At 58.9% G+C, this 57,671-nt stretch carries 44 protein-coding genes (1 of these 44 running past the window's edge); 19 read left to right on the top strand and 25 right to left on the bottom strand.

Annotated features, from left to right (window positions below; all coding sequences use genetic code 11):
* Positions 1 to 460 precede the first annotated feature (460 nt).
* From rimP to CKO36_RS04680, 8 genes are all read left to right on the top strand, one after another.
* Positions 461 to 919 (top strand): ribosome maturation factor RimP, encoded by a 459-nt coding sequence (gene rimP / locus CKO36_RS04645; RefSeq protein WP_200281187.1) that lies wholly within the window; start codon positions 461 to 463, stop codon positions 917 to 919.
* Positions 920 to 978: 59 nt separating this feature from the next.
* On the top strand, positions 979 to 2,610 hold the full coding sequence (gene nusA, locus CKO36_RS04650; RefSeq protein WP_200281190.1) for a transcription termination factor NusA: 1,632 nt from the start codon (positions 979 to 981) through the stop codon (positions 2,608 to 2,610).
* 15 nt (positions 2,611 to 2,625) lie between these two features.
* A complete protein-coding gene (gene infB / locus CKO36_RS04655; protein WP_200281194.1) occupies positions 2,626 to 5,529 on the top strand; it encodes a translation initiation factor IF-2 in 2,904 nt (967 codons plus the stop codon).
* 67 nt (positions 5,530 to 5,596) lie between these two features.
* Positions 5,597 to 6,019, top strand: coding sequence for a 30S ribosome-binding factor RbfA (gene rbfA, locus CKO36_RS04660; protein WP_200281196.1), 423 nt, complete (start codon positions 5,597 to 5,599; stop codon positions 6,017 to 6,019).
* Positions 6,020 to 6,024: 5 nt separating this feature from the next.
* Positions 6,025 to 7,011: a tRNA pseudouridine(55) synthase TruB gene (gene truB / locus CKO36_RS04665; RefSeq protein ID WP_200281199.1), complete on the top strand. Its 987-nt coding sequence runs from the start codon at positions 6,025 to 6,027 to the stop codon at positions 7,009 to 7,011.
* A gap of 119 nt (positions 7,012 to 7,130) precedes the next feature.
* A complete protein-coding gene (gene rpsO, locus CKO36_RS04670) occupies positions 7,131 to 7,400 on the top strand; it encodes a 30S ribosomal protein S15 (protein WP_200281202.1) in 270 nt (89 codons plus the stop codon).
* A gap of 160 nt (positions 7,401 to 7,560) precedes the next feature.
* Complete coding sequence (pnp, locus tag CKO36_RS04675; RefSeq protein WP_200281205.1) at positions 7,561 to 9,669, top strand: polyribonucleotide nucleotidyltransferase; 2,109 nt, start codon at positions 7,561 to 7,563, stop codon at positions 9,667 to 9,669.
* 119 nt (positions 9,670 to 9,788) lie between these two features.
* Positions 9,789 to 11,312: an alpha/beta hydrolase gene (locus CKO36_RS04680; RefSeq protein WP_200281208.1), complete on the top strand. Its 1,524-nt coding sequence runs from the start codon at positions 9,789 to 9,791 to the stop codon at positions 11,310 to 11,312.
* A 69-nt stretch (positions 11,313 to 11,381) separates the two neighbouring features.
* On the opposite strand, the gene CKO36_RS04685 is transcribed toward CKO36_RS04680, so the two are convergent.
* A complete protein-coding gene (locus tag CKO36_RS04685; protein WP_200281211.1) occupies positions 11,382 to 11,666 on the bottom strand; it encodes a PilZ domain-containing protein in 285 nt (94 codons plus the stop codon).
* A 247-nt stretch (positions 11,667 to 11,913) separates the two neighbouring features.
* Complete coding sequence (locus CKO36_RS04690) at positions 11,914 to 13,032, bottom strand: hypothetical protein (RefSeq protein WP_200281214.1); 1,119 nt, start codon at positions 13,030 to 13,032, stop codon at positions 11,914 to 11,916.
* A 390-nt stretch (positions 13,033 to 13,422) separates the two neighbouring features.
* On the opposite strand from CKO36_RS04690, the gene CKO36_RS04695 reads away from it, so the two are divergent.
* Both CKO36_RS04695 and CKO36_RS04700 read left to right on the top strand, forming a co-directional pair.
* Positions 13,423 to 15,315 carry an AAA family ATPase gene (locus CKO36_RS04695; protein WP_200281217.1) on the top strand — a complete coding sequence of 631 codons (1,893 nt, stop codon included), beginning with the start codon at positions 13,423 to 13,425 and terminating at the stop codon, positions 15,313 to 15,315.
* 348 nt (positions 15,316 to 15,663) lie between these two features.
* Positions 15,664 to 16,467 (top strand): putative metalloprotease CJM1_0395 family protein, encoded by an 804-nt coding sequence (locus CKO36_RS04700; protein WP_200281220.1) that lies wholly within the window; start codon positions 15,664 to 15,666, stop codon positions 16,465 to 16,467.
* A 7-nt stretch (positions 16,468 to 16,474) separates the two neighbouring features.
* On the opposite strand, the gene CKO36_RS04705 is transcribed toward CKO36_RS04700, so the two are convergent.
* Positions 16,475 to 16,672 (bottom strand): YjfB family protein, encoded by a 198-nt coding sequence (locus CKO36_RS04705; RefSeq protein WP_200281223.1) that lies wholly within the window; start codon positions 16,670 to 16,672, stop codon positions 16,475 to 16,477.
* 391 nt (positions 16,673 to 17,063) lie between these two features.
* On the opposite strand from CKO36_RS04705, the gene CKO36_RS04710 reads away from it, so the two are divergent.
* The 3 genes from CKO36_RS04710 (at position 17,064) to CKO36_RS04720 (ending at position 19,724) form a co-directional block, all read left to right on the top strand.
* Entirely contained in the window at positions 17,064 to 17,384 is a 321-nt protein-coding gene (locus tag CKO36_RS04710; protein ID WP_200281226.1) for a hypothetical protein, read from the top strand.
* 104 nt (positions 17,385 to 17,488) lie between these two features.
* A complete protein-coding gene (locus tag CKO36_RS04715) occupies positions 17,489 to 18,712 on the top strand; it encodes an HDOD domain-containing protein (RefSeq protein ID WP_200281229.1) in 1,224 nt (407 codons plus the stop codon).
* Between the two features lie 145 nt (positions 18,713 to 18,857).
* Positions 18,858 to 19,724 carry an HDOD domain-containing protein gene (locus CKO36_RS04720; RefSeq protein WP_200281232.1) on the top strand — a complete coding sequence of 289 codons (867 nt, stop codon included), beginning with the start codon at positions 18,858 to 18,860 and terminating at the stop codon, positions 19,722 to 19,724.
* Between the two features lie 11 nt (positions 19,725 to 19,735).
* On the opposite strand, the gene CKO36_RS04725 is transcribed toward CKO36_RS04720, so the two are convergent.
* Both CKO36_RS04725 and CKO36_RS04730 read right to left on the bottom strand, forming a co-directional pair.
* The gene (locus CKO36_RS04725) at positions 19,736 to 20,530 is read right to left on the bottom strand and encodes an OmpA/MotB family protein (protein ID WP_200281235.1); all 795 of its coding nucleotides are present in this window, start codon (positions 20,528 to 20,530) and stop codon (positions 19,736 to 19,738) included.
* 2 nt (positions 20,531 to 20,532) lie between these two features.
* Positions 20,533 to 21,645 carry a hypothetical protein gene (locus tag CKO36_RS04730; protein WP_200281238.1) on the bottom strand — a complete coding sequence of 371 codons (1,113 nt, stop codon included), beginning with the start codon at positions 21,643 to 21,645 and terminating at the stop codon, positions 20,533 to 20,535.
* A 466-nt stretch (positions 21,646 to 22,111) separates the two neighbouring features.
* Here CKO36_RS04730 and CKO36_RS04735 point away from each other — a divergent pair, with 466 nt between their 5' ends.
* Entirely contained in the window at positions 22,112 to 22,588 is a 477-nt protein-coding gene (locus CKO36_RS04735) for a hypothetical protein (RefSeq protein ID WP_200281241.1), read from the top strand.
* A gap of 73 nt (positions 22,589 to 22,661) precedes the next feature.
* Here the strand turns inward: CKO36_RS04735 and CKO36_RS04740 are convergent, their stop codons facing one another.
* The 15 genes from CKO36_RS04740 to speA all read right to left on the bottom strand — a co-directional run bounded on the left by CKO36_RS04740 (position 22,662) and on the right by speA (position 38,090).
* A complete protein-coding gene (locus tag CKO36_RS04740) occupies positions 22,662 to 23,939 on the bottom strand; it encodes a hypothetical protein (RefSeq protein ID WP_420826314.1) in 1,278 nt (425 codons plus the stop codon).
* Positions 23,940 to 24,206: 267 nt separating this feature from the next.
* Entirely contained in the window at positions 24,207 to 24,827 is a 621-nt protein-coding gene (locus tag CKO36_RS04745; RefSeq protein ID WP_200281245.1) for a V-type ATP synthase subunit D, read from the bottom strand.
* 10 nt (positions 24,828 to 24,837) lie between these two features.
* Positions 24,838 to 26,217, bottom strand: a complete 1,380-nt coding sequence (locus tag CKO36_RS04750) for a V-type ATP synthase subunit B (RefSeq protein ID WP_200281247.1) — start codon at positions 26,215 to 26,217, stop codon at positions 24,838 to 24,840.
* 68 nt (positions 26,218 to 26,285) lie between these two features.
* The gene (locus CKO36_RS04755; protein WP_200281249.1) at positions 26,286 to 28,100 is read right to left on the bottom strand and encodes a V-type ATP synthase subunit A; all 1,815 of its coding nucleotides are present in this window, start codon (positions 28,098 to 28,100) and stop codon (positions 26,286 to 26,288) included.
* Positions 28,101 to 28,105: 5 nt separating this feature from the next.
* Entirely contained in the window at positions 28,106 to 28,747 is a 642-nt protein-coding gene (locus CKO36_RS04760) for a V-type ATP synthase subunit E family protein (RefSeq protein WP_200281251.1), read from the bottom strand.
* 78 nt (positions 28,748 to 28,825) lie between these two features.
* Positions 28,826 to 29,206: an ATPase gene (locus CKO36_RS04765; RefSeq protein ID WP_420826313.1), complete on the bottom strand. Its 381-nt coding sequence runs from the start codon at positions 29,204 to 29,206 to the stop codon at positions 28,826 to 28,828.
* Positions 29,207 to 29,240: 34 nt separating this feature from the next.
* Complete coding sequence (locus CKO36_RS04770; RefSeq protein WP_200281253.1) at positions 29,241 to 29,687, bottom strand: ATP synthase subunit C; 447 nt, start codon at positions 29,685 to 29,687, stop codon at positions 29,241 to 29,243.
* A 46-nt stretch (positions 29,688 to 29,733) separates the two neighbouring features.
* Complete coding sequence (locus CKO36_RS04775; RefSeq protein ID WP_200281334.1) at positions 29,734 to 31,680, bottom strand: V-type ATP synthase subunit I; 1,947 nt, start codon at positions 31,678 to 31,680, stop codon at positions 29,734 to 29,736.
* A gap of 192 nt (positions 31,681 to 31,872) precedes the next feature.
* A complete protein-coding gene (locus CKO36_RS04780; protein ID WP_200281256.1) occupies positions 31,873 to 32,943 on the bottom strand; it encodes a V0D/AC39 family V-type ATPase subunit in 1,071 nt (356 codons plus the stop codon).
* 58 nt (positions 32,944 to 33,001) lie between these two features.
* On the bottom strand, positions 33,002 to 33,319 hold the full coding sequence (locus tag CKO36_RS04785; protein WP_200281259.1) for an ATPase: 318 nt from the start codon (positions 33,317 to 33,319) through the stop codon (positions 33,002 to 33,004).
* 35 nt (positions 33,320 to 33,354) lie between these two features.
* Complete coding sequence (locus CKO36_RS04790; protein ID WP_338053420.1) at positions 33,355 to 34,167, bottom strand: MlaA family lipoprotein; 813 nt, start codon at positions 34,165 to 34,167, stop codon at positions 33,355 to 33,357.
* Positions 34,168 to 34,256: 89 nt separating this feature from the next.
* The gene (locus CKO36_RS04795; RefSeq protein WP_242469394.1) at positions 34,257 to 34,802 is read right to left on the bottom strand and encodes a DUF302 domain-containing protein; all 546 of its coding nucleotides are present in this window, start codon (positions 34,800 to 34,802) and stop codon (positions 34,257 to 34,259) included.
* Positions 34,777 to 35,631, bottom strand: coding sequence for a hydrogenase nickel incorporation protein HypB (gene hypB, locus CKO36_RS04800; protein WP_200281262.1), 855 nt, complete (start codon positions 35,629 to 35,631; stop codon positions 34,777 to 34,779). Before hypB ends, CKO36_RS04795 begins: the two co-directional genes overlap by 26 nt.
* Positions 35,632 to 35,766: 135 nt before the next feature.
* On the bottom strand, positions 35,767 to 36,153 hold the full coding sequence (locus CKO36_RS04805; protein ID WP_200281265.1) for a hydrogenase maturation nickel metallochaperone HypA/HybF: 387 nt from the start codon (positions 36,151 to 36,153) through the stop codon (positions 35,767 to 35,769).
* A gap of 41 nt (positions 36,154 to 36,194) precedes the next feature.
* Positions 36,195 to 38,090, bottom strand: a complete 1,896-nt coding sequence (speA, locus tag CKO36_RS04810; protein WP_200281268.1) for a biosynthetic arginine decarboxylase — start codon at positions 38,088 to 38,090, stop codon at positions 36,195 to 36,197.
* Positions 38,091 to 38,346: 256 nt separating this feature from the next.
* Here speA and CKO36_RS04815 point away from each other — a divergent pair, with 256 nt between their 5' ends.
* Complete coding sequence (locus tag CKO36_RS04815) at positions 38,347 to 41,514, top strand: PAS domain-containing hybrid sensor histidine kinase/response regulator (RefSeq protein WP_200281271.1); 3,168 nt, start codon at positions 38,347 to 38,349, stop codon at positions 41,512 to 41,514.
* Between the two features lie 7 nt (positions 41,515 to 41,521).
* Complete coding sequence (locus tag CKO36_RS04820; RefSeq protein WP_200281274.1) at positions 41,522 to 45,388, top strand: response regulator; 3,867 nt, start codon at positions 41,522 to 41,524, stop codon at positions 45,386 to 45,388.
* Here CKO36_RS04820 and CKO36_RS04825 read toward each other — a convergent pair.
* Positions 45,385 to 46,173, bottom strand: coding sequence for a SapC family protein (locus CKO36_RS04825; protein ID WP_200281277.1), 789 nt, complete (start codon positions 46,171 to 46,173; stop codon positions 45,385 to 45,387). The genes CKO36_RS04820 and CKO36_RS04825 overlap by 4 nt on opposite strands.
* A gap of 220 nt (positions 46,174 to 46,393) precedes the next feature.
* Between CKO36_RS04825 and CKO36_RS04830 the strand changes: the two genes are divergently transcribed.
* Positions 46,394 to 46,576 carry a PLDc N-terminal domain-containing protein gene (locus tag CKO36_RS04830; RefSeq protein ID WP_200281280.1) on the top strand — a complete coding sequence of 61 codons (183 nt, stop codon included), beginning with the start codon at positions 46,394 to 46,396 and terminating at the stop codon, positions 46,574 to 46,576.
* Here CKO36_RS04830 and CKO36_RS04835 read toward each other — a convergent pair.
* Positions 46,542 to 47,381: a sirohydrochlorin chelatase gene (locus CKO36_RS04835; protein WP_200281284.1), complete on the bottom strand. Its 840-nt coding sequence runs from the start codon at positions 47,379 to 47,381 to the stop codon at positions 46,542 to 46,544. The genes CKO36_RS04830 and CKO36_RS04835 overlap by 35 nt on opposite strands.
* Positions 47,382 to 47,574: 193 nt before the next feature.
* Between CKO36_RS04835 and CKO36_RS04840 the strand changes: the two genes are divergently transcribed.
* Together CKO36_RS04840 and CKO36_RS04845 are read left to right on the top strand one after the other, a co-directional pair.
* A complete protein-coding gene (locus tag CKO36_RS04840) occupies positions 47,575 to 48,684 on the top strand; it encodes an efflux RND transporter periplasmic adaptor subunit (protein WP_200281287.1) in 1,110 nt (369 codons plus the stop codon).
* The gene (locus CKO36_RS04845; protein WP_200281290.1) at positions 48,681 to 51,797 is read left to right on the top strand and encodes an efflux RND transporter permease subunit; all 3,117 of its coding nucleotides are present in this window, start codon (positions 48,681 to 48,683) and stop codon (positions 51,795 to 51,797) included. Before CKO36_RS04840 ends, CKO36_RS04845 begins: the two co-directional genes overlap by 4 nt.
* A gap of 30 nt (positions 51,798 to 51,827) precedes the next feature.
* Here the strand turns inward: CKO36_RS04845 and CKO36_RS04850 are convergent, their stop codons facing one another.
* From CKO36_RS04850 to CKO36_RS04860, 3 genes are all read right to left on the bottom strand, one after another.
* Entirely contained in the window at positions 51,828 to 54,227 is a 2,400-nt protein-coding gene (locus tag CKO36_RS04850; protein WP_200281293.1) for a putative bifunctional diguanylate cyclase/phosphodiesterase, read from the bottom strand.
* A gap of 4 nt (positions 54,228 to 54,231) precedes the next feature.
* Positions 54,232 to 55,374, bottom strand: a complete 1,143-nt coding sequence (locus CKO36_RS04855) for an EAL and HDOD domain-containing protein (RefSeq protein ID WP_200281296.1) — start codon at positions 55,372 to 55,374, stop codon at positions 54,232 to 54,234.
* A 118-nt stretch (positions 55,375 to 55,492) separates the two neighbouring features.
* On the bottom strand, positions 55,493 to 57,671 hold the 3' portion of the coding sequence (locus CKO36_RS04860; protein ID WP_207161390.1) for a PAS domain-containing hybrid sensor histidine kinase/response regulator. The gene runs 983 nt beyond the window's last position; 2,179 of the gene's 3,162 nt are visible here — the last part of the coding sequence; its start codon lies off the right edge, out of view; the stop codon is at positions 55,493 to 55,495.

Genomic DNA, 57,671 nt, shown 5'->3' on the forward strand with positions numbered 1-57,671 from the left:
GAGGGTGAGAACAAGCCGGGCGTACCACAGCGCTTCTTTGTCGCGAGGTGTTCGCGTGCCGGTTGATTTTCAACGGCGGATCGGGGCCATCGCAACCGCTCGCCACAGAGGTCAGCGGGAATTGCTGCCCAGATCACACTTATCTTGCGCTCAGGAAGGCATGTCTGTATATTTTGACGGCTTAGGTTAGTGCGGTAGCCCGATATCGGGGCGCGCGCCTCATCGCTGGTCGATGAATCGCTGCGCACAGCCGCCGGGACATGCAAGATCGCCCGCCTGATGTACCCTGACCCACAGGGCGCTGCGGCGGTCAGGGAGCGATCCTAAAAACCCCGTCATCGGGGTTTTTTTATGATCTTAGAGCCGGTTGCTGCCTAAGCGGGCAGTAATCAAGTACTGGGCGTTGCGCCCATTTTTTGTTTTTGGACTGGAGAGTTTCGGGCAAACCCGGGTAACTGTTATGCGTCAGGCCAATCCACAGCTGAGCGCGCTGGTCGGCGCGGTGGTCGAACCACTCGGCTATGAGCTGGTGGGCGTTGAGTATCTGGGGGGCGGACAGCACGCCGTGCTGCGGGTGTATATCGATCACCCGGATGGCATTACCGTCGATGACTGCGCGCTGGTCAGTCATCAGCTCAGTGGTCAGTTCGATCTCGAAGACCCGATTCCTGGTCAGTATGAGCTTGAGGTGTCTTCGCCGGGGCTTGACCGACCTTTGTTTACGGTGGAGCAGTTGCAGCGGTTTCAGGGGCAGCGCGCGCGAGTGCGCCTGGCGGAGAAACGCGCCGGGCGGCGCAACTTTGAGGGCGTACTGGGGGCTGTGGTAGATGACGAGCTACATCTGGAGCTCGACGATGGCGAGGTTGAGTCCTGCCCGCTGGCGCTGATTGAGCGCGCGCGGCTGGTACCACAGTTTTGATTCAAGGCACCCGGCACCGTCGTTACAGGTTGTGGGTTGGTTGATCGCGGATATCACGCATGAGCAAAGAGATTCTGTTGGTGGTCGAGGCCGTCTCGAACGAGAAAGACGTGGCCAAGGAGATTATCTTCGAGGCGATGGAGGCGGCGCTGGCCTCGGCGACACGCAAAAAACATGGTGGCGACATGGATGCGCGGGTCAGTATTGACCGGCACTCGGGTGACTATCGAACCTTCCGCCGCTGGGAGGTGGTGGCCGATCCCGATGGCACCCCTCTGGAGGCGCCTGAGCGGCAAATTACCTTCTCCGCCGCCTCCGAGCTGGAACCTGGCATCGAACTCGGTGGCTTTATCGAGGAGGAAATCGAGTCCGAGCTGTTCGGGCGCATCGCCGCACAGACAGCTAAACAGGTCATCGTGCAGAAGGTGCGCGAGGCCGAGCGGGCCAAAATTGTCGAGGCCTTTCGTGATCGTGAGGGCGAGCTGGTCACCGGCATCGTCAAGAAAGCCGAGCGCAATACCATTGTGCTGGACTTGGGCGGTCATGCTGAGGCGCTGGTGCCGCGCGATCAAATGATTGCGCGTGAGACGGTACGCCCCGGGGATCGCCTGCGCGGACTGCTATATGAAGTGCGCGCCGAGATGAAAGGGCCGCAGTTATTCGTCAGCCGTACCGCTCCGGATTTGCTCATTGAGCTGTTTCGGCTGGAGGTGCCCGAGGTTGGCGAGCGCACCATTGAAATTTTGGGCGCCGCGCGCGACCCGGGGCTGCGGGCCAAAATTGCCGTACGCACCTTCGATCCGCGCCTCGATCCGGTTGGTGCCTGCGTCGGAATGCGCGGCTCGCGCGTGCAGGCGGTTTCCAATGAACTCAATGGTGAGCGAGTCGATATTATTCTTTGGGACGAGAATCCGGCGCAATTCGTGATCAATGCCATGTCGCCGGCGGATGTCGTCTCCATCGTGATTGATGAAGACGCTCACAGTATGGACGTGGCCGTCAAGGAGGAGAATCTTTCCCAGGCCATTGGACGGGGCGGGCAGAACGTGCGCCTGGCCAGTCAGTTGACCGGCTGGGAACTCAATGTGATGAGTGAAGCCGATGCCGCCGCCAAGAATGAGGAAGAAGGGCAGCGGCTGGTCGATCACTTCGTTGCTCAGCTTGAGGTGGATGAGAGCGTCGCCGCCGTGCTGGTCGATGAGGGCTTTACCACCATCGATGAAGTGGCCTATGTCCCGGTGGAAGAACTGCAAGCCATTGCCGAATTTGATAATGATATTGTTGAGCTGCTGCGCCAGCGTGCCAAGGAACGGGCGCTAAGCCAGGAAGCCACTGCCAGTGATGACAGTGGTGACGAAGCCAGCGAGGCTGAGGCTGATATCGGACTTGACGCCCTTGAGTCAGACGCAGCCTCGGAACCGCCGGAAACGACGCCTGAAGTTGCCGGGCCGGCAACGGCCAAACTCAGTGCGGAACTGCTCGCGCTGGATGGCATGGATGAGGCTCTGGCGGAGGAGCTGGCACGGCGCCAAGTGACCAGCATGGATGACCTGGCCGAACAGTCGGTCGATGAACTGATGGACATCGATGGCATGAATGAACAGCGTGCGGCAGCACTGATTATGAAAGCGCGCGAGCCCTGGTTTGCTGAGTCAAAGCAAGACTCGAAACCTCAGTCGAATCAGGATTAGCCCGCGGAGGTGCGAATGACGAGCGAAGTCACGGTCAGACAGCTGGCCAACACAGTTGGTATCCCAGTGGAGCGATTGCTCACGCAGTTGCGTGACGCGGATATCCAGGTGGCAGATGCCGAGGCGACCATTACCGAGCAGGAAAAAAAGCAACTGCTGGGATTTTTGCGGCGCAGTCATGGCAAGCCGGATGAGGAGGAAGCGGCGCCCAAACGTAAGGGTGGTGGCAGTGAGTCACGCCAAAGCGCGGCACCGCAGCGTTCAGGTGCTGGGTCACGACCGACGGTCAGCCCACGTGGAGGCAGCGGCCAGCGCGGCAGTGGCAAGACGGTCAGTGTCGAGGTCAAGCGTAAACGCAGCTATGCGCGCGGCGGCGAAGCCGAAAGCACGGCATCGGGCCGAGGCACCGCGCGCCAGACGCTGCCGCAATCGGCCGCTGGTCGCCGTCGCCCGGACAGTTCAGAGTCGAGGCGTGCCCCGACCCGAGCGCGCGACCCCGGGGCCGAGGCGCGCCGGCGGGCCGAGCTCGAAGCACGTCGGGCCGAGGAGGAAGCGCGACGGCTGGCGGAGCGCGAGGAACTTGAGCGCCAGGAACGTGCGGCTGAGGCACAGCGACGCAACGAAGAGGAAGCCCGTCGCAAAGCCAAGGAGGAGGCCCGCCGTCAGGCTGAGGAACAGGCTCAGCAGGCGCGTCTGATGGAAAAGTCCGCCACCCACGCAGCCGACGACGCTGTCACGTCCCCGGATGACGTTCCCAGCGATGTTCCCGATGCCGCCCTGGACACACCTCTGGATGACACCACAGGTGACGGGGCGGAGGCCGTGCTTGACACCCCGGTCGATGAGTTGGCCAGCGAGAAAACCCGCAGCCGCAAAGCACCCAAGAAAAGCGCTGAACGCGGCGACAAGGACAAGCTGAGCAGCAAAGACAAATCGGGCAAGGAAAAGGCCGTCGAAAAAGAGAAGCCCGCCAAGAAAGGCGCGCGCAAAGACCCCGGTCGCGGCAAGCGACTCGATACCGATGTGGTTCTCGAAGACGACAGCAGCAGCGATGATGATGCCGTGCTCAGCAGCCGCCCGGCTGTGCGGCGACGCAAAAAGCCAGCCAAGGCGCAACTGCAGGACAAGCATGGCTTCCAGCGCCCGACCGCGCCTGTGGTGCGCGAAGTCGAAATTCCCGAGGCCATCTCGGTGGGCGATCTGGCCGCGCGCATGTCGGTTAAGGCCTCGCAGGTGGTCAAGGAGTTGTTCAAGCAGGGGGTGATGGTCACCATCAACCAATTGCTTGACCGCGATACCGCGACCATCGTGGTTGAGGAAATGGGCCATACCGCCATTGAGGCCAAGGATCGCGATGCCGAGGACACTCTGCTCGCCTATCTTGAAGCCGAAACCGAGAAAGCCACTCGGAGTCCGCGTGCGCCTGTAGTCACCATCATGGGTCACGTCGATCATGGCAAGACCTCGCTGCTCGATTACATCCGGCGCACCAAGGTGGCTGCTGGTGAGGCAGGCGGCATTACCCAGCATATCGGTGCCTATCATGTCACCTCCGAACGTGGCACGGTATGTTTTCTCGACACCCCCGGCCATGCTGCGTTCTCGTCGATGCGGGCGCGCGGCGCCGAGGTCACTGACCTGGTGATCTTGGTGGTCGCTGCCGACGATGGCGTGATGCCACAGACCGTTGAGGCCATTCAGCACGCGCGCGCCTCCCAGGTGCCAGTGGTGGTGGCGATCAATAAAATCGACAAACCCGATGCCAACCCGGATCGGGTCATGCAGGAACTGTCGCAACATGAGGTCGTTCCCGAGGAATGGGGTGGCGATACCATGATGGTGCAGGTATCGGCTAAAAGCGGAGATGGCATTGATGATCTGCTGGATGCCATCCTGTTGCAGGCTGAGGTTCTGGAGCTGGAGGCGCCGGTCGATGGTTCGGTGCATGGCACCATTGTTGAGTCCAGTCTCGACAAAGGGCGCGGCCCAGTCGCCACTGTTCTGGTGCAGTCAGGCACGCTGCACACCGGCGATATGATTGTCAGTGGCTCGGAGTACGGCCGGGTGCGGGCAATGTTCGATGAGGCGGGGCGTGCCGTGAAGCAAGCTGGCCCCTCGACCCCGGTGCAAATTCTAGGACTCTCCGCCGCGCCCAATGCCGGGGATGATGTCATTAGTGTGACGGACGAGAAGCGCGCGCGCGAAGTCGCCGAACTGCGGTCCGCGCGTGATCGCCAGTCCAAGATTGATGCTCAGGGTGTCGCCAGCCTGGATTCGCTCTTCGGGCAGTTGAAGGCGGGTGAACGCAAGAGCGTCAACATCATCCTCAAGGCCGACGTGCAGGGCAGTCTGGAAGCGCTGAAGGACAGCCTGCTCAAGCTCAGCAATGACGAAGTTAAGGTCAGCATTGTCGGCTCCGGTGTCGGTGGTCTGACCGAGTCGGACGCCAACCTGGCCATTACCTCCAATGCCATTTTGCTCGGCTTCAATGTGCGAGCCGATGCCGCCGCGCGGCGCACCATTGAGGAAAAAGGTCTGGATCTGCGTTATTACTCAGTGATTTATGAGCTGATTGATGATGTCAAAAAGGCCATTTCCGGACTCCTGAGTCCCATCGTTACTGAAGAAATCATCGGCCTGGCTACGGTGCGCGATGTATTCCGTTCTTCGAAGTTTGGCGCCATTGCCGGCTCCATGGTCGCCGAGGGCGTCATTCGCCGCAACAGCCCGATTCGCGTGCTGCGCGACAATGTCGTGGTCTATGAAGGCGCGCTGGAATCCCTGCGGCGCTTCAAGGACGATGTGCAGGAAGTCAAGGCGGGTACTGAATGCGGCATTGGCGTGAAGAACTACAACGATGTCAAAGTCGGCGATCAGATCGAGGTGTTTGAACGCACGGTGCGAGCGCGGGAGCTATGATGCAGGGACGACAGAACCAACCTGCAAGGCCATTCGCCCGACCTGACGTGCGCCTGGAGTCCTGTCCATGAGCCGCGACAACGGTCGGGATTTCCAGCGCAGTGAGCGGGTTGGGGCGGAACTTTTGCGTGGGCTGACAGTGATTTTGCGTGACGAGGTCAAGGATCCGCGACTGGGGAGCGTCACCTTGCAGGAGGTGCGCGTCAGTCGCGATCTGTCCTATGCCAAAGTCTATTTCACCTGTTTTCCGCTCGATGAAGACAGCGTAGCGCGCGAGGCACTGCTCAATGGCCCACTGGCCGGCTTTCTGCGCCATGCGCTGGCGCGCACTGAACGCCTGCGCACCATTCCTCAGCTGCGCTTTGTGCATGATGAATCCATTCACCACGGCGAACATCTGACGGCTCTGATCGACGAAGCAGTGGCGGCGATTCCTCCAGAGCATCGGTCCCCGGAGTCATCACCAGTCGCTGACCAACAGAACCACTAGTATCCATGGCAAGACGACGCAAACAGGGTCGCAAGGTCGCCGGCATTCTGCTGCTCGACAAACCCCTCGGGCAGACTTCCAACCACGCACTGCAGCGGGTGAAGCATCTGTTTCAGGCCGCCAAGGCCGGTCATACCGGCAGTCTCGACCCCTTGGCCACCGGCCTGTTGCCGATCTGCTTGGGCCACACCACCAAGTTTTCGGGCTTTTTGCTCGACGCGGATAAACGCTATCGGGTACGCGTGCGCTTAGGTGAGACCACCGCCACGGCCGACGCCGAAGGCGAGATTCTCGAGCGCAAGCCCACCGATGGGGTGACAGAAGCGGCCGTGCGCGCCTGTGTGGAGCGCTTTCTCGGCGACATCGAACAGCTGCCACCGATGTATTCGGCCGTCAAGCATCAGGGCCAGCGGCTGTATAAGCTTGCTCGCGAGGGGCGCGAAGTCGAACGCCAGCCGCGCGTAATTCGAATTCACCGCATGGAGCTCACGGAGTTCGCCCTGCCGGATATCGAGCTTGACGTGCATTGCTCCAAAGGCACCTATGTGCGCACCCTGGCCGAGGATATCGGTCACGATTTGGGCTGTGGTGGTCATGTCGTCGGCCTGAGGCGCACCGGTGTCGGCCCCTACATCGAAGGCGACACCCATTTCGTGACGATGGATGAGCTGCTGGCTTTGGCCGAGGCTCCCGCAACAGAAACTCAGTCGCAGGACGTTGAGTCCGCCGAAGCGGATGGCCGTGCCTCTGAGCGCGCCGAGCGCCTGGAACGCCTGGATGCGCACCTGCTGTCGCTCGATACCGCACTCGGACATTGTCCAGCCCTGCGCCTGTCGGCAGATGCGGCCTTCTATCTCGCGCAGGGTCAGCCGGTGCTGGTACCCCAGGCACCAACCGAAGGTCTGGTGCGGCTCTATGACCAGTCCGAACGCTTTTTAGGCGTCGGGAGTATTCTCGACGATGGACGGGTGCAGCCCAAGCGACTGGTCTGAGCGACGCCCGTTTGCCATAGAAGTTTTTGCTATTAAAGTTATTTCACCCCCGAGCCGGTCTTCCTGAAGTCATTGTTGGGAAGACAGCAGCATTCGCAACCCCACACAGGAGACCCACAATGACCATGACCGCCGACGACAAACGTCAGATCATCGCCGAGCATGCGCGCGGCACCAACGACACCGGCTCGCCCGAGGTGCAGGTCGCCCTGCTCACGGCGCGCATCAAGCAATTGACCGGTCACTTCAGTGAGCACAAGCACGATCATCATTCCCGTCGTGGTCTGGTACGCATGGTCAATGCGCGGCGCAAGTTGCTGGATTACCTCAAACGCAAGGATATTGATCGCTATCGCGCCCTGATTCAAACGCTCGGCCTGCGTCGATAATAGCGCTTGGCACGGCGGTGCAGGCGCAGACATGCCCGGCCGCCGTGTTAAACGCCAAGCGCCCCCGACCTTACCCTGCGGTTGTATCGCAAGGCCATCGGCTTGTGCGCAGTCAGCCTTCCTTCAGACCCAGCGACAGACCTAGCGAGGCTCCTTTCTAGTGACTCATCTCATCAAGACCTTTCAATACGGCGACCAGACTGTCACGCTTGAGACCGGCGAAATCGCCCGCCAGGCGGACGGCGCGGTTCTGGTTAATGTCCACGATACCGTGGTGCTGGTGACCGTGGTGATCGACAAGCGCGCAACTGTGGAGAAAGACTTTCTCCCACTGACGGTTGATTATCAGGAAAAGACCTATGCCGCCGGACGGATTCCCGGTGGATTTTTCCGCCGTGAAGGCCGCCCCAGCGAAACCGAAATTCTGACATCCCGGCTGATTGACCGTCCCATCCGTCCGCTGTTTGCCGCCGGCTTTGGTCGCGAAGTGCAGATTATTGCAACGGTCAAATCGCTGAATCCGGCGGTCAACCCTGAAGTGCCGGCCCTGATTGGCGCCTCAGCGGCGCTGGCGATCTCCGGAGCACCCTTTAACGGCCCCATCGGTGCGGCACGGGTTGGCTACAAAAATGGCGAATACCTGCTCAATCCGGCCATGATTGGCCTGACCCCGGACAGCGATCTCGACCTGATTGTCGCCGGTACCGAACAGGCGGTGCTGATGGTGGAATCCGAAGCGCGTGGGCTGTCAGAAGAAGTGATGCTGGGGGCGGTGCTGTTTGGCCATGAGCAGATGCAGGCGGCCATCACCGCGATTAAGGAATTGGCCGCTGAGGTCAACAAGCCGCCGCTGGAGTGGACACCAGCCTCCGATGATGCCGAACTGGCCGAGCGCGTCAAGGCGCAAGCGGCGGAGGGCCTGGGCGAAGCCTATCGCATCAAGGACAAGATGGAGCGCTATCAGGCACTTGATCAGGTGCGCAATCCACTCTATGAAGCGCTGGCCGGAGAGGAGTCAGACTGGTCGCAGGCGGAAGTCTATGCGATGGTCGAAAAACTGGAAAAAGACATTGTGCGCGGTCGCATTCTGCGCGGTGAGCCGCGCATTGACGGGCGCGACACCAAGACCGTACGCCCGATCAGCATTCGCACCGGCGTGCTGCCGCGTACCCATGGCTCGGCGCTCTTTACCCGTGGCGAAACCCAGGCACTGGTGGTCACCACCCTGGGCACCGAGCGCGACTCGCAGATTATCGACGCCCTGGATGGCGAGCGTCGCGAGCCCTTCATGCTGCACTACAACTTTCCGCCCTTCTGCGTCGGTGAGATCGGCCGGGTGGGCAGTCCCAAGCGCCGTGAGATCGGCCATGGTCGGCTGGCCAAGCGTGGCGTCATGGCAGCCATGCCCAGCTTGGAGGAATTTCCCTACTCGGTGCGGGTGGTCTCGGAGATCACCGAATCCAATGGCTCCAGCTCCATGGCTAGCGTGTGTGGAACCAGCTTGTCGCTGATGGATGCCGGGGTGCCCATCAAGAGCCCGGTGGCTGGTGTAGCCATGGGCCTGATCAAGGAAGGCGATGACTTCGCCGTGTTGACCGACATCATGGGCGACGAGGACCACCTCGGCGACATGGATTTCAAGGTTGCCGGTACCGCCGAGGGCATCAACGCCCTGCAGATGGATATTAAGATTGAGGGCATCACCCGCGAGATCATGCAGCAGGCGCTAGCGCAGGCTAAGGATGGGCGCATGCATATTCTCGGTGAGATGAACAAAGTCATTGATCATCACCGCTCGGAAATGTCTGAGCATGCTCCGCGTATCATTGAGTTCAAAGTGCATCCCGAGAAAATTCGCGATGTCATCGGCAAGGGCGGCTCGACCATCCGTGCCATCACCGAGGAAACCGGCGCCACCATCGACATCAACGACGAAGGCGTGGTCAAGATCTTCTCGGTACAGAAATCCGCTGGCGAGGAGGCCAAGAAACGCATCCGTCTGATCACCGCTGATGTTGAGGTTGGCAAGATCTACGAAGGCAAGGTGGCTCGTCTGATGGATTTCGGCGCCTTTGTCACCATTCTGCCAGGTCGCGACGGTTTGGTGCACATTTCGCAAATCTGCGAAGAGCGCGTGCAGAGTGTCAGCGATAAGCTCTCCGAGGGCGATCAGGTGCGGGTGAAGGTGCTGGAAGTCGACAAGCAGGGACGGATTCGCCTGAGCATGAAAGCACTCACGGATGAGGAACGCGTGACACCGCTGACCTGAGTCCAGTGACCCGAGACCATTAATCTGAGTGAGGTGCACTGGCTATGACCGCCGAGGCTGACCGGAACCCATCCGTGCCGGAGCGTCCGTGCTGGCGGCCATGGCACGGAGTACCTTTGATGCTGGGACTGGCCGCCGTGCTCTATGGCGGCTGGATGTTGTTTGGCATGGCGGCCGGCATCAAGACCACTCACCTACGGGTGGACGATCTGCCCATCACCCTCTATCAGGCACGGGACCAGGGCGACGGCCCGGTTCCGGCCGTCGTGATTGCGCACGGCTTTGCCGGCTCGCATCAGCTGATGCGCTCCTTCGCGCTCAATCTGGCGCGCAATGGATATCTGGCGGTGAGCTTCGACTTCCCCGGCCATGGCCACAACAGCGCCCCTCTCGGTGGCAGCCTGGGCTCTCCGGAGCGCCTGACCTCCCTGCTGGATGCACTGAGCAAGACTGTGGATGTGGCTGAACAGCACGCACATGGCGGCAGGCTGGCCTTGCTCGGTCACTCAATGGCTGGGGATGTGTTGGTGAATTATGCCAAGACACATCCTCAAGTCACCGCAATCGTTGCCGTTTCGCCCTATCTGTCTGAGCCAGTGGGCGCGGACTTTGCCCCAAATTTGCTGTTTGTCTACGGCGCCTATGAACCTGAGATGATTCATGCGCAGGGTCGGGAGTCAATGGAAGAGGTGGTTGCGGCACCGGTGGCACTGGAGACCACCTATGGCGATCCGGTCAAGGGCGGTGCACGACGCCTGGTCATGGCTGCTGGCGTGGAACATATTGGCGTGCTCTTTAATGCTCAGACGCAACGCGAAGCGTTGGACTGGCTGGATGCCAGTTTTGCCCGACGCGCGCCAACACAGAAACCGACGCGTCCGATCCTAACCGCCGGCGCGGGGCTGGCCTGGTTTTACACCGGGCTCTGCCTGCTCGCCTGGCCGCTATCCCTGCTGTTGCCGCCCATGGCCAACCGCCCGCTGGGCGCGGGATTGCGCTGGCGCCCGCTAACCATTGCAGCGCTGATACCCGCGCTTCTGACACCGGTACTGCTCTGGCCCATGCCGAACGATTTTCTGCCGCTGTTGATTGGTGATTATTTGGCGCTGCACTTTATGGTGTATGGCGTGCTGACCTGGGCCGTGCTGGCCTACCTGGGGCGGTTGCCGGATCGAGCGGTTGTGATGGATGGCTTGCGTGCCAGTTCGCCTGCGGTTCTCGCTGGTGGCGTGCTGGTCTGGTTGCTCTACGCCGTGGGTGCGTTTGGCTGGTCAACGGATCATCTGGTGGCAAGCTTTTTCCCACCGCTTGGGCGTCTGCCCAGCTTGTTGGCGCTCTTATTTGGCACTCTGCTATATGCCAGCGCCGATGCCTGGATGGTCCATGGCGCAGGGAGCGCACGTGGCGCGGTACTCCTGACCAAGGGGCTGTTTCTGGTGTCGCTGGCGTTGGCTGTGGTGCTGAATCTAAACGAGCTGTTCTTCCTGGTAATTATTGTCCCGGCGATTCTGCTGCTATTTATCGTCTACGGATGGCTGGATTTTCTCTCGTATCGGCGCACCTGGCAGCCGTGGCTGGGCGCCTTGGCCAGCGCCCTGGTGTTCGCCCTGAGCATCACGGCAACCTTTCCGGTTGTGGCCTGATTGCTGGCACCGGGAATGGCCCGTTAGCCATAGAGAGCCCGGGCCTGAAGAAGCGATGCGGGACGCAGCCTATGCGTCGAATTCAAAAGCAACCAGCTTACCCTGGTCGTCATCGATAATGCGCACGACATGGCCGCGCTTAATCAGCGGTTCGATCCGTCGGCTGGTGCCATGAACAGCAAACTCCAGCAGGTCACCCGCCGCGAGCGGAATGCTGGCATAGAAGCTGCATCCACCCGCACTGAGATCAACTAATTTGACCTCGGTGGTGGAGCGGTTGTCGAGATGCGTGATGCTGGCACTGGTGTCTGCTGAAAGGCGCATGAAGCTGCGGCGCTCGTCGTTTTGCATCATGGGGCTGTCCTCTATTTCAAATCAATGCATGCAGATCTGAAGTCCGAATGGGTACACTGAAACCGGCGGAGTGGCGGTATGCCGTCTGCCGCCGGCTTAACCAATAATACCTGCAAACCGCCGCGCACGGACAATGCGGCGCACAGAATTTGTGCACCAGCGCGCAACAGACAAAAAAGCCCGACACCGGGTTGAACCGGGCCAGGCGGTTGGACGCAGAGGACGGGAATAGCCAGCTCGCAGCGACTCAGACAGCCAGATCGATTTGCTGCACGGTGCCAGATGCGCCCTGTTCGGAGAGAAAGACGCCAGATGAGCGTACCTGTCCCAACAGGTTATTGTCCTGATCTTTAAGCTCGAAGGGGCTGGTCACATGGCCCAGGTAAATGGCGCCAACGCCGCGCTCGCCAAGCCCAACGAGCTGATCCTGACCATCGGCAGTTTTTGACCAGATGCGCAGATCCTTATAGATGCTGTCATTCTCGTCAATCCAGCCATTGCCGTCGTCATCGTATTCAGCCAGTTCAGCAAAGCCGGCGCCAGTGCTGGGACCAAAGAGTTCACGACCGTCATTGATCTTGCCGTCTGCGTTGCGATCCAGCGCGAGAAAGCCACTGTCGGGGCCAACAAAGGCTATCTGATCAGCACGACCATCCGAGTCGATATCAAACTCAAACCGAGTGCTGGTCAGTTCGGCGGCATTGCCATTAAAATTCAGCACCAATGGATCTTTGAGCTTGGGCTTGGTATCGCCGGCCCGAATGCTGACCGATTGCTCGCGCAGAAACTCGCGGCTCATGTTGAGTTCTACGCCAATATCAATGGTTTGACCATCGGCCGTGATGACTTGGCCCTGAGCGGAAAACTGGGTAGATTCCGCCTCATAGTGGCGCTCATAGTAGTCATACTCAATGCTAAAACCGGCGCTTTGATTTTCAGCCGATCCGGCGTTCGCCTGATTGTGCAGACGGTTGAGTTCAGCGGCTGTGGCTTCAGCATTCTGTTGAGCCTTTTCCATTTTTTTGGCGAAATCGCCGGGCGAAGCCATCACTAACTTCTTGCCGGTAAGGAACTCGAACATGCGCTTCAATAATGAGAGCTTGAGCTCATCTTCGCTGGTCAATTCCGGTTTACCCTCGTCCGTGCTGACAGCGGCAGAGGCCTTTTGGGGTTGCGAGGCTTGCGCGGCCCATGACAACTCAAGCTGATCCACCTGGCTGATGACGCTTGCTTGAGCACGGCCTGAGCCCCTGGCGTTGTCGGTGGGACGTTCGCCCACCCACAGATTCAGACGCTCATGGCGTTCATGTTCTTTAATCGCTTTGTGCTGACTTTGCAGCACCATATCCGAACTGGCTATTTTCATGGGCGGATCACCTCAGGTAGATCGCTGTCATTATGGCGACAGAGCGTCATAGCGCAGCTTTCACAACCCGAGGCTGCGCTCGCTCACAGGGTTTTGTTCTGTTAACGGACCTGACATGCAAAAGTTAAGCTGAATATCCGGTCGGCCCCCCGGATCATGCGAACATTTTGGGACAGGTCTGCAATGCCTGATATCGCAAGGACATCGCAGCCCAGTTTGACATTTGGGTTATAGTGGTTATTGGTTTAAGGCACTCTCAGCACGCATAGTGATGGTTTTCGTTCAATGGCTTCAGTGGGAACGTCAGGCGCCGCCTTGCGCCTGCCGCAAATCTGGTATCGCGCGTTCCAGCGGCTTGAATAACGGCCACCTCGCACCTGGTTGGTTGCCATGCCGCTGACTCCTGAATGCCTTGCCCAGCTTGGCTTGCAGACCGAGCCCTTTGACCCGGTGCCCGAGGAGGCGGCGCTTTATCGCGACACCCTGCTGGATGGCTTTGGCGATCTTGCCTTGCGCGCGCTAGCCGAACCCAGTGCCGTACTGATGCTTGCGGGTGTCGGCGGCGTGGGACGTAGCACGCAACTGCAACAAATCCTGAGCCTGCTGGGTGATGATATCGAACTGATTGCGTTTCGCGCCCGCCCCAGGGTAAATTTTGAAGCCATTGATGCCACGCTGCGCTTTCATCTGGGGGAACTGGGCAGCGCGGATTCGCACGCATCCCTGGTCCATCTGTTTGGTGAACGGTTGCGCGCCGGGCGAGTACTGATACTGGCGATTGATGATGCACATCTGCTCGCGCCCTCGGTACTGGAACAGTTTTTTGTGATACGCCGTCAACTGCTTGAGCGCCAAGGCGTGGCGATGCGTTTTTTTCTGGTCGGCGATCCGACCTTCGCTGGCAACCCGCTGCCCGGACTGGATGCTGAGGATGATGCGCGCACACCACGGCTGCATTTGCGAGCGTTCAATCGCGAGCAAACGCAAGCCTATTTATCTCATCGCCTGCGGGCGGCCGGGCATGCGCAACCGGAACGATTGGTCAAGCGCGACCTAGTCGAACGCCTGCATGGCGACAGCAGCGGACTGCCAAAGTTGCTCAATGCCCTAGCCCAGGAGTGGCTGGAAGCCTACTGCGAGCCGGGCGGGCCGGCGCTCACCCCAACAACCAACTCAAACTCAACAGCAGCGCTTCCTGCCGCTGCCGAGAGTCCTCCGGATGCTGAGGAGGAGCTGGCACCGCAGGATGCCATGGTCACAGCGATGGCAGCGCTAGAAGCCCTGCGCAATGCCTCGCGCGAGGCACTGCAAGAACCCGCCGCCGGCCAGATGGCGGACAGTCAATCCTCCCCCGCAACCTTTGCCCAGAGTCTCGCCGCCGCCCAAGCTGAAGAAACGGCTGATCCGCCACCAACCAGGCCGCGTCGCGCCAGAAAGTCGAAGTCTCGCTCCAAAACACAAGCCACGCGCATCCCCACGACCGTCCCCCTATGGAATCGCCCCTGGTTTGTACCGGGAGTCGCCCTGTTTAGTCTGTTGATCCTCCTGGTTCCCTTGCTTTGGCAACTGCCAGACTCGAACAACACGGGTGTATCCACCGCTGTGCGCTCAATCGACCCACCAGCAAATGCGCCTCAACCACGTCCACCGCTGGCTCCGGGTGTTCCCCGACTGACACCCGGGCGATCGGCGGAGCCGGAGCCTGCCACACCACCCTTGGTACAGCGTGAACTGGATGTTCCCTTGATTCTGTCTGGTGACACTGACCCAGCCCCCAGCATCGCGCAATCATGGGGAGGGGACCAGACGCCACCGCCTGCCTCGATACCTGCACAGACACCAGCACCAGCACCGATACCGGCAGACCAGGCAGATGCAACGGCCGAAACCAGCGCACGCCCGGCGGTGGAACCACCTCCACCAGCCTCGCCGCCAGCGGAAACTGTTGAGGAACGGGCGAACAATGACACGCCAATTGCCTCGAATGACGCAGGGCTAGATCGCGACTGGATCTTGCAACAGTCGGGCGATGCTTTCACGATTCAGTTGGCCGCCACGCGATCCCTGATTTCAGCACGACAATATGTACAGGGAGTAAGCGACTTTGATCTACACTTCGTTCCCACTCGGAGCCGTTCAGAAGACTTTGTTGTCATACTCGCCGGCGTCTATCCCGCGCGCGCGGCTGCTGAGCGCGCGCTGGCCAAGTTACCCGCCACGCTGCGCGAGCAGGGGTACTGGATTCGTTCCATTAGCTCGGTGCGACAGTCGTTGCGGGATTAGGGCGCACGGATGTTGAAGTGAACATTCAGTTCAAGTTGCGCTAAACCCGGGCCGTTAAGGTCTATTGCGGGTTAATGACCGACAGGGTTTTAGGTAGAGCAGGTGTTCTGAGCCTGCCGCAGCGAACAGGTTAGCGACATGCCAATTGGAATTAGCACATCTTCATATCATTACCTGCCTCCCGCAGCCTTAGGTGGCACAACAGCTGGACGCATCGGGCAAGCACCGAATTCGCCATCCGCCGCTCAACCGGTCTCCAAACCAGCGCAAACTCCTCCGCCTGCCACAATCATCAGCGCATCCTCCAGCCCCGTTCGAGTGGTCGAAGCAGGCACGGCGCTAGAAAGGATGTCGGCACAAAATCAAAGCCTCACCAATGCTGATCCCGATTCGGACCAAAAACCTGCATCCGTAGCAGCCGATGCAAACAATGCCGCTGAAAACGCTGACGCCGCTGAAGATTCTGACACTGCCGAAGCATCCCCCGCAGAAGCCAAAACCGAAAAATCGTCCCAGGAACTCACAACTGACGAGCAACGCGAGGTGCAGCAACTGCGTCAGCGTGACACAGAGGTTCGCGCCCACGAGCAGGCCCATGTTGCAGCGGGCGGCCGCTATGTAACCAAGGCGGCCAGCTATGATTACGAAATCGGTCCAGACAAACGGCGGTATGCGGTCGGCGGCGAGGTTTCGATTGACATCTCACCCGTGCCGGACGATCCGCAGGCGACTATGGAGAAGGCGCGTGTGATTCGGCGTGCGGCCCTGGCCCCAGCGGAACCTTCGCCCCAGGATCAGCGCGTGGCCTCAGAAGCGCAGCGCATGGAGGCACAGGCGCGTGCCGAGATGCTGCGCAATAACCAGTCCGAAGTCTTTGGATCCGATGAGAAAACGGCTGACCCAGTTGGTCAGACAGGTGGCTCAGAGGCTAAAGACTCAAGCGACTCCACAGCAGCATCCGCAAATTCGACCAGCCCAGACTCGGCCAGCGCAAGTGCAAGCATCGCGGATCGCTCACCACCCGCCGCCTCACCAGTGGCCGCGAGCCCAAGAATCAGTACCAGCGCACTCGACGCCAGCAACCGTCTGCAACAACGTGTCGCCGAGTTCTTTGCGGCGCCGCAAGGCGCCAGTCTGAGTCAATTTGCCTGAGGCCGCCTCAGACCATTACATCAACATATTGGCCGAGACCCCCCGGCTGTGGACTTTGCGCGATGCTTTGTATCAACGGCGCAACACCTAACACCTGCATGTCAAGTGCCTTGTTCAACACTGAGATATTAACGGCTTCGGCATTGTTGGTGTTATTGGTGTTAATCGCCAAGCTGGCGATCCCCGATACTGAAGCGATATCCATGGATGGTGGCTCCTAAAATCCAGACTCGCGAACCCACTGCTCTGGTGAGGCAAAACAACGGGCATCCGTCGGTATGCACTGACCTAAGGGCAGGTAAAAATTCCTTACCTAATTGCAGTTTAGCTGATGATCACCAAGATCGCATCCCCCATGATGCGAAGGACCGCCCACAGCCCTCCTGTTCGACGGCCAGAAGCCAGCACGAAGATCTTGTGGAAATGAGCGACTCCTGATAGAGTTTCTCTTGATATTCTCGCAACTGCATGTTCTATTGGATTTTATACCGCTTAATTTGGCGCCAGTGCAGCGCTGTCTGGCGCGACGGCCTGGGTTTAAGTTTGAACCTGATACGTCGTTACTTTAGTGAAGGCTTTTCCAGAGGGACAGTTTCATGATGCTTCATCAGGCCGCCGCCGATTCGTTCTGCTCTCCGCCCCTTGCGGCGGCCGAAGGTGCACAATCTCCCGCACTGGCGGCTGGCTTCCTGCCTGCATTCCGCCATGATCACGACGGGCAGGTACGGCTGTGCCTGCTCGATGACGGGCGCCTGTCAAGCGTACACCTGCTCGATTCGCTGCCAGCAACCTGGGTGGCAGAACGCGATGATCAGGGGCATCCCATGGTGTTGGTTGATCAGGTATCGGCCGGCTATCTACGCGGCGATCAGTTTTGGAGCATCGGGGAGCTGCGCCGTCCGCGGCTTGACAGCTAAAACCTTCGCAATTTCTCGTGTATGAGTTGTTTTTGCCTCACGGCTTGGCCGGTTCTTGCTAAACTATTGGCTTTAGGGTTAGCCAGACGGCTGGACATTGACTCATGTTGGAAGGCGTTACTCCATCGGCCGTGCTCGCGGAGATGGAACTCACCAAAGGGCTCCCTAAGCAGGAGCGCGCAGCAATTGCCGCGCATGCGAAATTGCTGCGCCTCGACCAGAACCGGCGGCTACTGCAAGATCAACTGAGCAATCAGCGCTTGTTTCTGGTCGATGGGAATGCCGTGCGCCTTTGCAATGGGATTGAGCGCGAGCTTGACAGCTGTCTCGGGCTCAGCGACCCGGTTGAGCTGTTTGAGGACACCAGCACCGGCGAGGATGCGATTGTCACCCAAACCCCCTGTCTGTTGCTGGCAGTTCCAACACAATACTTGCCAAAAACCGGCAACACGCGCGCGCAGGTAAAGGATATCGAACTCGATGATACCGAAGGCGAGTTTCTGGCCAACCTCTATGAGCAAATCAACTCCGATCAGCTGGAATTGCCCGCACGACCCGAGGTTGCGTTACGCATTCAAAAGCTGACCACCGACCCCGATACCGGGATCACAGAGCTGGTCGAGCTGATCCAGAGTGATGCCCCCCTGGCCGGCAGCCTGATCCATGCCACCAACAGCGCACACTACCGTGCCACTAAAGAAATTACCTCGGTTCGCGATGCCATTGTTCGCATTGGTTTTGCCAACATTCGCACCCTGGCCACCCATCTGGCGTTGCGCCAGGTGTTTGAGGCGCGGCGTCAGGTGACGCGCGAGGCCATGGCGGAAGTCTGGGCAAACAGTGTGCTGCGCTCAACCTACTGCCAGCTGCTGTCACAACGACTGAATCAGCTTGATCCAGATCGCGCCTTGCTGGCCGGGCTGCTGGCCGACGTCGGTGCTGTACCTATTATCCAGTTTTTCGATCAGTACGACAGCGAGGTGGGCGGAGCACCGGAACTCAAGGAGCTGCTCGAAAAACTGCTGAACGTGACGGGAATTCTGGTGATTAACTACTGGGAGCTGGGCTCCGATCTGGTAGCCGTGGCGGAACAAAGCACAAATTGGGATTATCAAGCCGCCGAACCCGATTATGCCAGCCTGAACATTGTCGCGCGCTGGGCGGCACTGGCGCGTTATGATCAGCCCCGGCCGCCGGCCGCCGAGGTACCGGCATTTTCAGTGCTGAACATGCAGCAACCACAGGCTAATGGCGTGGTGGCTGAGCTTGATGGAAGCGAAGCAACCCTGGAGCATTTGCAGGTTCTGCTTAACCCCGAGACTCCCTGAGCCAGGAAGTTCTGTTGACCAGCTTGTCTTCTTCAAGCCTTGCGGCGAGACTACAGGCGCGCGCCGGCTGGAAAAGCGGCCGCCCACTAGTGGATGTTTCAAACAACGGCGCACAACGCCCAAGGGAGGTTCTGTTTTGTCATCCATGACGATTGATTCGCTCGTCACATCCACCGGGAAGTTGCTAAGCATTCCGCGCGTGGTGGGCCAGGTCACGCGCCTGCTTGATGATGCGAATAGCGAGCAGGCCCAGATTGCCCAGACCATGGCACAAGACCCGGCCTTGGTCGCCATGCTGCTGCGGCTGGCCAATAGTGCGGCTTTCGCGCCCAGTCGCACGGTTGATTCAGTCGAACGAGCACTGGCGCTGCTTGGGCGCGAGCAAGTGCGGCGTCTGGTAATTGCCGGTGCCGTGACCGGCGCGGCGGATCGCCTGCCGAAACAGCAACTGCTGCCGTTGGAGTTTTTTTGGCGCCATTCGGCCTATTGCGCCGTGATCGCGCGTCTGTTGGCGCAAGGATCCGCACGCTCGCTTGAGGGGGTGGTTTTTTTGGGTGGTCTGCTGCACGACCTGGGCCAGCTGGTACTGTTTTCCGAGGTGCCGGAAGAAACCCAACGCGCCTTTCTTAACAGCCTGGGCGCTCCACAGGCACTTAACCCACAAACGGCGGAACACGATCAGCTGGGCTTCGATCATGCTCAGCTCGGCGGTGCGCTAGCCGAGCACTGGGAATTGCCAACCGTGTTGTGTGATATTTTGCGCTTCCACCATGAGCCGATGTCCGCACCCGAAAGTTCCCGTAAAGCCGTGGCTTTAGTGCACATTTCCAACACAGGGGCGCATCTCGCCGAATTGGATTCGCGCGACCTGGCCGATGCTCCACCGATCGATCCAAATGTATGGCCACTGCTGAATCTTTCACCCGATGCCCTAATGCCCGTGATTGAGCAAGCCCAATATCAGGTCTTGTCGGTCGAAGCCTTGCACGATTTAGCCCTGAGCGGCAGCTGAATGGCGTTGCTTTAGCGCTGCGTCGGATTTTTGACACCAATGGCTTCATCGGCTGGATGCATGGCGTCAGCCGGTGTGGCAGGGCTTTCCGGGGACGATGGCAGCAGACGCCCTGCAAGCAAACTGGCCTCGAAGTTGGTCAGCACGCTGAATTCCACCCGTCGCGAAGCTTCAGCATCTTCCATACCCTTGGCATCGAGCACTGGTCGCGATGACGACAAACCAACCGCCGCAACGCGGGAGCGAAACCAGGAGGCCTGCTGAAGGGATTCAATGCCATAAGCAAACCGCAGGACCTCCCGGGTACGCTCCTGGCTGAGTGCCATGTTGGCAAAGTAGGCCTCCAGCGGACTGCTGTCCGGTCCCCATTCGCTTGAGGTGTGCCCCTCAATGCGGATTTCGCGAATGACCTGACGAAAGGGCTCTAGTTGACCCAGGTAGCGGGGTAAAAAATCGCTCAAAATGGTTTCAAACTCAGGTTTAATGCGCGCGGAATTGCGATCAAATAACACTTCCGGTTCACGAAAGCGCAGCGTCAGGGTCGGGCGATCCAGCTCAGCATTCCAGCGCGGCAGATCGGTGCGAAATTCTTCTTCAAGGGCCAGATAGATCGCCTCGCGCAATTCTGCTGCGGTGAGACGTGCCTCTGTCTCCACCTGATGATCGCGCTCCAGCTGGACCATGTGGAGCAGCGCGATGAACAAAAAAATCATCATCAGCGAGGCCATGAGGTCAGAAATAACCAGCCAGTGGCTCTCGCCATCGGCGCCCGGGCCGGTTTCATCCTGGTTTGGCAGCGACAGCATGCTCACTGGCCTTGTCTCGTTTGAGATCGTTTGGTGTTTTGACTGCTACGCTGTGCGGGGGCCTGATTGGCAGGGGCTTGATTGGGCGCCCGACTGGGGGGTGGCTCGATGTAGGCGCGCTCGGTACTCTGCGCAGCCAGGACAGCGGTTTCAATACTTTCCAACATCGCCGTCAGCCGACTGTCCATGGCCGGGAAGGCTTCCTTGGCTTTGTCGCGCAGCTCAGCAATGGCACCGAGCAAGGCTTCCAGCTCCATGGTTTCACGCCTCAGGCTCGCCAGGGTGCTTTGTTGGTCCGCGACATGTTGCGAAATTTGCAAGGCTTGCTCGGTGAAGGATTTTAACGCCACCTCGGACTTGTTCACGCCGGCCGTAGCACGATCGAGCTGATCACCAAGGCTGGTCATGTGCTGGCGATATTGATCCTGCCATTGCAACAACTTGCCCACAGCACTGTCGAGACGCCGGAAATTCTCGCCAAACTGCGCGCCAAGTTTATCGTTAAAGTCGCGAATCACTTCCTCAAGCGCGGTCACTAGTTGACGGGTGCCCAGCTCACTGAGTTGCGCAGCAAAGTTGTCCAGCGCCGTGACCAGGTGCTGATGATGGGTCTCCAGGGTTGAGTTCAGGCGTTGGTCAAAACGATTCAAGCCTTCATTCAACGCCTTGGTGGCAGCGAGCTGTGCGGCCGCCAGTTCGAGCTGCCCCTGGCTGCCAGTTGCATGCTCTGTGTCCTGCACGCCGGTTCGGGACGCACTGCCCGCTTTAGCGCCCAGCACCAGCACCAGTCGCAGCACGGCACTGAGTGCAATACCGACAATACTGGTAAGAAAAGCCAGTTTGAGCCCTTCGAGCAACGTCGGAATACTGTTTTCGACCTGACTGACATCGAATTGCAGCAACCCGATGGCAATCCCCAGAAAAGTGCCGAGAATCCCAACAGTGGTCAGCAGCGTCGGCATGCTGTAAGCAAAAGGACTCGCATAGCCGCGAAAGGTCGTCAGCAGCGCCGTTACGAACATGAAAATCAACATCAGCGTGAAAAACCCGATCAACATAGTGGGATCGAGTCTGTTCAGTGTATTGATCAGACCAAGGGCGATGGGGTCAAACATAAGCGAATGAATGGACGCGAGAGCCGGTTGAATACCATAGACGGGCAGCGGGTGTGCGCACCCGAGACTGCGAAAACGCGCGCTGTTTGTGCGTTAACCTAAAAATAAAGCAGATTTAATGCCAAGATTATAAACGCTTGGTCACAAGTCGCCGGAAGGCAGGAGCGTATCCCAACGCGCCCAAGGCCGTCAGCCATTGCAAGGCACGGCTGTCGATACCTTGACGTTGTGCGCTTGCCAAGTTGCCCGGAACCGCCTCATGATACGCAAGAAAGCTGCGCACCGACGGCGAACGCAGCCCAGTGAAGTCAAAGGCTCGAAAGATGAGCTATACTAATAAGGTAAGAGAGCGTCAAAAACGCCAGCCTCAGTGCGGCTCTGGTCGCTTAAGCAGTCGCCAGCAGATCAGCCGCATGAGCGCAATGGAAAGGCAGCGTTTGCGCACAACAGATGGGAGGGCTTCACAATGATCGATGCACCCATTTATGTTCCCTTTGTACCCTATGGACGGCCCACGGGGTCTGAACGGCTTGGAGTCGGTCGCGTCAGCGCGATTCCTGAAACTGATCGCGCACTCAATTCGCCGGATCCAACCAGTGCCAAGGCAGCCTTTTCCGAGCGGCGCGCCGGCATTCAATCATCCCTCGCCGGGCAGCAGCCTGTCGCACGTAACCCGGTTCCCACCAACAGGCGCAGCTATGCTGAAGTGGCCGCCCGTTACCGTATCGCCGCTGGTGGAGATTCTGATTCAGGCAGCTGGTTTTACTCCTCCGACGCCTCTGCTACCCCTGGCACCGACAACAGTGGTGGCAGCCGAACAGAGGCAACTGCTCAGGAGGCCGCCAAGAAGTTAAGCAGCTATATGAGCCAGCGCGTCCAACTGAGCGTGCGTCTCACGCTTCCTTCTGAGGAGCCCAGTCGCCAACTGAGTATTTTGGTCTAACGAAAAAGGCTGGGGCAGCAAGCGTCATTCGCTGACTTGCGCTGCCCGGCCTTTTTTGTGTGGCTGCTCGCGCTCAGAAGTAGTAGCCAAAGTTGATGTTAAAGCGATAGTTCCAGTAGTCGTTGGCATCAGCCCCGAAGTCTCCCACCCCAAGCGTGGGTGAGTAGATATTGCTGTAGCCTTCGGGATCGCCATTCTTATTTTCGTTGCCGACAAAGTAATTGCCGTCAGAGAACGCCAGATCGGTATAAATGTACCAATTCCCGCGCGCCCAGGCCGCACCCAGAGTGACCAGCTGACTGTCGTTGAAATCGCTGTCTTCCTTCACGATGCTGCTGTACTCGATATAGGGGCGCACATAATCAAGCCAGGGAATGCTGCCCGTGGTGTACTTGTAGCTGAGCGAAATCGCCGGAATCCAGGCATCGGTGGCCGCCGGCCAAGCAAAGTCGTAGGCACCCATGGGAATTAGCTCGTCAGTACCGAGCAGATTGTCATCATCAATATGGATCTGATAACGGGTGATCTGGGTGGCCAGCAGCCAGTTGTTCCAGGCATTGGTCATGTGCGCAGAAACCGCCCATTGATGACCATCATCGGCACGGCGGCCTTTGAGCTGCCCGTACTGCAAGGAGGCACCGATCTTGGTATCAACTGTGCCATCAATGCCATAGATGGCGCGAATGTTGAACTGGTTGCGCTCTTCATAACCATTGGCCGCTGCACTAATCACATTGCCATCAGCATCAAGACCGTAATCCCAGGTAACGATGTCATAGCTGTAGCGCGCACTGTCCTGGCTGGTGCCATTGCCGTTCCATTCGCTGCGCGCATAGTAGGCCAGATCCACATCCCAGTTGTTCAGACTGGTGCTGTACTTGATCCCGAGATCCATGTCGTCGGACAGACCAACATAGTAGTGCTGATCGAAGAACCAGCTCTGTGACACGCCATAGGGGCCGGGGCCGAAGGGAACGCGGTTCACACCTACCTGGAGCTGGCTACCGTCGTCAAAGTCCCAGCCCAGCCAACCAGTGTGCATGAAGTTGTAGCCGTTGTACCAGCGGTACTCAAATTTGCCCACCAATTGCTCATATTTCAGGTCCATGTTGATCCGAAAGGTATCGAGCGCAAAGTTGCCACCATTGCCGCCGCGCGAGGGGCCATCGCCACCTCCGGGGTAGCTGCCTAGGGTGTAGTTGGCACGGATGGCACCGCCGACAGTGAGCGGCCCCAGGGTAATTTTCTCAGCCGGCGCTGGCGCGGCATCGGCCAACTTGGCTTCGGCTGTCGCAGCCTTAGCATTGGCTGCCGCCAGTGCCTGCTCGGCCTGGATGAGTTGTTGTTGCAATTCGGCAACACGGCGCTCAAGTTCAGCCTTAGTTGCCGGGTTGGCCAAGGCGCCCGTCGTGCACAGCAATAGTGCGACGCCAGTCAAACGACCTGCCAGTAGCAGATAGGGGCGGCGCGCCCTCGGGGGAATCGCCGCCGCGATGGGGGAGGTATGCAGTGCTTGAGTCATAAGCGTAATAAATTGGGTGTATGCCGTCGCGAAATTACAACGACAACCGCTAATTTACCACACCTTGTTGCTTCAACGCAACTTTACGGGCCGGCTTCAGGTCGCGCGTTCGCGCAGAATCTTGACCTGGAAGAGCGTGTTGCGCTCTTCTTCTTCAAGCGTGGATTGAATGAAATGCAGCGTGCGCCGATAGAGCGGGATAATGTTGTATTTGAGTGCATTCACCCGTTTCTGCGCCTTGCGTTGCTCTTCCATCAGGCGATAGAGGGCAATCTCCACCTCGGCCAGATTGGCCAGTACGGCGGCGGCCTCGGCAAGTTGGCGACAGGTAGAGTCAAAGCTCGCATCCGTACCCAGCAGGCCACTGGGTTTTAATGGCAAGGGCTCGGCATGTACCGACGGATATTCAACGCCCAGGCTGCGTCGCGGCAGAATATTCACATCCAGCGCCGGACTGGCTCCCAGCGCTGCTTGATGCAGAGCACGACTGCCCATGCGCAAATGAGTGATGCCAAGAAAGCGATAGGCCTCCTTGAGCTTGGCCTCGGCCTCCTCGCGCAGGCGGCGGTATTCACCAATGCGCTCATAGACCAGGCGCGTGAGCAGCTCGCGCTTGCGTTCAAGAAGATCATGACCGTCTTCAAGGAATTTGGTCTGCTTCTTGAGCGCGAGCAGGGTGTTTTTGGTCGGTGGAACCCTGAGGATCTGTTGAGCCATGATTCAGCCGTCAGGCCGAGCCTTGGTAGTATTTGGCCAGCTCAGTCTCGGACATGCGGGTGAGCATGTCGCGCGGGAACTTACTCATCAGCTCCCAGGCCAGGTTTAGGGTTGCTTCAATCGAGCGGTCTTCGGACTCACCTTGGCCCACAAAGGCCTGATCGAAATCATCGGCAAATTTCAGATAGCGGCGATCACGTTCGGAGAGCTCGTCGGCGCCAATAATAGAGGCCAGATTGCGCGTCTCCAGAGCGCGGGCATAGAGCGCATAGAGCTGAGCGGCGACATGAGGATGATCCTCGCGGGTGTCATCCTTGCCGATGCCGTCCTTCATCAGACGCGACAGACTGGGAGAAATGTGCACCGGCGGATAGATGCCCTGGTTGTGCAGCTCGCGCGACAGCACGATCTGCCCCTCGGTGATATAGCCGGTCAGGTCGGGGATTGGATGGGTGATGTCATCGGAGGGCATGGACACCACCGGCACCATGGTGATGGAACCATGACGGTTGTGGATACGCCCACAGCGCTCGTAGATCTCAGCCAGATCCGAATACAGATACCCGGGATAGCCCTTGCGCGCCGGCACATCGCCCTTGGCGGTTGCGACCTCACGTAGCGCCTCGGCATAGTAAGTCATGTCGGTCATGACGACCAGGACATGGCGGTCGAGTTCGTAGGCTAGATACTCAGCAGCGGTCAGCGCGGTGCGTGGCAGCGTCAGGCGCTCGACCGGTGGATCATCAGCCAGGTTGACGAACATCACCACATTACGCAGCACACCGGAGCTGGCGAACTCATCGCGAAAGAACTTGGCATCGGCATAGGACACGCCCATAGCCGCGAAGACAATGGAAAAGCTGGAATCCTCGTCTTTGAGCTTGGCTTGGCGCACGATCTGAGCTGCAAGTCGGTTATGCGGCAGACCGGAGCCCGAAAAGATCGGCAGCTTTTGCCCACGCACCAGCGAGTTCAGCCCATCAATGGTGGAAACACCAGTTTGAATGAATTCGCGCGGATAGGTGCGCGCTGCCGGGTTGATCGCCGAACCGCCCACCGCGCGGCGCAGATTCGACAGCACCGGCGGGCGCCCGTCGCGCGGCTCACCAAGGCCATTGAATTCACGCCCGAGCAGCTCCGGTGACAAAGCAATTTCGACCGGCTGATCGAGAAAACGCACCCAAATGCCAGACAAATCCAGATCGTCGGTGCCCTCAAACACCAGAATCAGGACTTCATCATCGGCGGCGCGAATCACCTGACCATCGCGCGTCTCCCCGCGCTCGTCGGTAATGCGCACCCGATCACCAAAAGCGACCCCAGGGGTGTCGCGCACAACGATGAGCCCGCCGCGCGCCTCACTTGCAGTGCGATATTCCTTGATACTCATCGGTTTCTCCGCAAGAAACCCCAGCCTTGGCAGGGGGAAAAATCATCAGCCGGGACTATACGCCGATTTCAAGCCGCCTGATTCTGCTTGGCATACTCCAAGCGGATTTTCTCGAGTGCTTCCCCAACCTCTCGGGCAAAGGAGCGAATACTGTCAACCTGATCACTGTTGTACATCGACTTGCAGCGGCGCACCTTAGCCAACTGAGGCAGGTTCTGCAATTCGCTGACCGGCACGCCCAACTCGACCAGCTCAGCGCCTTGGTCATAGATGGACAACACCAGATCCAGCAGCGCAAACTGTTTTTGCGGCGAACAAAAGGTATCCACCTCATCAAGCGCACTTTGCTGCAACACCCCTTCCTTGACCAGGGATGCGCCTTCCAGCTCCCAGCGCTGGGTATCGGACAGCGCCTCGGGACCGACCAGATTCACGATGCGGGCCAGTTCGGCATCACGTGCCAACAACCCGAGCGCTTGGGCACGACGTGGCTCCCAGGCCGGATCAACCTGCTCGTGCCACCACTCAGCTGCTGTATGCACATGGGCCGAGAAGCTGGTTACCCAGTCGATACTCGGATAATGGCGTGCATCGGCCAGTTCCTTGGACAGCGCCCAGAAAGTCTCGATAATGTCCTTGGTGTGGCTGGTGACGGGTTCAGAGAAATCGCCACCCGGCGGCGACACCGCACCGATCAGCGTGACAGAACCGGAGCCGGCACCATAGGTTTCAACCCGACCGGCGCGCTCATAGACCGCCGCCAGGCGCGAGGCCAGATAGGCCGGATAGCCTTCTTCTACCGGCATCTGTCCCAAGCGGCCCGAAACCTCGCGCAGCGCCTCAGCCCAACGGCTGGTGGAATCCGCCAGCATCACCACGTCATAGCCCATATCGCGGTAATACTCAGCCATGGTCAGGCCGATATAAATCGACGCCTCGCGTGCCACCACCGGCATGTTGGAGGTATTGGCCACCAGCAGAGTCTTTTCCATCAGCTTGCGGCCAGTGTAAGGGTCTTCGAGCTGAGGGAAGGTTTCCAGCACATCGACCAGCTCGTTGCCACGTTCGCCGCAGCCGACGTAAATTACAATATCGGCATTCGACCAGCGCGCCACCTGTTGCTGCACCACCGTCTTGCCAGCTCCAAAGGGACCCGGAACGGCGCCCTTGCCACCCTTGAGCTGCGGGAAGAAGCTGTCAATGACGCGCTGGCCGGTGATCAGTGGCGAGATGCCATCATCGCGCTGGGCATAGGGGCGCGGGCGCCGCACCGGCCAGCGATGATAGAGGCTGAGCCGATGACTGGGGCCGGGTTGCGTTGTACCTGACCGCGCATCGCGCACCTGAGCGATGGTGGATTCGATGTCATAGGCACCGGCCGGTGCCAATTCCGTCAGCTCACCCTGGACATTGGGTGGCACCAGAACCTTATGAACGATGGTCGCGGTTTCCTGCACTGTGCCAAGCACGGTGCCAGGGCCCACGCGGGCGCCGAGCTCCAGTGCGTCGTTAGGCTCAAAGTCCCACTGCTTAGTGCGGTCAAGCGCCGGCAGAGCCAGGCCACGGCGAATATAGTCGCCAGATTCCATGGCGATTTTCTCCAGCGGACGCTGCACGCCATCGAAGATCCCACCTAGCAATCCGGGGCCAAGCTCGGCGGACAGGGGCCAGCCCAAACCAACCGCCGGCTCGCCGGGGCGCACGCCATCGGTGCTCTCATAGGTTTGCACCACGGCCTGCTCACCGCTGAGGGAAATGACCTCACCGATCAGCCCCAGTTCGCCGATTTTTACCTGCTCGCCGCTGCGCACGCCCGGCAGATCAATGGTGACAATGGGGCCGTTGATTTCGCGCACTCGGCCGCTGCGTTGAGTATCAGTCATGAGATTCAGCCACCGAAGATGTTGCCGGTATCGAAGCCGCTCGGCAGCAGACGCTCCAGAATGGTCTGCTGCACACGCGTGCCCAGGCGGGCGAGGCGACCCTCAAAAGTGTTATCGACGCGGATGCGCTCATCGGCGCTGCTGATCAGCACGCCCGCCAGGGTGTTGATCGGATCTTCCGCTAGCTTCAGCTGCACCTGGTCCGGAACCACCGCCAGGATGCGTTCCCAGTGTGACTGGAGTCGTTTCAAATCCCGCGCATTGGCATGAACCCTGAGTTCATGGTGTTCAATTTCCTCGGCAGCCGCTCGAATGAAGCCGCTTAGGGTTTCCAGATACGCGGGTTCGTTTTCGGTATGCGCAAGCATTTTCTCGGTCAGCCGTGCTTCCACATTGCGCACCAGATTCCAGCGCGTGCGGTCAAGGTCGCTCTGCATTTTGATTTCCTGCGCCTGCACCCGTTGGCGGAAGGTACGCTCGCCAAGTGCCTTGGCAATGCTGTCCTCACGCTCCTCGCGCAGCCGCAGTTTGCTCGCCGCCTCGCGCAAAATGGCATCGCGCGAGCGCTGGCCGCGCTCGCGATACTCCTGCGCCAGGCGTTCGGCCCGGGCCAGGATGGCTTGTTCCAAATCTTGTGCTTGAGTCACGATCAAACCTGTGATGGTCAGTAGGCGGTGGTCAATTATCGTTCTTTATTAAGAGTGGACAATCATGGATGCCTGGCGCTATCCGTGCAGCGCGGAGCCACCGAACATGGCGCTCAGCCGCTCGGCCACTTCGCTGTGCAGTTGCGGATCGGCGCACAGGCGCGGCACGGCAATCACCACAATGCGCCCACCCTCACGACGGGCTTGATGCAGAGCGGCGATATCGGCTTGCATCAGGTTGTCATCCACAATAACAAAGGCCCGCGCGCGATCCCGCTGTAGCTCACGCAACCGTTTGTCCACCAGTTCCGGTGCCGGATCGGGATAGGTTTCGAAGCCGATCAGCCGGAAACCGTCGGCTAGCGCCTCCTCACCGAAAAACAGCATCTGGGTCTGGGAACCCACCACTGGGCTCCCTGGGCTGGTCGCTGCACTGCTGGCCGGTGCTGCTTCGCTCATGCGCTTCGTCCTTGCCCTGGCGATATAAGCACCATCAGATACGATTTAGCAGCAAAATACTCATGACCAGACCGTAGATGGCGATGCCCTCGGCCAGACCCAGGAAGATCAGACTGCGTCCCAGTGCCTCGGGGCGTTCCATCACGGCGGCCAGAGAAGCGGCGCCGATGGGGCCCACCGCAATGCCGGCACCAATGGTTGAAAGGCCGGTGGGGATGCCAACGCCAAGAATAGCCAGCCCCATGCCAGTAGAGATCTCGACGGCCTGATTGGCGACGGCTCCGGCCTCGGCCATGGCGTCACCAACGCCCAGCACCAACAGGCCGATCAGGGCACCGAAAAAACTCAGCAATTGGGTGCTCAGCACCGGTCGCAGCCAGGTGCGCACGCGAACCGCCTGGGCCGGCTGAAATTCCAGATACAAACCGCTTGCCACCAGCGAGAAGATGGCGAACGACATGAGAACTACGAGCCAATACATGTAGGCGACTCCTGATGTGACAAAAAGCTATGTGACAAAAAGCGCATTAGCGGGTCGAAACCGCCGGGGAATGGTTAAGAGGTGTGGTGTCCGCAGCCGGCTGGGCCACCGCTGCTGCGGGTTGACGGTATTGCAGTCGCAGCGGAGCAAACTCGTGACCGTCACCGGAAAAATAGCGCGAAAAGCCTTCGTAATACTGCAAACGCATCACCTGAATCATCACAATGCCACCCTCGAGCACCAGAATGAACAGATTACCCAGGATCAAGGTCAGTATGGTACCAAAGGTGCCGAGCATATCGGCCAGAGTAAAGATGGCGATTGCCAGAGCGGCGTGGTTCAAACTAAAGGCCGAGACGCGCAAAAACGACAGCGTATTGGACAGGTAAACGATCACAGTGTCGAGGGTTTCGATCACCACAATCAGCACTTTCTCACCGGTTGGGCCGGACAGATGGCGCCACTGATGGACGGCCAGGGTCAGCAGCGCCCCCACGACCACCAGTGCTGGCCACAGCCCGAAGCTGCCTTCGGTGGCTAGATTCCAGCCACCGTTGAGAAACCCAAGATAAAACAGCAGATTGACCAAACCGTGCGGAGCCAGCAGCGCGCCCTGAATGTTACCGACAGCAAAGCGGTTGTAAATCCCCAGCGAGCAGGCCGCAATGATAAACACAATGCCCCAGATCAAGGCAACCTCAAGCATCAGAATCGGATTTTCCAACGGTGGCATCCAGAGCGCAGGCAGCCAGTGCTCGACACCAAAGATACTGCCGAACACAAAGCCGAACAGCATTGATGACACGCCAGCCGCGATGCCAAAGGTAGCAAAATGTTTGAGCTTGTCGCGTGCCAAATAGGCCGCCAAGGCGATCACCGCGCCATGGCCAACATCGCCGAACATCATGCCGAACATCAGCAGGAAAGTCAGCGCAAACAGCGGCGTCGGGTCGATCTCACCGTATTGCGGGATACCGTATTGCTTGACCAGGGTGGAGAAAGGCGTGAGCAGTGCATTGTGCGTCGGAACCGTGGGCACCAGCGGGCGTTCCTCAGCGGTTGGATGGCGCGCTTCAAGCGCAAAGGGCTGTTGCAACTGCTGCTGCAAATTATCCCGCAGGCGGCTTAAAGCACGTGCCGGAACCCAGCCGCACAGCACCGCCAAGCTCTTCACCCCATGAATGGACGGGTCCAGGGTAATCAGCGGTTCTGCCAACAGCAGCGTCTCACGGGCGGCGATCAAGGTGTCGGCATGGGCCTGACGCCAGTTGGCCAGCTGCTGCTGCAAGGCAGCGCGGTTTTTCTCCAGACGCTGGTGGCGCAGGCGGAAGTCGGCTTCAAGTTCGGCCGGCGTCTTATCGATGATGCCATCGGGAATCGGCAGCGCTTGAAAGCCGGCTGAACTCAACACCGAGCCGAGCTGGTTCTCTCGCTCGCCGCTCGGGCCGATGATGACCACATGCGCATGATTGTCGCGTTGCAGATAATTCAGCAACAGATGACCGGCGAGCGCAACAGCGCCTTCAAGACGGCTGACATTTTCGCGCGGCACCAGTCCGATGTAGAAATCCAGAAAGCGGGTCTTGCGCTTCAGGGCACCCAGATCGACTTTCAGGTTGGCGAAGTTTGCCAGTGCGGCTTCCTGTTCCCGTAGGAGGCGATCTTCGGCATCCAGGCTGCGCAAGTCTTCGTCCAAGCGCGAGGTTTCCTGCCACAGCTCGCCGAGTCGGTTGTTGAGCGTCTCCAGCTCGTAGTGATCGATCACCCGCAGGGTTTCAAGCACCGGGGTTTCCTCAAGAGCGACAATCTTAGCGATCTTATCCAGGCGCGAGCGGGCCAGGGTAAAGGTGTCGCGATAATCGCGTCCCGGCAGGCTGACCAGTGCCTGCTCCTCGGGGAGACGGGTATCGGGATGGAATTGTTCCGTCTCAGCCAGCGCCAGTGAGGCGCGCGGCAAATCCTCGGCCATCAGCATCAGGCGCACATGCTGCATCGGCAAGGGTAGCAGCCGTGGGCGGGTGTCGTCCTCAACCCGGCCCCTGATCTCCTGCCACAGCGCCGTCACAGCCGCCCGCGCCTTGCTGGCCAGGTCGGTAAAGAGGGCGGTCGTGGGAACGGGGAAGCGGCTCATGACTGAAGAGGCTCTTGCTGAGGGCAGATCGCGTTGTCCATCTTAAAGCATCCTTCAGGCGGCCGCCGCCAGCGCAGAGCGGCTCATGCCGGAGCTGTCAAGCGTATGCGGATCCACGGCCGTCTTGATAACATCCTGCGGCAGCCCAAGCAGTCCGCCCTGAATAAGTGCCAGCAGAAACATCAGATCCATTTCGCGCAGGATGAGATAGGCCAGCGCACGCGTCACTCCGGAGGCACTTTGGCTCAGTATGCGTCGGGTTTCGGTGGCCTGATGGGCCACCGTCAGGCGCTGGACTTCAATCAGATCAGTCGCTTCGGCCAGTTGTTCCGCCAGCGGGTCTGGCAAGGCACTGAGCAACTGCCGCAGGTTTTCGCGGTTGACCAGATCCAGCAGGCGCGCGCGATGCAGCAAACGCGGCGAGGGCACCAACTGATAAAAGGTTTCGCTAGGCGAGAAACCGTAGGCGAAGCGAAACCGCAGCATCCACATCAGATCCACGCGATCCAGCAGAGCGCCGATCAGCCGCCGCAGCGGTTGCAGGCTGTCGCCCTGAAAGCGCAGGGTTTGCCGCACCAGATCGCTGTAATACTGCTGGTCGATGGCCGCTTCCAGCGCAAAAGGCTCGCGTTTTTGCTCATAGACCTCGCGCGCCTGGCGCGCCAGCAGGCTAAAAGGACCGCGCTCCAGCACTCTGAGCAGCTCCAGCACATTTTCCGTGCGAAAAAGCTCATCACGCGACAGGCGCAACCCCGGCGGCAGATCATAGAGATCCTTGCGGATGGCGGCCGAATCCAAATCGTAGAGTTTGCCGCGAATCAGCGTCTTGAGGTTAAACAGGGCATAGCGGCGTCCCCAGCTCAACACCAGCGCGCGCTCGGCCGGGTTCATCGGGCGAATCAGGATGGAGACATCGGCAAGCAGGGTTTGAATCAGTGCCTGCTCAACCGCGCGCATTTTGGCATGGGTCGAGAGTTCTTCCTCAATGATCGCAGCCAGATCCAAGCGCTCGACCAATTCCTGAAGCGGTAGCTCAAGAAGTGCATTGGCCCGCTGCGCATCAAGCAGCCGGGCACTCATCACCGAAACCCGGGTGTTGAGATAGGCGTGTGCGGCGGCACTCATAACGTCAGGATACCTGACCGGATCAGGGGCCGTCTTGCGCGCACTATAGCAAGGCTTTTCACAGGCTAGTGTCGATCAGGAGTGCAAAGGCGGATTCGAGCGCATCGTCCTCGCGCTGCTCAGCCATATCGCGCAACTGTATGTGGCGCTCATCATAACGGCGGCGCAATTCAGCCACAGTTTGCATGGCACGCTCATCGGCCTTGTCGATCTGACCACGATGCAACTCCGGGATTGAGGCGCGAAAGCGTTCTTCAGCACGGCGCGCATCCTCCATCGCCTGCTGGATCACGCGCTCTTGCGCGCGCTCGGCCTCCTGAGCCAGTTGCTCAGCGCGCACTTCCGCGTCAAGCAGACGTTTAAGCGTGTCATCCATTGCGTGATTGCTCGTCGGTTGGTGAGTGGTGACCCCTAGTCAACCACATCAAGATCCCAGTCCTTGCCGTCCATCACATCGTCGCGCGGGTAATCGCCCGTGGCACGATTTTGCAGGTAGGCATCGCGCACAAAGCTGTAGCGGTCGATTGCAGCCTCGCCGAAGATGTCGCCAGCCGCCAGCCGCCCAGCGCGCTCGTCGATCACTCGCAGCCCGATAAAGCCCCAGTATATCTCATCTTTGTCCAGACTGTAGAAGGGATCGATCACAATATCGCCGGCAAAGCCAAAGGTGTCGCGCACGGTGCTTGGCCCAACGATGGGTATCACAAAGTACGGACCATCGACAAAGCCCCAGTAACCCAGTGTCTGGCCGAAATCTTCCTTGTAGCTCGGAATGCCCATGTTGGTGGCCACATCAAAAAATCCCAGCACACCAACGGTACTGTTGACCAGGACGCGGCCAATATCGCTGCCGGTGCGCAGCAGCTTAAATTGCAGCAGATTGTTCACCGCCGAGGTCAGATCGGCGAAGTTATCGAAAAAGTTGGTCACGCTACGGTTGACCGGCTCGGGCATGACCTTCTGATACGCCCGCGCAGTGGGCTTGATGAAGGCGTTATCGAAGTCGGTGTTGAACTTAAACATCGCCCGGTTGTAGGGCTGCCAGGGATCGCGCGGATCGCGATATTCCGGCGGCACGGAGGCACAACCGCTGGCGAACAAGCTGACCAGGAGGGCGGCGAGCAACCAGCCGGGCTTGATCAGGGCCAGTGGCACCTGGCGCGGCATCCTGTGCTCAATGCTCATGGTTTCAGCCCCCACGGACGAGTGAATCTGCTGTGTCACGATAATCTGTTCCCAAAAGCCTAACCGAAGGGTTAGGGGTGGTGCAAAGTTAAGCGTGGTCGCCAGGATGTGCCAGCGTGCCGGTCGGGTTACCACGTCACCGCTTGCTCAGCAATCTGTTCCAGCATGGTGGCCACTTCGGTCATGGCCTGGCTGGACGCCAGTGCTTCGGCGCTCCAGCGCCGGTGCGTGACGAAGGTTTTGCCAGGCTGATCGAGCAGAGTATAGACCGCGATAATAAAGGGACAGTTGACGATCCGCGTTGGGTCTTCCGCCATCATGCGCCGCGATAGCACCGCACTACAGAACTCGACTGACTCCGCATCTCCAAATAGCGGTTGATCCATGCCCAGATCGGCGCCAGTGCGCTCGAGCATCTCATTCATGTGCATGATGTTATTGATGACCAGCCCGCGCTCCTCAATGGCCAGACGCAACCCATCCATCACATCGCCAAAGGCACTGTCGCTGACATAGACAGCACTGGATGCGGTGGTGCGATCAGCCGCCAGGGCGGCGGTCGCAAGCATGATACTCAGTGCCAACAGCAGGATGCCAGCACCGCATCGGCTACACCGCACGCGCGCGCGGGAGTGTGACAAGGCGCGCTCAGCCATGATGATGATGTCCGTCATGATGATGATGATGATGGTGGTGGTGGCGATGGTCGTGGTGATGCGGCGGCACTGGCTCCTGTGCACCACTGCGCACCTGATCCTGCAACGACTGCCGCTCGGCGCGCAGCCAGTCGAGCCAGGGCACAATGTCGCTTGCAGTGCCTCGCACCGCTGTAGACAAGAAGGGAGCTGGGCTGGCCAGTTGGCGCAGGTAATGCTCAGCACGGGCGGGCGAGAAATCCTCCAGTACCGGCAGCAGATCGGTCTTAGTCAGCAGCACCAGATCGGCGCTGCGAAACATCACCGGATACTTGGCGGGTTTGTCATCGCCTTCCGGCACCGACAGCAAGGCGACATTGCGCCGCTGCCCCAGATCAAAGCTGGCCGGACAGACCAGATTGCCGACGTTTTCGATAAACAGCACATCTATGGAGTCAAGATCGAGCCGATGCAGCGCATCATGCACCAAATGGGCATCAAGATGGCAGGCGCTGCCGGTGGCAATTTGAACCGCCGGCACCCCATGGGCGCGGATGCGCTCGGCATCGTTTTCGGTTTCCAGATCACCCTCAATCACCGCGATGCGCAGGTCATCGGCCAGGGCATCAATGGTCGCCTCAAGCAGGCTGGTCTTGCCCGCGCCCGGCGATGACATCAAATTGATCGCCAAAACGCCATGTGCCGCCAAGTGATGACGGTTATGCGCGGCCTGATGATCATTTTCGCTCAGCAGGTTGGCCAGTACCTCGACACTGGCCTGGCCATCGGTGGTATGCGCATGGCGGCCCTCGCCTGTGACCAGATGGGCATTGCCGGGGGTAATGTTGCAGCCGCAGGTATCACACATGATAGAAGAACCTCCATGGGGTTTGATGCTGGATGTCTCGCCGTCTTCTGTAGGGCTGACGGCACGCCGACGACAGTGTTCTGCAAAGCTTTGAGTATAGCAGCCCCAATGCGCGGGACCTGTGGATAACAGAGTTTAGTTGCCGCTTGAGCTGACATCCGCCGCTGCGGCATCGGTATCAATGTCCAGCTCCAGGCTGGCAAGCAGCAGCTCATCACCGCTGATCAACTGGGTCTGATAACTGCCGCAATGTGCGCATAGCAGCTGGTTGGGACTCGCCTCGCTGGTTGCGCCACAGTCGCGACAGCGTACCTCAATGCGGCCCGAGTCGATCTCCAGCCGAGCATGCTCGGCGAGGGTGCCAGCGGCAGCCAGTGGATAGGCATTGGCGAGCAATTGCGGTTCCACCCCGGACAGCGGCCCGATGCGCAGCCGAATCAGCGTCACGCCCTGCGCCTGATGTTCGGCGGCAATCGCTTGGACTTGGTCAAGGAGTGACAGACAAATAGACAATTCATGCATGGTTAAGGCGCAGCTGCCAGCGGCGGTCAGTCGATGAGGAGTCACAGGCGACCCAGATAGGTATAGCCATAGAGGCCGACCTTAAATTCCAGATAAAACGCCTCGCGCGTGGCGGTATCGAGATCAGCACGCTGCAAGAGTTGGCGATAGCGCGACAAGAGCGCACGCGGCTCAAAATGGACATAGCGCAACAGCTCTTCGGTCGAGTCGCCGCGCTCCAGGTCGCGCAGGCGATAGCCATCTGGTGAGCTGGGATCCAGCTCGATATTAACGGCATCGGTATCGCCAAACAAATTGTGAATATCGCCAAGAATTTCCTGATAGGCACCGACCATGAAAAAGCCAATCAGATAGGGATCCGTTTTGGGGTCGAAATCATGCAGGGGCAGGCTGGCCTCGACACCATCCTGATCAACATAGTGACCAATGCAACCGTCGGAATCACAAGTCAGATCCTGCACAATCGCCCGCGTGGTCGGCGCTTCATGGAGTTTTTGCAGGGGCAGGATGGGAAAAATTTGCTCGATGGCCCAGATGTCCGGCAGGGACTGAAACAAGGAAAAATTGCAAAATATCTTGTCCGCCAGCACTGCATTGATGCTGTCGAGCCGTTCGCGCTGGCGACGGTTGCCATGCGACAGGCGCGGTCGCAGCGCGCGATGGGTGGCCGCCGTCAGCTCCTCGGCGCGTGCCCGTATGCGCAGCGAGAGTTCGCCGCGCGCAAATGCCTGTTGCACCTGAGCGCGTAACTCCTGAGCGCGCTCATGGACTTCCTGAGGCGGCTCAGTGGCAGCAGCTGCCAGATTGGCCAAAAGTTCGGCGAGCGCTGGATGCTCGCGGTCGAGAGGATCCTGGCTCGGCACCTCCTGTCCGGGAGCCTGTTCACGATCCACCACATCGGTAATCAGCACCGCGTGATGAGCACTCAGCGCCCGACCGGACTCCGTAATCAAATCCGGCTCCGGCAGCTGTCGCTCACGACAGCACTCGGCCACCGCGCTGACCAGGGTGTCGGCATACTGATTCAGACTGTAGTTGACTGAACAATAGGCGCGGGTGCGGGTGCCTTCGTAATCAACGCCCAGACCGCCACCAAAATCCAACGTGTCCAGGGACGCGCCAGCGGCGCGCAATTCAGCGTAGAACTGCACCAGCTCCAGCACGCCGGTGCGAATGTCTTGCAGGTTGGGAATCTGCGAGCCCAGATGCGCATGCAGCAGACGCAACCAAGACAGAATGCCTTGGGCTTGCAAACGCTCCAACAGCGCCAGAATCTGACTTGCCGACAGGCCAAACTTGGCTTTTTCACCACCGCTGTTTTGCCAGTTGCCAGCCGCTGCGGCCGCCAGCCTCACCCGCACGCCCAGCAGTGGCTCAACATCCAGGCGCCGCGCCTCGTCGATGACCAGATCCAGCTCCGAGGGTTTTTCAATCACAATAAACACGCGCCGCCCCAGACGATGCCCGAGCAGCGCCAAGCGCACATACTCGCGATCCTTGTAGCCGTTGCAGACAATGCTCTGGTCATCGGGGGTTAGCGCCAAGACCGCCAGCAATTCCGGCTTGCTGCCAGCTTCGAGTCCCAGGCCGCCGCCCGCCAGCAAAGCGCGCACCACGCTGTGCTGCTGATTGACCTTGATTGGATAAACCGGGCGATAGCGCCCGCTGTAGGTATGGCGCGCCATGGCCTCAGCAAAGGCTTGATGCAGACGACGCACACGATCACGCAGGATATCATCGAAGCGCAACAGCACCGGCAGTGATAGTCCCTGCTCACGCAGACGCTCAATCAGCTCAACCAGATCGATGCGGGTTGCAGAGCGCGGATCGGGACGCACGGTCAGATGGCCGGTGTCGGCGATCTCAAAGTAACCTTCGCCCCAACGACTGATGGCATAGATGGAGTCGCCGATAGCCGCCTTGCCGAATGCGCTCATTGTTGTTGTCATGCTTGCCCGTTTTGTTGCCCAGTGTTGTGTTGCTCAATCCTGATCGGCCGCTGTGCACTGCCCGCCGCAGCGCGGCATGCGCTTCAATCATAGTCGAGAATGCGCGCCATGGTGAACCGCACTTGCTGGAGCTTATAACAGGATGCAGACAGACGATGCTGCTATTATGCTCATATCCTTCAGTGGTTTCCGTATAGCCAATCTTTTTATAACGTTAGCAATTATTTATAAGGTTTTTTGACCAATGCGCCTGCCTCGGATTAACCTCATCCTTGCTGTGCTCGGCGTTGGCTTGACGGTTGCCTTCTACTTTTTCTCTGTCTCGGAGCTGCGTCAAACCCGCTCTGCGGCACTGTGGCAACTGTCAGCGACGGCAACCCGTGATGCCGAGTTGCTGGAGCAATGGCGCTCCGAGCGAGTTGCCGATGGGAAGACTTTTTCCGCTGGGTTGCCAGCGCGCTTGGCGCGCTGGCGACAACAAAATTTGATCCAAACTCCCATGCTTGCGCAATTGAGGACTCGGTTACAGGCCACACTTGAGGCGTACAATTATTCTGGAGCACGCCTGTTTGACGCCAATCAGGACATCATTCTGAGCCAGGTTGTGGATGGCGTGGCCCTCGACCCCCTGGACCAACTCAATGAACAACCCATTGAAGGAAAACAGCCTGTACTGTCGTTAATACACCTCCACACCACAGGTGAAGCCAGTTTGATACTTAGAGTTCCGTTATGGCATCAGGGACAGCGCGAAGGACAACTGAACTTTTTGATTCAGCCAGAGTCGTTGCTAACCTGGCTATTCAGCACTCATGCGATCACCCCAGATGGGACACATGCGGTGCTGCTGCAAAAGAGCCCGAATGACTTGCTCTGGTTTGCTCCCAAACCGGCGTTTCCGGCGCAAGAACGGCTTGAAAAAGACGCGCACATAAACACTGATCGCGTTAAGAAACAGGATGGCATTCAACTGGGCGTCACCAAAACACGCCCAATCCAGTGGAATCTGCGCCAGGCTCCAGCGGTAGTGGCCAAAGCACTGGCCGCCTGGGAAGCGCAAGGGCAGACCTCCCCCGCAACCTTTATCGACGACCAAGGGATCAAACGCTTCGTGCGTTTTGCGGCTGTTCCCAACAGTCCCTGGGTTGTCATGACCACGATGGAACGCATGGTGGTTTGTGGCCCCTGTATCAAGCGGCAGGTGATCATCGGGCTGATACTGGTTCTATTCTTTTTATTGCTGTCAATCACGCTCATGAGTTGGCGGCGGGCGCAACAACAGCACGAGGTGGCACGCCGCAACGAGGTTCTGAGCGCCGCCGCTGCGGCCATGCCTGGTGCGCTCTATGTAGCGGACGCCAATACGTTCCAAACTTTATTTATTAGCAAGGGCATTCGCTATCTGCTCGGCTATGAAACCGAAGATGTTTTGTCACTACCGGATTTTTTTGTCAGTTTTTTGTATCAGGAAGATCGCGAAGCCACCATTGCGCAACTCAATGCCCTAGTGACATCGCATAATACGTTCACCATACTAAATTATCGCGCCTGGACCAATGATCGCTCGCACTGGGTCTGGATTGAAGATCGAGTCTTTATAAAACGCACGGAACGCGGCAAAGCGAGCCTCATCTATGGTTTGATGTTTAATATCACGGATCGCAAATTCGCCGAGCAACAATTACGCGATACCAACCAGTCACTTAAATCGCTGAATACCAAACTGCAAGTTGCACATGAACGCGCCAATGAACTCGCCAAACAAGCCTCGGCAGCCAGCCAGGCCAAAAGCGAGTTCCTGGCCAATATGAGCCACGAAATCCGCACGCCGCTCACGGCCATCATTGGCATCACCGATCTGCTCAACGAAAGCTCACTCAATGACGAGCAACTCCAGTATGTCGAGACCCTGCGCAGTGCAAGTCGTGGTCTGTTGACCCTGATTAATGACATTCTCGACTTTTCCAAAATCGAAAAAGGCTGTATGACACTCGAACAGGCCGACTTTGCACTCGATCCCTTGATTGATGAAGTGGTCACCGTTGCCACCGTGCAGGCCAAGCACAAGGGACTGGAACTTATTGTGGATATTGCTCCGGAGGTTCCCGCCTGGATTTCCGGTGATTCGTTGCGCTTGCAGCAGGTGCTCATTAACCTGCTCAGCAACGCAGTGAAATTCACCAGTCAGGGCGAGGTAATCCTGCGGGTGCGCCGACTTGAAGCAAGGGGGCCGACTGACAATGTACAAACTGACAGCGTAGCACTGGAGTTCTCCGTACAGGATACTGGCATTGGCATTGCACCGGAGCGCCAGACCGCCTTGTTCGAAGCCTTCACCCAGGCCGACAGCTCGACAACACGACAATTTGGCGGCACCGGCCTGGGACTCAGCATCGCCGCCTCCCTAGTCAGCCTGATGCAATCCTCCCTGCAGCTTGACTCCAATCTGGGCCAGGGGAGCCGATTCTTTTTTACCCTGCAGCTCAAGCCGCTTGAAACACCAACCCTGGCTTTTCAGCAACCGACCTGGCCAGGCCGACGCGCGCTCATCGTGGCGGACAATCAGCCGTTGCGCGAGGTTCTGTGCCGTCATCTGAGCGCGCTGGAAATGCAGGTGGAAACCGCCAGCCATGATCCTGTCGCTCTTGTCCGACGGTTGGAAGCGACGCCTTTAGACCTGATCATGATTGACTACCATCGAGCTGACAGCAGTACCGAAGCACTTATCCGTACCCTGAGCGACAGCTTCACAGCAACGCCGCCGCGCATGATTGTGCTGGCGTCCAGTGGCTTGTATGGCCAATTAACCGGACTGCGCCAGCAGGCCCACTTGGTGCTCAGCAAACCTGTGCAACGCCTCAAACTCAGGCAGGCACTCAGTCATGTGCTGCAAAGCGCCCCGCCCCCAACACCACCGAGCCAACCACCCCAAGCAGGAGCCGGAACCGAACCCGGATCTGGAACAAGATCCACCACAGGGCCAAGTTCAACCCCAGGGTCAACCAGTTTGGCAACAGAGCCTGGAGCAACAGCCGAGCCGGGTGCCTGTATTCTCATCACCGACGATGAGCCCACCAATCAGATCGTGCTGAGAAAGGTGCTGGAGAAACTCGGCTATCAGGTCGTCGTCGCCGTCAATGGCCGTGACGCGATCGAAAAACTCTCGCAACAGCCATGCGATCTAGTGTTGATGGACGTGCGCATGCCGGAGATGAACGGTCATCAGGCCACCCGCGCGATTCGTGCCCCGGATTCCAGCGTTCTCAACCCGCAGGTGCCGATTATTGCCCTGACTGCGGAAGCGGTAGCGGGTGAGCGTGATGCGGCCTTTGCGGCGGGGATGAATGGCTTTCTGACCAAGCCCATTGAGATTGCAGCGCTCAAGGAAACCATTAAGCGCTGGCTGGAGTAGCCACCCCATGGAATCATCCCTGGCAACGGCTGATCTGGTGTTTGTGCTCGAATCTGACGGCACCATCACCGATTACTACCAGACGCCATCGGCGACGCTCTATGTACCGCCCGATCATTTTCTCGGCCGCCAACCGGCCGATGTGATGCCTGCCGAGGTCGTCAACCGCTTCACTGAAGCACTTGTGCAGGCACGCGAGTCCGACGCCTCTGTGGTCTTTCAGTATGTACTGCCGATGGCGAATGGCGCACATACCTTTGAGGCACGACTGGGGCGCCTGCTTGCCACCGGACGTTATCTGTTGGTAGTGCACGACCTCAGCGATGAGCTGAAAACCTCACGGCGCCTGCACGAGCAGGAATCCCTGCTCGCTACCATGTTTGCCCAGACCACCGATGCCATTGTGCTGGTCGAACCCACCAATGGCCGGATTGTGCAATTCAACGATGTCGCCTGCGATTCACTCGGTTACAGTCGCGCGGAATTCGCCGCGCTCTCCATTGCCGATATCCAGCTCGAGCAGACGCCGGGAGAAATTCAGGCCGATATTCGCGCCATCCTCGCCGGTGAAATGAATGGACTCGAAGCCCGACATCGCACCAAGGACGGGCACATCATTGATGTCGCCTTCAACTTTCGCCTCATTGACCACCAGGGACAGCCGTTAATCTCCGGTGTCTGGCAGGATATCAGCGAGCGCAAACGCCGTGAACGCGAACAACTCGCCCGCAGCGAGGCATTGCGCACCCAAAATCGCCTGCTGCGCACCTTCAGCCAGTCGCAGGCCTGCATCGACGGTGAGTTTGCGACCCTGGCGCGCGAGATCACCGAACCGCTGGCCCGCGCGCTGAAGATCACGCGAGTATCAGTGTGGCTATGGGGATCCTGCCTGAACCAGAGTCTCAACAATTATGGCACCGCCGCCGACGACAGCGATCTGTGCTGCATCGATCTCTATAGCTTGAGCCAGGAGAAACACCATGACGGCATGATCCTGGCCAATAACGACTTCCAAACCGAGCTGGCGACCATCCGCTCCCAACGCGTCATCAATGTCTGGGATGCGTTGCATGATCCGCGCACCGCTGGCTATATCGAGTCCTATCTACGTCCCCAAGATATTCGCTCCATGCTCGACTGTGCCATCAACCTGCGTGGCGAGATTCGCGGCATTCTGCGCCTGGAGCAAGTGGGGAGCCAGCGCGCCTGGTCGCCTGACGAGGTGCGCTTTGGCACTCAGGTGGCCGATCAGCTCGGCATCGCCCTGCTCAATGCCGAGCGCCTGGAGCTGGTCGAGGAGCTGCGCCGCAAGCAGGACTTTCTCACCCGCGCTCAAGCCGTATCCCAAACCGGGCACTGGCACCTGGACATCCCCAACAACCGCTTGCACTGGTCGGAAGAGACCTACCGTATCTTTGGCGTTGCACCAGAGCTTGAGCTGACGCTGGAGGATTTTTTCGCCCTGGCCTATCCGAAAGATCGGGATGCCGTGCAACAGGCTTGGGCCAAGGCGCTCACCGGCAAACCCTACCGCATTCAGCACCGCATCCAGGTCAACGAGGAACTGCGCTGGGTTGAAGAACGTGCTGAGATCGAATACGACCGTGACGGACAACCGCTCACCGGCCTGGGTATCGTCCAGGACATCACCGAACGAGTTCAGACCGACCTGGAGCTTGAAGGTTATCGGCTGCACCTGGAGGACTTAGTCATCTCACGCACCGCTGATCTGGAGGCCGCTAAAACCGCAGCGGAAAGCGCCAACCGGGCCAAAAGCGCCTTTTTGTCCAACATGAGCCACGAGATCCGCACACCGATGAATGCCATCGTCGGTTACTCGCATCTCATCCGGCGTGATCCCCTCACCGCACGGCAGCGCGAGCAACTCGACAAACTCTCCGCCTCCTCCCAGCATCTGTTGCAGATCATCAACGACGTGCTAGATCTATCCAAGATCGAAGCAGAAAAATTCCAGCTTGAAACTGACGACTTCGAGCCGGCCCGCATCATTGACAACGTCTGCGGCCTGGTCGCACCCACCATGCTGCACAAGGAAATCGAGCTGTTCGTGCATCTGGGAAATCTACCTATACGTGTGCGCGGCGACAGTACCCGTTTTGGCCAAATCATCCTCAACCTGCTCAGCAATGCAGCCAAATTCACCAACGCCGGCGGCACCATCACCATTCTCGGCCAAAATCTGACCGAAGCCGCAACCCCGGCAAGCAGCGACGCTTCTGGAACCACAACAGGGGCAGCCGTGCGGCAGCTCTTTACCTCCAGCGCCGCGCCTTTGATGCTTCGATTCGAGATCCGCGACACCGGCATCGGTCTGCACCCCGAGCAGCTTGAGCGTCTGTTTTTCGCCTTCGAGCAGGCCGATACCAGCACCACCCGACAATACGGCGGTACCGGGCTGGGCCTGGCGATCAGCAAGCGACTGACCGAACTCATGGGCGGGCGCATTGGCGTACACAGCAAGTTAGGGCAAGGCAGCTGCTTTTGGGTCGAAATTCCCTTCGCACCGGCACGCCCGGCGGTGGTTGATCAAGTGCTTAGTGCGCTGCGCGGCTGCCGCGTGTTGATCATTGAAGACCGCGTGGAAGACTCCGCCAGCCTGGTGCAAATGCTTGAAGCCCTGCACATGAACGTCGCCATCGCCTCAAACGGCGCCTTGGGTGTCACCGCCACATCTGAGGCCGAGCATGCTGGACAGCCCTTTGATCTGTTGTTGATTGACTGGAAAATGCCAGAACTCGACGGAATTGCCACCGCCCGCAAGGTGCGCGCTCTGGCGCTGCAACAGCCGCCGGCGATGATCCTGATCACCGCCTTTGGCGATGAATTGCCCGTCGATCTCACCACCAACGCCGGCATCGCCCGGGTGCTGAATAAACCCATGACGCCGTCGAAGCTGCGCGATGCGCTGCTGTTCGCACTGGGACCGCGCATTAAAGGCCACACGAGCCACGGAGAGCCTGGAGCGCATGGAACGACAGGACGCGAGACAGCTGAACCGCCCGCCCCCTTGGCTCAGAAACCTCCTGGCTATCGCGGCCGCATCCTGCTGGTGGAGGACAATCCCATCAACCAGGATGTCACCCGCGAACTGCTCACCGCTCTGGGCCCCAAGGTCACCCTGGCCGCTGATGGTCACCAGGCGCTTGAGCGCGTCCGGCGCGGTAAATTCGACCTGATCCTCATGGACATACATATGCCGGTGATGGACGGCCTCAGCGCCACCCGCGCCATTCGTGGCTTGCCCGGCCGCCAGCGGATTCCCATCATCGCCATGACGGCCAATGTGTTTGACACTGACCGCCGCGCCGCGCTCGAAGCCGGCATGAACGACTATATCGGCAAACCCATTGAACCGGAGACCTTGGCCGAGATTTTACGCTGCTGGTTACCCGATCAGGATCAGCGGCGTATTGACCAACAGCAGGAGGCAATCGCCAGTGCGCCAAGCGATGTCGATGCCAGCGCTCTGGCACTGCTGGAGGCTGTTCCGGGACTGAACACCCACCTCGGGCTGCAACGGGTACGCGGCGACATTGCCCGCTACCGCTGCCTGCTGGCGCGCTTCACTGAAGACCACAGCGACGACGCCCACCAGCTCAACGCCCTGCTGCACGAAGGCAATCTTGAAGCCATCGCCCAACTCGCGCATGGACTCAAGGGCGTGGCCACCACCTTGGGCGCCGAGCGTATCAGCCGCTACGCCACCGACCTGGAACTAGCCGCGCGCAGTGGCCTTGATGATGAGAACCTGCGCGCCCCGATTGAGCAGCTGGGCCTGACACTGCAAGCCTTCGCACACGCCATCATTTCGACGCTGCCACCACCGCCGACCGATGCCTGTGCAGAAGATTAGTCGCCAAAATGCAGCACCCCGTCATCGGGAAAGCTGAACACATCATTGAGCTTGGGTGCGGCGGCCGCACGCGCTTGTGCAAGTTCGCCGAGCAAACCCAACTGCTGCATGGACAGCAGTTGGCAATAGGCCAGGGACAGCGCGCCGGCATCGCGCAATTCAACCAGCGCTTCGGCGGGCAGGGCGTTGAGCGCCACCTCATTAATGCCAAACAAGCCTTCGAGCGTGCGCTCACCTTCGGCCCCTTGCACCTTAACTGGCCACGGCTGAATCAGTCCGTGCACCTGGAGGCGATCACAGACATTCTGTGTGGTGACGCGATTAGCCTCGACCTGAGTAAGAAAATCCATCACCTGCTTTAACGGAGCTGCCACCTCACCAGCGGCGTCAAAAAAGGGTTCGCCCCCCTCCGCGTCCAGCAAGCCGCTGTCCTCGTCGATACAGAGCGCCAGACGTTCGCCCTCGATTCGTGCTAGACGAAACGGATGGCTGCGCAAGGCCGCCGGCACATAGCGCCCCAGCCAGCGCCCATCCGGCGCAACAAACAGATTAACCCCTGGCTCAAACCCCAGCAAAGCGGCAAACATGAACCCGCGTGATTCACTGCTGTTGCCATCCACCGCTGGGCGTGGCACCAAAACAATGGGCAACGCCATCGTCGCCTTCGGTAGCTCGATCCCAACCAGCGACACCAGATGCGCCGGCTGGGCAAAATCGTAGGAGGAAAACCGCTGCCAGCCCTGATTGGCATGACGGTCGGCTGAAATAGGGACGAAACGGGACATAAGATTTCCTGTAAAAGATCTTGCAACAAGCCGTAGAAGATTGGGCGAATCCGCTTAAATTCCATCGGCTCACCAGACATGGCCAGCCAAACGCAGCCGTCGTTGGCAAAGATTACATGCAACACAACCGGCGCATCGGCGCCAAGACCGAGTCTCAATGCTATGATGCAGCGTATGAGTGTTCATACTGATCCATTAAGCCGCAAGGGCAGGGGGGCGCATGATTGATGTGCAGGTAACAGGTTTTTTTGGCCTGCTACTACTGATTCTGGATATCTACGCGATTATCAAAACAGTACAAAGTCGAGCCAGCACCTTAGGCAAGGTGCTCTGGGTGGTGCTGATTCTGTTGCTGCCCTTGCTGGGCTTTATGCTATGGCTGCTGTTTGGGCCAAAAAATTAAGTCGGTCACGGAGAATATCGAGCAGCCGAGGATGACCTCCCATCAGGGGCGATAAGCTAATGTGAAAATCCGGGTGGCGTTGCTGGATGTCTCGGCAAATGTTTACGATGTCACCATCAGGTCCGGCATGGCGCCCAGCAGCCAGGAATTGCATGGCGATGGCAATGCTGGCTTTTGGGTGGACACAAGCATGTGACTCCAAAGCATCGGCCAACAGGGGGCCGTTGAAATCATATTCCTGGCCGGGGCGACGCTCCATGGCTGCTTCGGTGAAATCAGCCCAGTCATGGATACGCTCGGCCAGCTGTTGCGCGAGCCAGTGACGCACAGCGGTGACCTGGGGCAAGGGTGAGCCGTGATCGACCAGGAATACATGCTCGGGCGGTTGCTGTGCCTGGCTGCGACAGATTTGCAGATGATCAACCAAAATCTCGACCAGACGCGGCTCGCCTTGCGGCAGTGGGCATAATGGTGGAGCCAGGCGCAGACGGAAAGCGCCGAATTCCTTGCGCAAGGCGGCTGCGGTGTCAGGAATAAAATGGGTCAGGGCGCGGCTCTGACCAAAAAACAACGGCACGACCAGGAAATCCCGCTGGCCATTGGCGAGCTGGCGGCGCAGATAGGGGGCGAAAATCTGCGCCGGCTGGCCATTGAGCGCGGCCGCATCGATAGCATCAGCGTGCAGCAGAGAAACCGGATTGACCGGCGCTTGGGTATGCGTTTGCAGCCGAGCAGCCAAAGCTCGCAACGAGAGGTTGGCCTCAGCACGTTTGGAGCCGTTATCGACAAGCAGGATCTGAGACATGATGGACTGGCTTTTTGAATGTCATATTGACTGGCAGATGGGGGCACCAAGCGCTGGGCCAAATGAAAGCAGCGCCGTTTGAGCCTTGGGGACACCTTGAGTCTCGGGGATAGTTGTAGGGCAATCGCTTGGGTTTGCTGTCCGTTGCCTTAATGTTCCTGGTTCTGTGGCGATTGCTGAGGGAGTTGGCAAAATGCGGTTATTTGTTCCACTGTTAGCGCTGCTGATCCTGTCGGCTGCATCCTGGGCGGTGCTGGCGAAAGCGCCCGGAGTGCCGGGCGTAATTGTGACCGAAGTGCGCGAGGCACCACTGGCGGATCGCATTGAAGCGCTGGGCACGCTCAAGGCGCGCGAGTCTGTCGTGATCACGGCCAATGTGACTGATTCCATCTCGGCAATTCACTTTGACGACGGCGATCAGGTCAAAGCCGGCGATGTGCTGGTCGAGATGATGAGCGGTGAGGAACATGCCGTGCTGAAAGAAGCCAGCGTCCGGGTGAAGGAAGCGCAGCGGCAGTACGAGCGTGTCAAGTCGCTGGAGGCGAGCGGTTCGGCTTCGGCCTCCCTACTGGATGAACGGCGACGTGATCTCGACACGGCACGCGCGACCCTGGTGGCCACCGAGTCGCGCCTGGCCGACCGGCTGATTAAGGCGCCCTTTGATGGCGTGCTGGGGTTGCGCAACATCAGCCTGGGGGCTCTGGTGCAGCCGGGTGATGTGATTACCACCTTGGATGACAACTCCCGATTGAAGCTTGACTTTGCAGTGCCCAGTGTGTTTCTGAGATCACTGGCCCCGGGTGTCGAGGTGGAAGCCCGCAGCCGCGCCTTTCCTGAGCGGCTATTTCGCGGCACCATCAGCAGTATCAACAGCCGAGTCGATCCGGTAACCCGCTCGGTGCAGGTGCGCGCCCTGATTGACAACGACCAGCGCCTGCTGCGCCCCGGGCAGTTGATGACGGTGGAACTGCTGCGCAATCCACGTCAGGCGCTGGTGGTGCCGGAATCGGCGCTGCTGCATCGGGGCGAGGAGCATTTCGTCTTTGTGGTCAGCAGTTCCGATCAGTTAATTGAAAAGCGTCAGATCGACATCGGCGTTCGCCAGCCCGGCCAGGTGGAAATACTCGCTGGCCTCAGCGCCGGCGAGTCAGTGGTCACTCACGGCCTGCAGAAGGTCAAACCGGGGGCGCCGGTCAAGATTATCGCAGTGGATGACGGCTCACGCTCCCTGGCTGAGATGCTCGCGGCCGGCGAGCAAGCCAGCAGCCCTGCCAGCAGCTCTAATGGAGCCGCTCAGCCATGATGCTGTCCGATCTCTCGGTGCGCCGGCCGGTGCTGGCGACAGTGATGTCGCTGCTGCTGGTGGCTTTCGGTCTGGTTTCATTCGACCGCCTGTCACTGCGCGAATACCCGGACATTGACCCGCCGGTCGTCTCCATCGACACCGTCTACCCTGGCGCCTCGGCCAATGTGGTGGAGACACGCATCACCCAGTTGATTGAGGATCGCATCGCCGGAGTCGAGGGCATCGAAAGCATCAGCTCCAGCTCGCAGGATGGGCGTTCGCGCATCACCATTGAGTTCGACATCGGCCGTGACATCGATGGGGCCGCCAATGATATTCGCGACCGAGTGTCCGGAGTGCTGGATCAACTGCCGGTTGAGGCCGAGCCACCCGATATCCAAAAAGTCGACAGCAACGATGATGTGATCATGTGGCTGAATCTGGTCAGTGATCGCATGACGGTGCCGGAGCTGAGCGACTACGCGCGTCGCTATCTGGTGGATCGTTTCTCGGTGCTCGACGGCGTGGCGCGGGTACGGGTGGGCGGTCAGCAGACCTATGCCATGCGCGTGTGGCTGGATCGCAATGCGCTAGCGGCGCGCGCACTGACGGTGGCAGATGTCGAGGCGGCCTTGCGTTCCGAAAATGTCGAGCTGCCGGCGGGCAGTGTCGAGTCACTCGACCGGCAATTCAGCGTGCGCACCGAGCGCAACTTCCGCACCCCCGAAGAGTTCGCACGGCTGGTGATCGACCGCGGAGAGGATGGCTATCTGGTACGCCTGGGCGATGTGGCACGAGTGGAACTGGGCACTGAGGAAAATCGCACCGTATTTCGTGGCAATGGTGTGCCCATGGTTGGGCTCGGCATTATCAAACAATCCACAGCCAATACAGTGGCCGTTGCCGAGCGTGCCAAGGCGGAGAAGGATCGACTCAATCCGACCCTGCCCGAGGGCATGGAGCTGAAGCAGAGCTATGACACCTCGGTGTTTATCAAGGATGCCATCAAAGAGGTCTACAAGACCCTTGCCATTGCCATCGGCCTGGTAGTGCTGGTGATCTTTCTGTTTCTCGGCAGCGCCCGCGCCATGTTGGTACCGGCCGTGACGGTGCCTGTGTCCTTGATCGCCACGTTCAGCGTACTGCTGGCGCTGGGATTTTCGATCAATATCCTGACGCTGCTGGCATTGGTACTGGCCATTGGTCTGGTGGTGGATGATGCCATTGTGGTGCTGGAGAACATCCATCGGCGCATGGAAAGCCTGGGCGAAAGCCGGCTGGTTGCAGCCTTTCGCGGCACGCGGCAGGTGGGCTTTGCCGTTATTGCCACCACCGTGGTACTACTGGCGGTCTTTGTGCCCATTGTGTTTCTGCGTGGCGATGTCGGACGGCTGTTTTCGGAATTTGCACTGACCATGGCCGCAGCGGTGGTGTTCTCCACCTTTGTTGCCCTGTCATTGTCGCCCATGCTGGCCTCGCTGATTCTGCCCTCGGCCCAGGCTGGCGAGCCGGGGAGGGCGCGCCTGAGCAGCGGTGTCGATTGGCTGTTTGAGCATGTGCGGGTTGGTTATGCCGCGCTGCTGAGATTTTTTCTGCGCCAGAAGTGGATCATTGTGCTCTTGTTTGTTGTCACCATCGGCCTGGCCTGGTGGCTGCTAACGCATATTCCGCAGGAGTACGCCCCCAAGGAAGATCGCGGCGCCTTCTTTGTGCTGGTGAATGGTCCCGAGGGCGCGACCTTCCGTTATATGGAAGAGTACATGGATGAAATCGAGCGGCGACTGCTGCCCTATGCTGAATCCGGCGAGGCGATCCGAGTGCTGATGCGTGCGCCCCGTGGTCATGGTGGCGGCGAGGCCTTTAATAACGGCATTGTGATTCTAGTTATGAACAGCTTCGACAAGCGCCGCTCCAGCTGGGTGGTCATTGATGAGATACGCGCCAAACTAGCCGACCTGCCTGGCGTGCGCGCCTTTCCGGTGATGCGCAGCGGTTTCGGGCAACGCATCAGCAAGCCGGTACAATTTGTGATTGGTGGCGGTACTTACGCCGAATTGGCGCAATGGCGGGACATCCTGCTGGCCAAAATCGCCGAAAACAATCCTGGCCTAGTTGGCATCGATTGGGACTACAAAGAAACCAAGCCCCAATTGCGCGTGGAGATTGACTACGACCGCGCGGCCGATCTGGGCATCCGCATCGACACCATTGGGCGCACGCTTGAAACCATGCTTGGCTCGCGCAAGGTGACCACCTATCTGGATGCGGGTGAAGAATATGATCTGATTCTTGAGGGCGAGCGCGATGCCCAGCGCACCCCCGGCAGTCTGGAGAATCTTTATGTGCGCTCAGCGCGCAGCGGCCAACTGGTGCCATTATCGAATCTAGTCCGGGTCACCGAAACTGCCGCCTCCAATGAACTGAATCGCTATAACCGGGTTCGCGCCATTACCATTGAGGCCAATCTGGCTGAGGGTTTATCCTTGGGCGAGGCGCTGAACTTTCTCGATAACCTGGCAACCGAACATCTGCCCGAGCAGGTGGTGATCGACTACAAGGGCCAATCGGCGGATTTCCGCGATTCCAGCAGTGGAATCCTGTTCGTCTTTCTGCTGGGCGTGGCCGTCGTCTATCTGGTGCTGGCAGCACAGTTTGAGAGTTGGATGCATCCACTGGTCATCATGCTGACGGTGCCCTTGGCCATGGCCGGCGCGCTGCTGGGACTCTGGCTGACCGGACAAACGCTGAACATCTACAGCCAGATTGGACTCATCATGCTGGTGGGTCTGTCAGCCAAAAATGGCATTCTGATTGTTGAATTTGCCAACCAATTGCGCGATCAGGGGCAGGCCTTTCAGGAGGCATTGCGCGAGGCCGCCGCCGTGCGGCTGCGACCGATCGTGATGACGGGCATTACCACCGCCGCCGGCTCGGTGCCCTTATTGCTGAGCAGTGGGGCTGGAGCCGAGACGCGCGCCGTGATAGGCACGGTGATTTTGTTTGGTGTGGTTGCAGCGACGCTCTTTACGCTTTTTATCGTACCCGTGGCTTACGATTTGCTCGCACGCCGAACCAGTTCACCAGGGGAACGGGAACGACGCCTGGAGCAGGAATTGGCCCGTCGGCCTTAAGTCCCCTTCCTCAATCCAGATGCGCTGCACTTATTCGGCCGGTGAGGGGCGACAAGAGTCACTGGATTTCAGCATGGCTTCCAGGTCTTCCCGGGGCATGGGGCGGGCGAGCAGAAAGCCTTGCACCAGGGGGCAGTCATGCAGACGGAGAAAATCAAGTTGCTCTTGCGTTTCAATGCCTTCGGCTACCACAGACAGGCCGTGGGTTTGCGCCAGGCGAATGATGGACAGCACCAGGGCGGATTCCTGCTTGCAGCCGGGAAGATCGACGACGAAGGAGCGGTCGATTTTTAGTTTGTCGATGGGCAGTCGCCGCAGATAACTGAGTCCTGAGTAGCCGGTGCCAAAATCATCCAGTGCGATCGAGAGATCGGCGGCGCGCAGGGCTTCAAGAATATGCAATGTCTTGGTATCGTCAGCGATCAGCATGGATTCGGTGATTTCCAATTCCAGCAAGTACGCAGGCAATTGATACTGGTTGAGCAACCCTAACACGCGTTCCTCAAGCTTGGGGCGTAACTGACGCGCGGAAATATTGACCGCCAGACGCAAAGGCTCAATACCTCTGTCAATCCAATCCCGCAAAGTGGCGCAAGTCGTCTCCAGCACCCAGTCGCCGATTTCATGGATCAGACCAGTCTCCTCAGCCACCGGAATAAAGGTCGCCGGAGAAATCATGCCCTTGTCGCGATGCTTCCAGCGCAGCAATACCTCGGCCGCCTGCATCTTGTCATTGGCCAGGTTAAATTGGGGTTGGTAGTGCAACAACAGCTCGCCCTGGCGCAGTGCTTCATGCAGGTCTTCTTCGATGTAATGCCGCGCCAAAGCCTGGGCATTCATATCAGCATCAAAAAACAGATAGCTGTGCTCATAGTTAGACATTTGCCGCAGCCGACCCATGGCGATGCTGGCATGACGTTGCAGGCTTTCAGAGTCGGCACCATCTTCGGGGTACACCGCCACACCAATGCTGGCCGTGATACTCAAGGTTTCCTCGCGCTGCGGCAACCGACTGAGCGTAAAGGGCTGGCTCAGAGCCTTGAGCACCTTGTCAGCCACGATACTGGCATGATCACGCTGCGCAATATCAAAAAGCGCGATGACAAATTCATCCGGCCCGCTGCGGGACACCACGTCCTCGGCACGCAAACTGTTGCGAATGCGCTCGGCGACCTGCACCAGCAATTCATCGCCAGCGGAAACTCCCAGGGCATCATTGATGCGCTTAAAGCGGTCGATATCGACCATCATCAAGGCACCATAAGTACCCATACGCTTGGCCTCATGCAACGCCTGAGTCAGGAGTAAGCCCAGCATCGAGCGATTGGGCAGGCCAGTGAGGGCATCAAAATTTGCCAGTTGGTAGATTTGTTCCTTGGCCTGCTGATGCTCGGAAACATCCATTAACATGGCAACGAAGTGGGTCAGCTGACCTTCCAGATTGCGCACGGCACTAAAGGAAAGCCAGCATGGAAAGCTGGTTTTGCTATTGCGTTTGCAACGAATTTCGCCAAACCAATGATCTTCACGCTCCGTCTCGGCCCGCAGGTTGCTCCAAAAGTCGGCATCATAACGACGGCAATGCAGAAAATCATGCTCGCACCCCAACACATCCTCTTCCTTGAGGGCAAAAAGGCGGGTAAAGGCGCGATTGATCGAGACCACCTGGCCCTTGAAATTGGTCACCATGATGGCTTCTTCGCTGTATTCGAAAATCGCCGACTGCAGCCGGAGTTTTTCTTCCGCGCGAATGCGTTCAGTCGCATCCACCAGATAACCGAGCAGACCTTCGGGTTCACCATCTTCGTCGATCAGCAGCGTGAGATGAATACTGGCCCAAAAGACCGAGCCATCGCGACGCTTGCGTTGCACCAGCATCTCGCCACAGCAGCCACTGTCACTGGCCTCAGCCAGCAGGCTGTTGTCTTCATCAGCATCGGCATAGAGAAACAGCACATGCCGACCCAGGGCTTCGTCCTTGGCATAGCCGAACATCCGCTCGGCGCCCTGATTCCAACTGGTGATATAGCCATCCAAATCCATGCCGATCACGGAACTGTTGATGGCATCAAGCATGCGCTGATTTTGGCGCAGCGTCTGACAGCACAGGGTTTTGCTGCGATCGCTGCGGCTGAGTTGATCAGCCAGCATGGTCAGCAAGGGCAACAACAGGGCGCCGGTGGTTGCCTCAGGTGGCTCAGCAAGGGCGAAGATCAGCTCCTGACCAGTGCTGGCAATCGGCAATTGCCACACATGACCACTGACTTCAGCCGCAGCATACCAGTGCGGTGCGCCCGAGGTGCTGTCTCCATCCGGACCGCGCAGATTTAACCAAAAACCCTCTGGTGCAATAACTGCGCGCAGATGCTGTTCAAACCAGCGCAACACGTCCTCTGCATCTCCACTGGGTACCGCTGGGAATGGGACCATGGATTCATCCTGATGAAAATGACTCAACCCAAAACAGGCTGTCGAGTTGGAGTTCAAGCAGCGTCAGCGCATTGAGTGAAAAATGTTTGGCCCACGCGCGCAGTTCGACGTTGTCGCGCCGCTCAATTGCTTTCACCAGACACAGCAGCTTACCCAAGGGTCCCTGTTGCTCCAGCAGAGCACGCTCAATGGCTGCTGGCAGCGCCAGGGGTTTGAGCAGGTTAGGGAGCTGATCATTGAGCAGGACATCGATCAGCGAAAAGACTCCAACCATAAAGGCCTGATCGCTTAAGGTCGGGCTCCAATCGAGATGCTGGGCGGTGAGTTCCATCAGGCGCCCGCGAAACGCGGAATGCCAGAGCAGACTATTGACTTCGTGATGACTGGTTTGGCGCGTGAACATCAGCAATTGCAACCAGCGCTGCAACTGACGGCGCCCGAGCAGGGTGATGGCATGACGGAAGTTGGTCGCCGGCGTACGCAGGCTGAGCGCCGGAGAGTTGACTAGGTTAAGCAGATCGAACGCGAGCCGTGGTTGAGTCTTGAACAAGGATTCAAGTTCATCGGTATCGGCATCGCTGCTGACCAGTCCCAGCAGGCGGGTCAGGGCGATTTGATCCGCCTTGGGCTGTTTGCGCGCAGAACGCTGGTTGCCGGTGATCAGAAAGGCGCTCCAGCCAAGACCGACCAGCGACTGGCACGGCTGCCAACCGGCCAGACCATCGGCCAGGCTGGATGTGGAACCGGCCGAACCGGCCGCATCAGTGACAATCCACCAATCTGCACCAGTTGCATGGGCCAGTTCGCGTTGGGATCCGCGCAGAGCCAAGTGAAGCCCATCTGGCGTTGGTGGGCGCTCGGATTGCTCGGTTACGGGGTACACCAGTATCTGGTCACTGGATAGATTGAGGGGCAGGTAAGGATGCAGACACTCCTGCGTCCCGAACAAAAACAACCACTTTGGAATCTTGGATTGCAAGCGTTCCTGCAGTATTGCGGCGATGGCACGGGCTTGTTCGTCGCTCGCACAGGCCATTTCCAGCCACAGGCCACTGCGGCGGCGATGATGATCAAAGACTGGAGCAATCAGCGTCCAGGAGCCGTCAGGCTGGCGATCTGCGCCTGAGGGTTTGGCGGGAGCGATCATTGAGGCGTTGTGGTGGCCGCGTCCGGAACAGACGGCGGAACATCTCCCAAGGTTGCGAACAGTTTGCATCAAGCATAGCAGATAGCCGCACCCGAGAGGGGGTTGATTGGGCGAATGCTCAGAGCAGCGCTGTATCGGCCTCTGGTCTGGCGTCTGACGCAACGCAAACCTGATGAATCGTCGCGATCAAATCGTGAATATTGATCGGCTTGGTCAAATAGCCATCAAAGCCGGCGGCCTGGCCCCGCTGAATATCCTCGGTCGTGGCATTAGCCGTCACAGCGATCACTGGAATGCGCATGGTACGCGGATCGGAGCGTAGCGCCTGCAATACCTGGTAGCCGTTCATGCCTACCATGTGAATATCAAGCAGAATCAGCTGAGGTAGATCTTTAAGTGCCTGTTCCACACCGCCTTGACCGGTGTCGATACTTGTCACCTGCACCTGCGGATAGCGGCTGAGCATGCGCTCCATAAGTTTGAGGTTCGAGGCGTTGTCCTCGATCTGTAAAATACGCTCGACCGATGCCGGCCATGCTGGCTGCTCAGGCGCCTCAAGGCTGGTGTCATGTTCAGTTTGTGCAGCGGCCAACACATCGAAGGCCTCAAGCTCCATCCAAAAACAGCTGCCCTCACCGAGTTGGCTGGTGGCATTGATGACGCCACCCATGGCTTCGATCAGACGACGGCAGACAGCCAGCCCGATACCCGTGCCCTCGCAATGGATGTCACGTTCCAAGCGGGAAAAGGGGCTGAACAAACCGGGGATATCGTCCTTGTCGATCCCAAGGCCGGTATCCCGGATTTCAATACGAATACGGCCTTGATCGATACGCTGGGCACCGAGTCGCACCTGACCACCGGGTTTGTTGTACTTAACCGCATTGGACAGCAAATTGATCAGCACCTGCTTCAGGCGCACCTGGTCAGCAATGACCGCCAGGTCGTAGAGTGGATCAATGTGGACTTGAACCTCTTTGCTGGACGCCATTGTTTCGACCAGCACCATGGATTCCATCGCCAGGTCGCTGAGGATGACCGGCTCGAGCGTCAGTTCGATGCGCCCGGATTCGACCCGCGCCAGATCAAGCACCTCGTTGATCAGATGCAGCAGGTGATGACCCGCCTTGAGAATTTCGCCAATGTTTTCCAGCTGATCCTCATTGAGATTGTCGTCCTGTTCCAGCAGCTGCGCAAAACCGAGGACGGCATTCATGGGCGTGCGCAGTTCATGGCTCATCAGTGACAGGAACTCTGATTTAGCGCGGCTGGAGCGCTCGGCTTCGTCTTTGGCCTGGCGCAGATCCTGTTCAATCTGGCGGCGCTTAGTGACATCAAGATGATTGATGACCACCCGCGGATGCTCTTCACTGGAACCACGCAGTGGCGTAATGCGCACCAGATGAATTTCCTCCTCTTCACCCTGGCAGGTATTGACTTCTGTTTCCAGGGATCGGGCCTCGCCCCTGAGGACCATACGCACGGCTTCGCTCAAGCGCGCCATGTCGGTGCGACCGCTGCCAGCGAGCGCATCGCAGAAGGCCAGATAATTGCCGCCGGAGGCGAGACTCTTACCACGATCGGGCAGGCGATAGGGGCGATGCTGCCAGGCGCGATTCACCGAGATAATCTCGCCATGTTCATCCACCACACAGATGCGCGCTTCCAGAGAGTCGATGATGGACTGAATCTGTTCGCGCGCGCGCTTTTCGACAAATTCGGCATGCTTTAGTGGGGTAATGTCTTGAATGACACCGAGCATGCGTATCGGCTGTGCCTGCTCATCATGGAGCAGGTTGGCCCGAGCGAGCATCCAGCGTTCGCTGCCATCAGGGCGATGGATACGGAATTCCTCATCGAGAACATCATGTCCACTGATGCAGTTTTCAATTGAGGTTGCCAGGCGAGAACGATCCAGTGGATGCGCGGCGGCGAGAAACTCATGGAAACCAAACTTGATGCGTGAGGTGGTGGAGCCGATCAGCTCAGTGACACGATCCGACCAATAGACGCTGTCGGTGCGCAGATTCCAGTCCCAGAGCCCGATATTGGCAAATGCCTGGCTATGGCTCAGACGTTCTTCACTAATCGCCGAGGCGCGCAAGGTTTCGCGCAGATGGCTGACATCCATGGCGATTCCGGTCAGTTCCAGGCCAGTGGCCTGTTGCGTAACCGCCGCATAGAGGGTGATGGGAATCTGCTCGCCAGCGTGACTCATTAACGGCAGATCGAGGTCGAAGGATCCCTGGGTGTTAAAGGCGTTCTGGATGGCGTTTTTGAGCTCCTCGCGCGCACGA

It is taken from the genome of Rhabdochromatium marinum (genome assembly GCF_016583795.1).
GTDB classification, from domain to species: domain Bacteria; phylum Pseudomonadota; class Gammaproteobacteria; order Chromatiales; family Chromatiaceae; genus Rhabdochromatium; species Rhabdochromatium marinum.

Excerpts from the sequence above, each read along its gene's own strand:
- infB (WP_200281194.1), top strand. The coding sequence starts at position 2,626 with ATGACGAGCGAAGTCACGGTCAGACAGCTGGCCAACACAGTTGGTATC.
- CKO36_RS04705 (WP_200281223.1), bottom strand. The coding sequence starts at position 16,672 with ATGGATATCGCTTCAGTATCGGGGATCGCCAGCTTGGCGATTAACACC.
- CKO36_RS04700 (WP_200281220.1), top strand. The coding sequence starts at position 15,664 with ATGTCGGCACAAAATCAAAGCCTCACCAATGCTGATCCCGATTCGGAC.
- CKO36_RS04845 (WP_200281290.1), top strand. The coding sequence starts at position 48,681 with ATGATGCTGTCCGATCTCTCGGTGCGCCGGCCGGTGCTGGCGACAGTG.
- hypB (WP_200281262.1), bottom strand. The coding sequence starts at position 35,631 with ATGTGTGATACCTGCGGCTGCAACATTACCCCCGGCAATGCCCATCTG.
- CKO36_RS04815 (WP_200281271.1), top strand. The coding sequence starts at position 38,347 with ATGCGCCTGCCTCGGATTAACCTCATCCTTGCTGTGCTCGGCGTTGGC.
- CKO36_RS04730 (WP_200281238.1), bottom strand. The coding sequence starts at position 21,645 with ATGTTTGACCCCATCGCCCTTGGTCTGATCAATACACTGAACAGACTC.
- CKO36_RS04835 (WP_200281284.1), bottom strand. The coding sequence starts at position 47,381 with ATGTCTCAGATCCTGCTTGTCGATAACGGCTCCAAACGTGCTGAGGCC.
- CKO36_RS04745 (WP_200281245.1), bottom strand. The coding sequence starts at position 24,827 with ATGGCTCAACAGATCCTCAGGGTTCCACCGACCAAAAACACCCTGCTC.
- CKO36_RS04785 (WP_200281259.1), bottom strand. The coding sequence starts at position 33,319 with ATGGATGACACGCTTAAACGTCTGCTTGACGCGGAAGTGCGCGCTGAG.
- CKO36_RS04825 (WP_200281277.1), bottom strand. The coding sequence starts at position 46,173 with ATGTCCCGTTTCGTCCCTATTTCAGCCGACCGTCATGCCAATCAGGGC.
- CKO36_RS04765 (WP_420826313.1), bottom strand. The coding sequence starts at position 29,206 with ATGAGCGAAGCAGCACCGGCCAGCAGTGCAGCGACCAGCCCAGGGAGC.
- speA (WP_200281268.1), bottom strand. The coding sequence starts at position 38,090 with ATGAGCGCATTCGGCAAGGCGGCTATCGGCGACTCCATCTATGCCATC.
- CKO36_RS04685 (WP_200281211.1), bottom strand. The coding sequence starts at position 11,666 with ATGATGCAAAACGACGAGCGCCGCAGCTTCATGCGCCTTTCAGCAGAC.
- truB (WP_200281199.1), top strand. The coding sequence starts at position 6,025 with ATGGCAAGACGACGCAAACAGGGTCGCAAGGTCGCCGGCATTCTGCTG.
- CKO36_RS04680 (WP_200281208.1), top strand. The coding sequence starts at position 9,789 with ATGCTGGGACTGGCCGCCGTGCTCTATGGCGGCTGGATGTTGTTTGGC.
- CKO36_RS04855 (WP_200281296.1), bottom strand. The coding sequence starts at position 55,374 with ATGATCGCTCCCGCCAAACCCTCAGGCGCAGATCGCCAGCCTGACGGC.
- CKO36_RS04715 (WP_200281229.1), top strand. The coding sequence starts at position 17,489 with ATGTTGGAAGGCGTTACTCCATCGGCCGTGCTCGCGGAGATGGAACTC.
- CKO36_RS04820 (WP_200281274.1), top strand. The coding sequence starts at position 41,522 with ATGGAATCATCCCTGGCAACGGCTGATCTGGTGTTTGTGCTCGAATCT.
- CKO36_RS04775 (WP_200281334.1), bottom strand. The coding sequence starts at position 31,680 with ATGCAGCATGTGCGCCTGATGCTGATGGCCGAGGATTTGCCGCGCGCC.
- CKO36_RS04710 (WP_200281226.1), top strand. The coding sequence starts at position 17,064 with ATGATGCTTCATCAGGCCGCCGCCGATTCGTTCTGCTCTCCGCCCCTT.
- CKO36_RS04840 (WP_200281287.1), top strand. The coding sequence starts at position 47,575 with ATGCGGTTATTTGTTCCACTGTTAGCGCTGCTGATCCTGTCGGCTGCA.
- CKO36_RS04690 (WP_200281214.1), bottom strand. The coding sequence starts at position 13,032 with ATGAAAATAGCCAGTTCGGATATGGTGCTGCAAAGTCAGCACAAAGCG.
- nusA (WP_200281190.1), top strand. The coding sequence starts at position 979 with ATGAGCAAAGAGATTCTGTTGGTGGTCGAGGCCGTCTCGAACGAGAAA.
- CKO36_RS04805 (WP_200281265.1), bottom strand. The coding sequence starts at position 36,153 with ATGCATGAATTGTCTATTTGTCTGTCACTCCTTGACCAAGTCCAAGCG.
- CKO36_RS04780 (WP_200281256.1), bottom strand. The coding sequence starts at position 32,943 with ATGAGTGCCGCCGCACACGCCTATCTCAACACCCGGGTTTCGGTGATG.
- CKO36_RS04850 (WP_200281293.1), bottom strand. The coding sequence starts at position 54,227 with ATGGTCCCATTCCCAGCGGTACCCAGTGGAGATGCAGAGGACGTGTTG.
- CKO36_RS04770 (WP_200281253.1), bottom strand. The coding sequence starts at position 29,687 with ATGTATTGGCTCGTAGTTCTCATGTCGTTCGCCATCTTCTCGCTGGTG.
- CKO36_RS04795 (WP_242469394.1), bottom strand. The coding sequence starts at position 34,802 with ATGACGGACATCATCATCATGGCTGAGCGCGCCTTGTCACACTCCCGC.
- CKO36_RS04735 (WP_200281241.1), top strand. The coding sequence starts at position 22,112 with ATGATCGATGCACCCATTTATGTTCCCTTTGTACCCTATGGACGGCCC.
- rimP (WP_200281187.1), top strand. The coding sequence starts at position 461 with ATGCGTCAGGCCAATCCACAGCTGAGCGCGCTGGTCGGCGCGGTGGTC.
- CKO36_RS04725 (WP_200281235.1), bottom strand. The coding sequence starts at position 20,530 with ATGCTGTCGCTGCCAAACCAGGATGAAACCGGCCCGGGCGCCGATGGC.
- CKO36_RS04755 (WP_200281249.1), bottom strand. The coding sequence starts at position 28,100 with ATGACTGATACTCAACGCAGCGGCCGAGTGCGCGAAATCAACGGCCCC.
- CKO36_RS04695 (WP_200281217.1), top strand. The coding sequence starts at position 13,423 with ATGCCGCTGACTCCTGAATGCCTTGCCCAGCTTGGCTTGCAGACCGAG.
- CKO36_RS04750 (WP_200281247.1), bottom strand. The coding sequence starts at position 26,217 with ATGAGTATCAAGGAATATCGCACTGCAAGTGAGGCGCGCGGCGGGCTC.
- rpsO (WP_200281202.1), top strand. The coding sequence starts at position 7,131 with ATGACCATGACCGCCGACGACAAACGTCAGATCATCGCCGAGCATGCG.
- rbfA (WP_200281196.1), top strand. The coding sequence starts at position 5,597 with ATGAGCCGCGACAACGGTCGGGATTTCCAGCGCAGTGAGCGGGTTGGG.
- CKO36_RS04830 (WP_200281280.1), top strand. The coding sequence starts at position 46,394 with ATGATTGATGTGCAGGTAACAGGTTTTTTTGGCCTGCTACTACTGATT.
- CKO36_RS04720 (WP_200281232.1), top strand. The coding sequence starts at position 18,858 with ATGACGATTGATTCGCTCGTCACATCCACCGGGAAGTTGCTAAGCATT.